Consider the following 57,671-nt stretch of genomic DNA (forward strand, 5'->3'; position numbering starts at 1 on the left):
ATGAAAAGACTACGAATCTGAGGGTCGGGCGTTCGAATCGCTCCGGGCGCGCCATTTCTTTCAAGACAGTTTAGGTCGAGGACAAACCCCGCTGGGGCTTGTCACTAATCGGGTTCGGAACACGAAGAATCTGACGGAATGATCTGGAACGACTTCTGTCTGCCGTAGTAGCGGTGACCACTAGAACATTGGTAGCAAACGGGGATTTTGGTGCATTCTTTGGGCGTTGTGCACCAAACGGCACGAAGCGAATTGTTGAAAGTTGCCCTTTTGCTCATAGGGCCACTTCAATAGCGCCAGATTTTTGGACGACTAATTGGGTGCCGAAAGGTCGGCTCAGCTGCTGGAACCTTTCAAAAAATGTCACTCGCTCTGGCTTGGTTGCCAGACGCGGGAATCCGCGGGTCTGCGTATCGCTTGGACCGGCCAAGCCTATTTCGTTGAGCAGGATGCACGTCAGCGACAGTCGGGTACATGCCCCATCCCTAAATTTGCCAGTTGCGATGACACCTTGCCAAGCCTGAGGCGGGTAGGCACCTACCGGCTTCTCGGTCTGGAAAATGAAATTGCCTAGACCATAGAGAAGCGGCACCCCCTTATATACTTCGATACCTTGAACCATTGGCACGCCGTGCCCGATGAAAATTGAAGCGCCCGCATCGACACAGCGCTTTGCGAACTCCCGTTGCCAAGCAGGAACTTGAATTTGGTTGGGCTCCCACAAATGATTGTGGTGACAAACCACAATATTCGGGCTCTTACGCTTGGCGTCGGCTATGGCGCTGAGGACTTTATTGGCATCTTCGTCAAGGATAACACCAGCCTCGCTAACCCGCACTTCATTTACCCCGGCGCGTTCAGAAGTTGCCGCGCCGCCTACGCGCACTTTTCCGGTCGCATAGGCAACCAAGCCGATTTCTTGATTGCGAGCGGATCGAAAGCTGGCCTTAGCTGCCAGAGCTTCATTAGTCCCGGCACCGGCCACCGTCATTCGCGCGGCCGCAAGTGCATCCAAAGTGTCGAGAATTCCGCCGGTGCCAAGATCAAATGCATGATTATTGGCAAAACCAACAAGACGGATATTAGCGCGATAGAGAGTATCCAAAACATCTGGTTTTGCCGAATGCAACGTCTCTAAATCACGGGTAGGAGCCCCCGCACGAGGCCCTAGGATAACAGATTCAAAATTTGAAACGGCCAGATCTGACTGACTTAACGCCTTAAGTACCCCCTCTTGACCGGGCCACTGCGAACCTGTCGGAGCATGTTCGATCAAGCATTGTCCTAAGAAAGCCAGAGTCACCTTGTTCTGCCGTGCAAATGCTGCACTCGGAAACATCCCCATGCTGGCACCGCTTACCAGCCCGCCAAGCAAAACGCGCCTATCCATCGAGAATGTCCTCCTGCAACTCGATTAGGGCACATTCATCCCGGAATCTATTCCATGCCAATTACGCATAGTAAGATGTGAAAAAGTGATAGTATTGCATAGCTTCTAAGAAGGCAGGTAGCTGTTGAAATGGCTCATTGTTTCTGGCGGTGGGAACAGCGGAAAAGCAATCGGGGGGCGAACCATGCTAAGCATCATCCAATCTAAACTGGGAAAACTGAAAACAGGCGTCGCCTATCCGGCTTTGTCTTTTGCTATGGTTGCCGCTGCACTTCCAATATCTGCCCACGCCCAAAGCCAAACGTCGGCCGAGCCAGAAAAAGCCGTCGAGACCATCATCGTGACAGGATCGCGGATTCAGCGGCGCGACGCGGATTCGGTTGGTCCGGTTCTGACAATTACGGGGGCGGATTTGCGCAATACAGGCGCAGCTTCGATCGGTGATGTGCTTCAAAAGTTACCTTCAGCCGGCGTCAGTCTGAATAGCAACGGAACACAAGGTACATCCTATGGGGCGAGTTCAATCAATTTGCGCTATCTCGGTGGGGCGGAGGGCAGTGGCAACCGCGTGTTGGTCCTCGTTGACGGACATCGTTGGGTGGATGGCGTAGGCCAGCGCGGCTTCCGCGACTTTGTTGACCTCAACACAATGCCTTTTGGCATGATTGAAGGTATTGAGGTACTGAAGGATGGTGCTTCAGCTATTTATGGTGCGGATGCCATTGCTGGCGTCGTCAATATCAAGACGCTCCGGGACTTTGATGGCCTGCGTCTGAACCTGAAAACAGCGACAACGTCTAGAAGTGACGGCGAACAATTTTCGGCTGTCGTCAATTGGGGAAAGACCTTTGATCGCGCGTCGTTCGTTGTTTCGGCAAGCTATATCAAAGAGGATCCGATCGGCACGGCTGATAGAGATCTCACCCTGAATACTTTGGTGCCCCAAGCGGGCCCAGGTACCAGCGAGCGGGGCCTTTTCATTCTTCCGGGGCTTTCTGGAAATGCCTATTTTGGAACGCCTACGGGCTTTGCCTCGTCAACCGCCCCGATCACCGCACGGGCGCTTGGCGGCTTTGGCGTTGGCGCTTTGGCCGACGACGGCTTTCGCACAGCGGCTTTGCCGGCTGATGCCTTTAACACTCAGGCACAGGGCATTTACTCCGTGGGGCCAAGCGAACGTTTTGGTCTTTACGCCCGACTTGGTTTTGAACTGTCAGACAACCTGAAGCTAAAAGTTGAAGCCCTGCGAAGCACCCGCCAATCCAATCAATTATTCTCGCCTGTCCAACTCGATATCGGTGGCACGTCGGGGACTATCCGGGGCTTTGGTATTGCGAACTCGCAAGCTTTCAATCCCTTTGGTACCGCAAATGGCGTGCCTACGGCCAATGCGCTTGCCTTCTCCTCGACCCAAGCTTGGCGGGTACGGCGGGTAATGTATGACATTGGTAACCGAAACAACATTCAGGACGTAACAACAGATCGCCTTGCCGCAGGCCTTGAAGGCAAATTCAAGTGGGGCACACGTGATTGGAATTGGGATGCTTTCATGAGCTATTCCAAGAACGCAATCGATACGTCTGCGGAAAATGGCGTCCAATATGACCGCCTATTTCTGGCGTTGGGTAATCCAGCAAACTGCGCTGCTGTAGCAGGATGCTCTCCAGTCAATCTGTTTGGACCCATGTCGGCTGCCGCTGCCGACTACATTCGTTTTACCGCCAGAGAGTATAATTCCAACGAGCTTACGAATATTGCGTTCAACGTCACGGGCGACTTGTTTGAATTGCCGGCTGGACCTTTATCCATCGCTGCCGGTTACGAGTACCGCAAGAACAAGGCGGTCGATATTCCAGACGCAGAAGTAAATGCGACGCCTAATTTCATTCCGGCCATCTACACCACGACCTCGGCTCAAACCAGGACGCCGACGACGGGTGAATACTCCTTGCATGAGGCCTTTGTTGAAGTATCAGCCCCCCTGCTGCGAGATGCGCCGCTTGCCAAGAGCCTAGATCTCAGTGTTGCGGCCCGATACTCAGACTATGACACGGTAGGAGAGGCTACGACCATGAAAGTCGGCATTGGCTGGCGCGTAGTGGACGATATCCTTATTCGCGGCACCTTCTCGCAAGGCTTCCGGGCACCGTCCATTCTGGAACTGTATCAGGGTGGACGGGAAACCAGCTTTCAAGGGATCGATCCTTGCAATGGCGGAGCCGCTGCAAATCCAACCCGTCCCGGCTGCGCCGGAATTCCCGTTGGCTATAATCAGCAAAACTTCAATCTCAACGGGCTTATTCCTGGAACCTTGGCCGGGAATTTGGGGCTAACCCCTGAAACAGCTGACACTTATAGCTATGGCTTTGCGATTAAGCCGAGCTTTCTGCCCGGACTTTCCTTCACCGTTGATTGGTTTGACATCACGATCACCGACGCAATCGCCACCCAATCTGTGACCCAAATTCTCGGCCTATGTGCAACTCAGGGCGGTGTCTTCTGCTCGCTCGTAAATCGCGACGCTTCGACGGGCTCGATCCGCACTGTTTTGGTTGGCGCACAAAATCTGAGTGAAATTCAAACGAGCGGATATGACGCGACGCTCCGCTACGAGTTTAACACGTCCATTGGACGATTTGCGGCGGTAATTGACGCGTCCTATCTCGACAGTTTCCTGACCACGAGCCCAAATCCAACAGGTGGCGCACCCATTCTTGACGAGCGCGCCGGACTGGGAGACCGACCCCGTTCGACCTATCCCAACTGGAAGGGGCAGGCCTCCTTGCGGTGGAATAAGGACGCTTGGAATGCAATTTGGCGCGGCCGTTACATTGGTGAGACGACGGATGTTGTGAATACGGTCAAGAATAGCCAGACGAAGGCGGTTTTTTATCAAGATATTGAGTTCGGCTATGAACTGCCGTGGAAGAACACGACCATTAGCTTCGCCGTGAACAATGTTTCCGATCAAATGCCGCCGCTTTCCTATGCTAACGCGCCGATCAACTTTGATATCTATACTTATGATGTTCGGGGCCGTTCCTATTCCTTGCGATTAGGTATGCAGTTCTAGGCTAACGCCTGAACCACCTATTTCGTAAGCATGGCAGCAGAAGGAGTGCATGGATTTGACCGGTCTATCACTTAAGAAGAAACCAGCTAAATCCAGCCTGCTCGATACGATTGCGCGTGTTGGTGATCGCTTGCCTGATCCTGTGCTGATTTTCGGCTTTTTGATCATCGTCCTAATGATCCTTTCTGCTTGGGCCGAAGGCACAGGGTGGTCGGCCGTTAATCCGCTAAGTGGCGCGACGGTTCAGGCTGAAAGTCTGCTTTCTCTTGAGAACATCAGGCGACTGCTGGTTGAAATGCCAACAACGATGACAGCGTTTCCACCGCTAGGACTTGTGCTGGTGGTTATGCTCGGTGCTGCTGTCGCAGAACGTTCCGGCCTATTTGCCGCGCTCTTGGGCGGCGCGGTCCGGCGAGTCCCCCGCAGCGCCTTAACACCGTGCATTTTTGTCCTTGGTGTCTTGTCGCATCACGCGTCCGACGCGGCTTATGTCGTCATGATTCCCTTGACGGCATTGGTCTATGCCCAAGCTGGGCGGCACCCTCTTTTGGGCATAGCAGTAGCCTATGCGGGCATATCAGGTGCATTCGCGGGCAATTATATTCCGGGCCAATTTGACGTGCTTATGCTTGGCATAACTGAAGCCGCCGCCAAAATTATCGACCCGAATTTTGTCATGAACCCCTTGGGAAACTGGTGGTTTACCCTATCCATCGGGATTGTCTTTACGCCAATTGCTTGGTGGGTCGCCGACAAGGTCGTTGAGCCTAGACTTGGGAAATGGACCGGATCCAGCTCCCCTCTCGGTGAGGAAGAAGCCAGCCTTGGTCAGATAACACCAGACCAGAAAAGGGGTTTGCGGCATGCTGGCGTCGCATTTCTAGCGGTTGTTGGTTTATTTGCGGCCCTCACACTCTGGCCGGGCTTTGCACCCCTCATTGACACGGAGGCAGTGGGGCCAGCGCAGATGACGCCGTTCTACAAGGCCTTGATTGCTGGGTTCTTCTTGCTGTTTCTCGCAACTGGTTGGGCGTTTGGACGCGCCGCAGGGACGATTAAGACGCACCATGATGCCATCTCAATGATGGGCAATGGGATGCGCGATATGGCTCCTTATCTGGTCCTGATTTTCGCCGCCGCCCATTTTATCGCGATGTTTTCATGGTCCGGTCTGGGGCCAGTTTTGGCGATTAAGGGCGCAGAGCTCTTACAAGGCTTGAACCTGCCGAAGCCCGCCATGCTGACGGGGCTATTATTGATGTCCTCAGGCCTTGATATCGTGATTGGATCGGCTTCCGCCAAATGGAGCGCCTTAGCACCCATCGTCGTCCCGATGCTTATGCTTCTTGGCATTTCACCTGAAATGACAACCGCAGCCTACAGGATGGGCGATTCGATTTTCAACATTGTTACCCCTTTGGCGTCCAATTTTCCGTTGGTGTTGATTATGTGCCGGCGCTGGGTTCCCGACTTTGGCATCGGCTCCTTAATCGCGATGATGATCCCTTTTTCGATTGCCTTTATGGTGGCCGGTTTAAGCCTCGTGATGATCTGGGTCGGGTTTGATCTGCCAGTTGGGCCCCATGCCCCCGCGTCCTATACAATCGCCCACGGGAGCGTCCGTTAATGGCCAACGCGCTTGTGAACACGAACGATAAATCAGCTGGCGACGCGGGGGTGCCTGGTCGTGTGGAAGTCGTTCAGAATGTCATGATCCCGATGCGCGATGGTATTCGGCTTGCGACGGATGTTTATCTACCAGTAGACGGCAGGAGCCAGCGACCGGTGGTGCTAGAGCGAACCCCTTATGGTAAGCAAAGCAGCAATCATGGTGACCGAACCTATTTAAATCCTGTCCCAAAAACCAGGCCTGAAATTGCTCGTTGGTTCGCGAGCAAGGGCTATGCCTATGTGCTGCAGGACTGCCGGGGAAGAAACGGCTCAGAAGGCGTTTTTTCGAAATATGTGAATGAAGGCGATGATGGCGAGGACACGCTGAAATGGCTTTTGGCGCAAGACTGGTGCAACGGAAAAGTTGCGACATTAGGATTGTCCTACGGTGCCCATGTTCAAGCCGCGCTCGCTTCGCTGAACCCACACGGGCTGGCGGCGATGGTTTGGGATTCGGGAGGATTTTCTAACGCCTGGAAAAGTGGCATTCGCCAAGGCGGCGCCTTTGAGCTTAAACAACTTACTTGGGCCATGACCCATGCCCGCTTGTCACCGGCAACGTTAAACGATCCGGTGCGTCGAGCAAATCTAGAGGCTCAGAACATTAGAGATTGGATTGGTATCAATCCGTGGTCGGAAGGCCGATCCCCGCTGGCCATGGCTCCAGAATATGAGAGCTATGTATTAGAGCTATGGCGCAACGAAACCTTTTCTGCGTTTTGGCGCCGACAGGGCCTCTATGCAGCCGCCAATTACGAAGAATTCTCCGATGCTCCGACGATGTTCATTTGTAGTTGGTATGACCCATATTCTTTAACGACCATCGAGAACTTCGAAGGCTTATCCAAGCGCAAAGCCGGGCCATACCGAATGATTCTGGGACCTTGGACGCATGGGCAGCGCTCAGTAACCCATTCCGGCGATGTTGATTTTGGCTCCTCGGCCCCCTTGGATGGCAATATCGCGATCGGCTATGACGAACTGCGGTTGGATTGGTTTGACCAGCAAATTGCGACCCCAACCGAACAGCGCCTGAAGAATAACTTGGTCCAAGTATTTGTCATGGGCGGTGGCTCAGGGCTAAAGACACATGCGGGGAAAATGGACCACGGCGGCAAATGGCGGAATGAGCCAACTTGGCCGATCCCCAACGCTGTCGCGACGCCGCTTTATCTGACAAAAGAAAGCATCCTAAGCCTTGAGCCAAGCGAACAAAGCGGATCGATCCATTGGGTTCATGACCCGAAAAACCCTGTTGGCACGCGCGGTGGTGCGATCGCGTCAGGGGCACCGGTCATGGAGGCGGGTGCGTTTGATCAAGGTCAATTGCCAAGTCAGTCCATTGCCTCATTCCAAACGGAAGTCTTGGACCGTGATCTCGAGGTCACAGGACCAATCACGGCCAAGCTTTGGGTGTCTTCTAGCGCCGTCGACACCGACATCTGCCTTAAACTCTTGGATGTCTATCCGCCAAATCAAGACTATCCTGATGGCTATGCAATGAATCTAAGTCATGGCATTCTGCGTTTGAGGTTTCGAAACGCCTGCGAGAAAACTGAGCTCATGACGCCAATGGAAGTTTATCCAATTGAAGTGACAGTTTTCCCGACGAGTAATTTGTTTGTGAGGGGTCATCGCATCCGGCTTGACGTATCCAGCAGCAATTTCCCCCATTTTGATGTGAATCCCAACACTGGTCACCCCGCAGGCCTTTTGGGTCCAGAGCCCATTGTGGCAACGAACAAGGTGCACTTTGGCCCTGAAACGCCATCCTGCATCATCGTGCCTTTCGTGCGCAGCGAAGAATACTAAATGGGCAAGGCACTTGCCAGCCGGACGTCCAAAAACTTCAATCCGCGGGCAATGGAGATTTTCCGCGAAGTCGTTCGAATGGGTTCTGTCACCTCGGCTGCAAAGAAGGCGGGACTTAGTCAGCCAGCTGCAAGTCGTTTGATCGCTCAATTTGAACAGGATATTGGTTTCGAGCTCTTCCATCGGGACAAGGGTCGCCTCACCCTCAGTCCGGATGGACTTTTGCTCTATGATGAAGTTGTCAGAGCCCTCGACAATATCGCCCGGGTAAGGATTTTGGCCAGCGACATTGCGGAATTTCGGTCCGGTCAATTACGCATTGTGGCACCCCCCAGCTTGCTGGAAGGATTTTTGTCGGAGATCGCGGCAGACTTTTTGAAGCTTTATCCCAAAGTTCGCCTGACACTTGATTCAGGCGGGGTTGATACCGTGAAAGCCATGATTGCATCGCGCGCTGTTGATGCGGGCTTTGTCAAACTTCCCTTGGAAAGGTCTGATTTAAACGCGGAGTCCATTTTGGAATGCGGGACAACCTGCGTGATCCCGGCCCAGCATGATCTTGCAAAAGCCAAAAGCGTTGATGCAGTCGCTTTGCGCAATGTTCCGCTCATATTATTGGGGTTGGGCAGCAGTTCTCGAGCCCAAGTCGAGGCCGCATTCGCAACTGCTGGCGTTGTCCCGACTGTTCTGGTCGAAACGCACACAATTGGCAGCGCGTGTGCTTTGGCCGCGCGTGGAGTTGGCGTTGCAATCGTCAACCATGCTCTGGCGAGTGCCTATGTGCGGGATCAAATCGTACTCCGCCCATTCTTGCCTGACATTCGCCAAGACTATGCCTTCGTAACCGCAGATCCGGCACCTTCACGGTTGGCTAAAGCCTTTCTTGAATGCTGCAAGGCATCGCTACTCAACAAATAGGTGTCTGTCTTCAGCAATTCGCCAAAATCAAAGCCCTTACTTTAGCCCCCGTGATGCGCGGCAATATCCTGCGAAAACGGGCGATAGTTGGCCAGAGGGTGTCCTCATCCCGGCCGAAAAATCAAGAGCAGGAGACGGTTTGGATGCCAGTGCGGGTGAAATAGCCGATTTCTCTTGTGCTGCCCGATGTTACACCTAAGGCTTCCCCTTCAAGACGTCCGCCCCCGGGGCGCATGTCAGAGTGTTGGCTCCTCAGCTGAACCGTCTGACAAGGAAAGGTGAAGAGAGCCCAGCCGCCGTCGGGAACGCACGGAATACGGAGGTCCATCAATCTTTTGGCATCGACAACCGTTTTCAGGTCCCTCGCTGCACTTTCCCCCTTACATATGTTATGTGATAATATAACAATCCATAGAAATTGTGTATGAACTCAAACCTAGATCCATTGAAGAGGCGCTGAGGCACCATGACAATTCGACGACTTTCATTTTTATCCAGCGCCTTGATTGGCGCGACACTGACGCCCTTTGTGGCCTTTGCTGATCCGGCGTCAGAGGAAGCCAAAGCGGAAACCATTGTCGTGACGGCTCAGCGCCAAGCCTATCGGGCCGACATTCCTTTGAAACTGACGCCACAATCTGTCGACATTTTAGCGGCAGATACTTTGGAAGAAGTTGGGATCACCCGTCTTTCCGATGCGTTAGACTTATCGGCATCCATGGCACGCCAAAACAACTTTGGTGGCTTATGGGACAATTTCGCCGTGCGTGGCTTTGCAGGCGACGAGAATTTGCCCAGCGGTTATCTCGTCAATGGCTTCAATGCCGGTCGTGGCTTTGGCGGACCACGCGACATTGTTGGAATTGAACGGATTGAGATTTTAAAAGGTCCCAGCGCGGCCGTGTTTGGCCGCGGCGAGCCGGGCGGTGCCGTCAATCTGGTCACCAAGAAGCCGAAATTTGAGACCGAAGGTGCGATTGGGCTCGCCCTCGGCAGTTTTGATAAAGTGCGCGTCGATGGCGATTGGACGGGCCCTTTGAATGACGCGTTTGCCGTGCGCTTGAATGGGTTTTATGAGCAAAGCAATAGCTTCCGCGATACGCTTGAGACCAAGCGCTCTGGTGTTTTCCCGTCTGCGCAATGGCGGATCACCCCGAAAACCAGCCTAACTTATGAAGGTGAAATCACACGCCAAGAACTGCCCTTTGATCGCGGTGTCGTCTCGCTCAACAATAAGCTGGATGTTGTGCCAGCCTCGCGTTTCCTCGGCGAGCCCGGTGATGGACCGCTCGAGGCCGATGCAACCGGCCACCAGTTGCAGCTTCAACATGACTTTGATGACAGCTGGAGCCTTTTGGTCGGGGCGGGGTATCGGGCCACCGATTTGCAAGGCTTCTCCACCGAAGCCGAACTCGCCACGGCCCGGCAACGCCTGTTCGTCGATGGTCAAACCTTGTCGCGTCAGCGCCGCTTCCGAGACTATGAAGCCGAACACACCGTCTACCGCGCCGAAATCAGCGGGCGTTTTGAAACCGGCGCGCTTGAGCATCGCCTCTTAGCAGGCTTTGACTATGACCAATTTTCAAATGATCAGCTATTCTTGCGCGTTCGGCCACCCTCGGTAGCCGGCAATCCAAGCGCGGCTGCGGGCAATGTCATCAATATTTTCAACCCCATCTATGGCCAATTCCCGCTGCCAACACCGGGCCCGCAAACCAACCGCTTGGATGAACAAGAGGCTTGGGGCTTTTATATTCAAGATCAAGTCAAACTCAGCGACCGCCTGCATATCCGTTTGGGTGGGCGATATGACGATTTCTCCGCCGATGGTTTGAACCGGGCAAATAATACGTCCACCTCCTTCAGCGAAACCAAGTTCAGCCCGCAAGCTGGATTTGTCTTTGAAGCCACCGACGTCATCACCTTCTATGGGACCTATGGCCAAGGCTTTAGAGCGAATTCGGGAACAGATTTTGCCGGGAAGGCCTTTGCACCTGAAGAATCGGAATCCTTCGAATTGGGCAGCAAAATCACGTTGCTGGATGGCGATTTGGAAGCCACGATTGCTGTCTTCTCGATGACTAAGACGAACATCATCACCGCCGACCCGGTCAATGCAGGCTTCTCTCTGGCAATTGGCGAGGCGGAAAGCCGCGGCCTTGAATTAGATGTGACCGCAGAGCTACCCGGCGAACTGGATCTGCGGATATCTTACGCCTATGTGGACGCCCAAGTTGCTAAGGATGGCCTTGATCCCAATTTCGCCGCGCTGATCAGAAAGGGCGACCGCCTAATCAATGTGCCCGAACACACTTTGAGTGCGCTGGTCTCGAAAGAATATGAGGTCGGCGGACGCGAATTAGAGATAGGCGGTGGCGTTCTTTTTGTGGGCGAGCGTCTGGGTGAAACGGCGACGGCATTTGAATTGCCCGCCTACACGACGCTAAGACTGTTTGCGACCTATGATCTAACCGATGATCTGGAATTGTCTGCTCAGGTCACTAATCTGGCTGACACTGACTTTTACACCAATTCATTTAGCAGGCTGTGGGTTGCACCCGGTGCCCCGCGCAATGTGACAGTGGCTTTGCGCTACAGTTTCTAGGGGTTCGATAGGATGGGGGGGCAAGGTCTATCGCTCAACGAATTGGTGGTAATGCGCGGCGGTCGCAGCGTGCTGGACGGCCTGACGCTAAGCGTCCCGGCGGGGCATATTTACGCCCTGCTGGGTGGCAATGGTGCTGGAAAGTCCACTGCCTTGTTTGCCACTTTGGGCCTTTTGCCCGTTATGAGTGGGCAGGTTCTAGTAGACGGCAAGGACCCCGCCGAGGAACCTGATGCTGTGCGCGCCGCCATCGCTTATTTGCCTGAAACCGTTGCGCTTTATGAGCATCTGACAGCCCGCGAAAATGTCGACTATCTCTTGAGCCTTGCTAACCAATCACGCACTAATGCGGAGATTGTAGAGGCGTTTGCGCAGGTCCGCTTAGATCCTACCGCTCAGGATCAACGCTTGAGTGCTTTTTCCAAAGGCATGCGTCAGAAGACAGCGATCGCGCTCGCCCTGTTGCGGAAGACACCCGTGCTTTTGCTCGATGAGCCAACAACGGGTCTGGACCCACAGGCTACGCAGGATTTCCATGCGCTCCTCTTGGACCTCAAGGCAAGCGATGTGGCGATCTTGATGGTGACTCATGATCTCTTGGGTGCGGTTGATGTGGCCGACACGATTGGCCTGATAATCGACGGCAAATTGGCGTCACAGTGGCAGGCGCAAAGCACACTTCCGAGATTTGATCTACAAGCACTCTATGGCGCATTCACTCAAGCGCGCGCCGGAAACACGCCTGTATGAGGCGCGCCGGTCTCATAGCGCGGGCTGAGCTGGCCTTAATGGTGCGTTCGCGTGTGGCCTTGATTGGTGTGGTTGCTTTGCTGCTTTTGTCGACCATAGCGGCGGCAACCTCGCAGGCGCATATGGCGCAGGAACGCTTAAGCCGCCTCGCCAATCAGACCCAAACCGATGCGCTATTTGAAGCGCAGCCCGCCCGTCATCCTCACCGCATGGTGCATTACGGCAGCTATGTATTCCGACCGATTGGCACGCTCGCCGGGTTTGACCCGGGCATTGATCCCTTCAGCGGCACGACGCTTTATTTGGAAGGTCATCGTCAGAATAGTGCGACCATTTCTGCGGTGCGCGAGAACTCGAGCCTCATGCGCTTTGGCCAGTTGACGCCGGCCTTTGTGCTCCAAACTCTTGCACCGCTTTTGTTGATCTTTCTGGGCTTCTCGATGATCACGCGAGAGCGGGGGCGTGGCAGTCTAAGGCTCCTCCTGTCTTCGGGTGTCACAGCGGGGGATATCATCTTCGGCAAGACTCTGGCTCTTGGTTCAATCGGGCTGGTTGCCTTGGTACCAGCTTGGCTGGCCCTATTCCTAATGGCCTTGGCTATGCCGAGCGAAGCGGGTGCCGCAGCGATGATTGGGCTCGGCTATGGACTTTATGTGCTGATCTGGGTTGTGGGTATTGTTGCGGCCTCCGCGCTCGCCCAAACAGGGCAGGGCGCATTGTTAAGCCTGATCGGCATTTGGTGCTTTGTCGCCATTGTCGCCCCACGCGGGGCCGCCGAATTGGCAAGCCGTCTTGCCCCCTTAGACAGCCGAGCCACCACAGATTTGACGATCCAAGCCGAGTTGCGCCAATTGGGCGATAGTCACAATCCTGACGATCCGTTCTTCGCCGCATTTAAGGCCCGCATTTTGGCCCAACATCGTGTGACCAAAGTCGAGGATTTGCCCTTCAACTTCCGGGGGGCTGTCTCTGCCGAGGGTGAAGCGCTGACCTCGCGGCTCTTTGATAAGTATTTTGTTGAGCTCGCCACCGTTCAACGGACACAAAGTCAAATTGTGTCTGGTTTGTCGATCCTAAGTCCGGCCCTTGCCGTGCGCCATGTTTCAATGGCCGGGGCGGGGACCGACCTTGAGACCCATTTACGCTTCCTGCAGCAAAGCGAAGCCCACCGCTTTGCTATGGTGCAGTATCTGAACGGGCTGCATCGTGACAAACTGAACCATGCCGATGATGCAGCCAGATCCAAGGATCGGGCGGCCGAGCAGCGCACCCGAATTGCTGCCGACAATTGGGCCAAGGTGCCAGATTTTGTATTCAAGCCCACCCGCGCTGCAGAGCGCTTGTCTGCCGCGCTCGCTCCAATCCTCACGCTTTCGCTCTGGCTGGGTGCCATGTTGGTTTTGGCCGTCTGGAGTAGGCGCGTTCTGGAGGGCAGGGCGCTATGAAACACGTTTGGCGTGAAATCAATTTCCTCATGCGCCAAAGGGCAAGTGTTTGGGCCATTGCACTTCTGGCGGGTTTGGCCGCATTGTCCGTCGGTTTGGGCTTGCAGGAAGTAGCCAGACAAAAGGCCGCAATGAGCGAAGTTATCGCTTTGCAGAAGAAAGATACGGCCGCGATCAAGGTTTTTGCCACCGATGCGGGCGACGCGGCCTATTATCGCTTTCACCCGACTTGGGACCCGCCGTCTGCCCTTGCGTTTGCCGCCCTCGGCCAGCGCGATATTGCCCCGTCTACCTTGCGTATTCGGGCTTTGGCGCTGGAGGGCCAAATTTATGAGAACGAAGCCCAAAACCCAGAGTTGGCACTACCGGGTCGTTTCGATTTTGCCTTTGTCTTGATCTATTTGGCGCCCTTAGTTCTGGTCGTGCTTTTCTACGATCTTTGGTCGGGAGAGCGCGAGGCCGGGCGACTATCGAGTTTGCAGGCCGTTCCAAAGGCGTGGGTGCGCATTTGGCTTCCCCGTGTTGCGGCCCGTTTTGGTTTGGTCAGTTCGGTGCTTGTTGTCGTCTTTTGGGGCGGTGCCCTAATCAGTGGGGCTGGAATCGGCGACACGATCGCGTTTACCGCGCTCATTCTCGCTTTGCTTGGGTTTTGGACCCTCATTGCGACTTGGGTCGCAAAGGGTGCGGGTAGCTCACCCACTAACGCAGCTGTACTGGCCACCATCTGGTTTGTGATTACCTTGATTGCGCCTGCCGGTTCCAATCTGGTCATTAATGCAGCCACCCCAATCCCGGACGGGGCGGCCATTATGCGCGAGAACCGCGAGGCGGTGCATGATGCCTGGGATATAGATCGCGATGCGACCTTGCAGCGCTTTTACAAACTCTATCCGGAATATGCGACTTCGCCGCCCATGCAGCGTCCCTTTGAATGGAAATGGTATTATGCGTTCCAGCATTTGGGTGATCAGCAGGTTGAGCCTTTGTCGACCGCTTATCGAGCTGGGATTGTGGAGCGCGAAGCCCGTGCGGGCCTTGTCGCTCTGGCCTTGCCACCAATTGCAATCCAGAGAGCCCTGTACCGGATAGCTGGCACCGACATGTCCGCCCAATGGGACTATCAGGATCGCATTCGGGCCTATCACACCCAACTTCGAACCTATTACTATCCCTTCCTGTTCAGCGCGAAACCCTTCACGTCGGCCGACTTTGATGCAGCCCCCGCATATGCGCCCCGCTAGTGTCAAAGGCTAAGCAGTCGGTCGTAAATGCCAAAAGCTTGGTGTTTGGCTGGCTTGGCGTCGAGGTGGTAAGGGGGTACTGCCCTGCTTAACATAACCCGACTCAGAATGTTTTCGACAGAGCAACCTTCAACGCCCGTGAAGGGTTAGAGCTGCGGGATTCAGAGCTAAAGTCTGGCCCAAAGGATCGGATTCGGCGGTCCGTTTCGACGCCGATATTGGTCACTGTCACAACCAAAGACACCTTTTTGGGCAAGCGACGTGTATATTGGATTGAATTGGTCCATACGCCCTCTTCAATAGATCCTAAGCTATACTCATCACTTTTGAAGGTGGTGGAGAAGACAAACTGGTCTTTAGGGGTTGGCTTGTAGTCGATACTTGCCTTCCCATTTGACTGGATTTCCTCCACGCGGGATTGGCCGGTCGCGGCCCGGGGGTCAGAGAAGGAAATTTCGCTCACTTCCCAACTGAAGTTGTAGGTCAGCTTCTTGCCCAATTTGCCTTTCAAGGTTGAGCCGACACCTGTAGCCTCTGATCGACTGAGATTGACGCTTGTCGCGAGGACTACGTTATTCTCGATCAGCCGCGACCCGAACGAAAGTTCATTTTTGGTATCGCGATAAAAGGCGGTGGTGACGAGCGATACGCCATGCTTTTCAACTTCGTGGGTCAGCTCAAAAGTCTGACGATCAGCAGGCTCCAGCTTTGGGTTGCCTTCTGTCGCATAATCCACACCGAATGCGCGGCGGAATGGACTGAGCTCGGCCAAGGAACCCGGTGTTGTGCCTTGGCTATAACTGGCTTTCAGCGTACCGACGCCACCCAAGTTGCGGGTGATAAATAGGCTTGGCAGCACGCGTTGATAGGAGGTTGTCCCAGAAAGCAGGCCCGCGCCATCGGTCCAATCAATTTCGGTGTCTTCGACGCGAAGCCCCGGTTGAAAGCCAAATTTGCCGAGCTTGAACTGAAAGGACGCATAAGCAGCTTGATCTCGTTGTTGGGCCTTGAAGAGATTTGCTTGAATGATGCTGGGACCGACATAGCCAAGGTCTGAGAAAGCGAATTCAAAGTCTTCATTCTTATAGCTTGTTCCGAGTGACAGAACGCGACCCGCGCTAAAGGTTTTCTCAAAGCTGGTTTCAAATTCTAAAGTGCGTTCTTGTTTACGCTCTCGGTTTGAAAACCATTGTTCCCCTCTTTGACTTTGGTAGCTGGACTTGTTCAAGTTATCGCTAAAGGTGAGGTCAACATCGAATTTGTACTTGTCTTCTTTTTCCGAATTGAATCCCACTGAATGATATTGAAGAGATGCGGGAGACCAACTTCTTCCGAAAATTGGAAAAACGATTCTAGAATTGGCCAAAGTGCGGGTTTCGATACTGTCCTGTTCGTACGCAAATTCCCCCGTAAAGTAGCTCGAGCTCAGCGACAGCGAATTTGTATTTGAAAGCTTTCGGACAGCGCGAAGCGACACGTTGACGTTGGTTGCGGTTAGTTGCCCGGTGCCGATGCCGGATTCCTGCTCCCGATTGGCACCCGTTCCAGAAACGCCTTCAGATCGTGACCAAAAGGCCTCCTCTTCGTTTGCCACGCGAAGAAAGCCGTTAAAGCTCCAAGGCTTCATCCCCTTATTGAAGGAGAGTGTCATCGCTTGATTATCGATCGTATTGATACTGCCAGCGAGAGAGCCACCAAGCTTGTTGTCCTCTTGGGCCTTTTTGGTGATGATATTGATCACGGCTTGCGCGCTGGAAGCAAATTCCGCAGGGGGATTGGACATGACTTCGATGCGGGCGATTTGATTGGCCGGGATCTGCAGTGCTGCGGCCCTTGGCATGGACTTGCCATCCACCAACACGGCTACAAAGGCACCGCCCACCATGGTGATACGATTATTGGCCCCCACAAAAACGCCGGGCAGCAGCCCAATCGCGTCCACTGCCACAGAAGCTGGGGCGTCCGGCAAGGTGCGAACGTCGTAGACGACGCGGTCAATTCGGCTTTCACGCGTTGGGGCGCGCGCCGTGACGACAATCGTATCGACCTGCTGGGGCGGTTTTGTCGCCTGGTCGCTGGTTTTAGTCTCAGCCGCGGTTGGACTTGCTGGCTGTTGAGTTGTGGTAACGTCTGAAGTTGCTTGGGCAATCAAAGTGCCTGCTAAGAATAAACTGATCATTTCAAATTGGCCTTAAACCGTGGAACGCTACCTTTAATAGGTGATTTCTATCGGTGAAAGCGAAATGCGGCTATGGGGCTATTACAGTTGTGTGATTGGTTGCCTTAAGGTTCGCCAGTCAAGGGCAAGCAATTAGCAGAGGCTTACCCGCCGCGCCGACGTGGCTTAGGCGCGAGCCCGGCTTCTTGGTCGAGCTGAGCTTTGATGTCGGCTGGCAGCGCGCGCCAATCGCAATCGACCAAGGCAGCAAACATCGCGTGGAGGGCAATGCGGCTTATCTGGCGGCCCTGAATCAGGCGCATCCGATTAAACGCCTCTACGGCACCTATTCTTTGCAGATCCGCACTCGTGTGGACGCCGATACTGGCAAGGTTCGCTGCCATGGTCGGGCCTAGGTTCCGCATGGCGCTGATTTTGCGATCCACCCTTAAGCCCTTTTTGTTTCTTCAAGGCTTGCAAGGAAATCGGCCATGGTCTTGCCAGACTCTGCGGTGAAGCGTTCGGTAAGGCAGGTCAAAGCTTCGATCCTGTCCAATCGAAAGGTGCGAAATGCATCGCGGGTTTCGCACCACGTCGTGAGTGTCCAAACTTTGCCCCAATGCTCTAAACTAAGAGGCCAGATGATCCGTTCGGAAAGGCAGTCGGCACCGCTTTGATAGCGCATCAGGACCTTGTGCCGACTGGCTGTCGCTTCACGCAAAAGCTTCAAGTCTGACTTGGCGCTTGATGTTTGTTTGGCGGCGAAAACCATGGGTTGACGGCTTGTTGGCATGTGAAAGCGGTCTAAAGCCTGCAGCTTGATTTGTAGTTCGCGGGCAGCGGTGGCGATTGCCTCATCGCCATGGGCCGCCACAAAGGAGACGCCCCAAGTCAGTGCTTCCTTTTCAAGTTGGCTCAGGCGCAAGGGCGGTAAGAAATAATCATCGCGCAACAAATATCCCACGCCGCGCGCGCCATCGATTGGCACGCCATTGCCGACGAGGTCGGCCACGTCGCGATAAATCGTGCGCTCCGACACTTCCAAAGTCTCAGACAAATATCTGGCTGTCCGCAGGCGACCGCCTCTCAACGCTTGAATGAGCGCAAAGAGGCGATCGGCCCGGCGCATGCTTAGGCTGCTAAGGTGACGTGATAGTGACGCATCACGACCGAACCCGGCTCAATCACGCCCATAAAGGCCGCTGCCCCTGGTGCGCTCATGATCGCGTCTGCAGCCGCAAAGGCGTCGGCTTTTGTTTCCCAGCGCACACAATCGACCCATTGACCATCTTCAGCCTGCCCTAAATGACGAGAAAGGAAGCCCGGCTGTGCGTGTAACCAGGGCAGAATGCCTTGGCCGGCCACCAGCACAGCATCGGGTGAAGCATCTGAAACGGTCTTAAAGGTTACGATTTCCAAGGTTTGATCGTCCATATATGAGGCCTCCTTTTGCCTCTTCTCGACCTCTATCGCAACCCAACTGACACCATGATGTCAGGAGCCTCCATTATGATCTGCCTTTTCGGGCGGCAGGAGCATGCGGCTGTCGCCCTCACACCTTTCGCACCAGTTTGATGGTATCGCAGAAGATGCCCATGCAGATTTTCATCTCAAGGACAGTCGCGCTGCGGATCTTGATGGTGGCGGGCAAGGTCTTCTGTGGGCCAATTTGATATTGGCCTGAAAACTGGCCTAGCTTGGTTGGTCGGATGTCGCGCACGACGATTTGGTTCAAGGCGCTTTCTTCACCGGGGGCCAAGACTTCTTGAATAACGATGGCGCACAGGCGGCTCGGTGCATAAGCGCAGGGCGCAACGCGTGCGACAGCGTTCCCGTCATCCAATACCCAATCCCCCTTGATGTCCGAGACTGCTGGAGAAGCTTGGCTGGCCGCACTGACAAGCACGAGTGGCGCGACCAGAGCCTTGGTTAGCCCCGAACGGACCTTGCGTTCTGCATAAGGCAGGTGAGGGCGCGTAGCTTTTTGCTTTTTGGGCAAGGACGATGCGGAAAGGGTGAAAAAGGTGATCATGGCAAACTCCAAAGCAGGTGAGACGGGATCGCCTCCGACGCTTTTGATTTTGCTGCTGACTATGTAGCTTGTGTGGAGCCTTTATGGACGATTGGCGCAGCGGTGGCGGGCTTTTGCGGGATACGCAGCTCAAATTGCGCACCGCCACCTGCCCGGTGGCTGGCGGTAATACTGCCGCCATGGGCGCTGGCGATGGCCTCAACCACCGACAAGCCGATGCCGCTGCCACCATAGTCGCGGGCGCGGGACGGGTCCTCCCGCCAGAACAGGCGAAAGACATTTTCAACCGCGAGAGAACTTAAGCCTGGTCCGCGATCCATCACACGGATGATTCCAAAGTCGCCGACGAGACCGCAATCAATGTCGATCACGCCGCCTGAGCGCGCATGCCGACAGGCGTTCGTAATCAAAGCCAGTGCTGCTTGGCGCACGCGAAACGGATCGGCAAAAACCGAGGCAGGTGTCAAAGACAAGTTGAGGCGCATGCCAGCATCTTTGATTTCGGGGGCTACAAAATGGCTCAGCTCGCCCACCACTTTGGCCAGATCAATCGGCCCTCGATGCAGGGTTAGGATACCGACTTCGGCAAAGCTGACAGTCTGCAAATCGTCGACAATACGGCTAAGGGCTTCGACTTGTAGGATTAGGCCGGAGATCTCTTTTTCGGAGGGCTCAAACACATGGTCTTTCATGCCCTGCAAGCGGCCCCGCAGGATGGTCAAGGGCGTCCGAAGTTCATGGGCGATGGCTGCTGCCCCTTCGGTCAGTTCACGGTCGTATCGCTGCAAGGCGTCAGCCATGGTGTTGAAATCGGTGATAAGCTTGGAGGCTTCCGCAGAGCCTGGACTGCGGCTAATTGCGCGGACGGATAGGTCCCCACCGGCAAGGTTTCGCAAGGCGCTCGCCACACCGTCCAAAGGCGCTGCAATGCGGTTGGCCAGAAACATGGCTGCAGCCCCACCCACCAGCATGGCCACGATACTCAAGACGAGGAGGGCAAAGTCTTGCTGATCTAAAATTGTTTGACCGATTTTGTCGTCCGTTGCCAAAAGCTCCTTCATTTCATCGGTCGAAGGCAGTTGGTTCTTCTCAAGCTTCGTGATGGCCGAAAGTGCCTCTGGCGACAGTTCGGCCTTGACGCGCGTGACCTGATACTCGCCAAACAGGTTCAGCCCGCCATAGCCAAAGGCGACCGCCAAAAGCACACAGCCCGCCATAGCGAGCATCAGCTGGACCCGAAGGCTTAAGTTTTTGCCAAACTTCATAAGGCGATCAATCGATAACCAAGGCCGCGGACGCCTTCGAGGCAGCCCTCCGCCCCCGCTTGTTCAAGCTTTCGGCGGGCTTTGCTAATGTGGCTGTCCACCGTGCGTTCTAAGGCGTCACCATCGGCGGGCAGGCACGCATCCAACAATTCAGCACGCGTAAACACCTTCTGCGGCACACGCGCCATGTGGGCGATCAGACGAAACTCGGTCAAGGTCAAGTCTGGCCGGCTTGATTGGTCGTGAGGGCCTAGAACGCGAATACTATGGGTCTCCAGATTCACTTCTAGGGAACCGGCGCGCACGATTTTGGAACGGGACTCCCCCGCCGCCACGCGGCGCAGAATGGCTTGCGCCCGGGCGACGACTTCAAGGGGATTGAAGGGCTTCACCACATAATCGTCTGCGCCAAAGCGAAGCGCGCCCAGCTTCTCTACATCTTCGCCCATGGCTGTAGCCATAAGCACCGGTGTGTCAGCAGATTGACGGATGATCTGGAGAACTTCGTGGCCATTCTTCTTGGGCAGATTGACGTCCAGCACGACGAGGTCGGGCGACAACATCCGATGGTGCAGAATGGCAGTTTCACCATCGCCAGCACGGACGGTGCGAAATCCTTCACGCTGAAAATAGGCGTCGAGGATCTCTGCGATATTGGGTTCATCCTCAACGATTAGGATCAGAGCATTTTCCATGGCGACCTTTAGAAGGCTGAACGGGTTGGTCTAGGCTTCGCATTACCCCGACTGTGTGGAGATTGGATGGAGCCATATAACCTTGGGGGGCGTCAATGGTCCGTCCAATCTCCACGTGCTGGTTGCCCTACCAGATCGCGATGACTCCGTAGGACAACAAGGCAGGGTGTCGGATTAGAATTTATAAGCCAAGCCAACGGAAACGCGGTTGGAGGCTGGCTTATAGGCGACAGTTGGGGCACCCGCGGTCACATAGCTTTTGCGGTCATAAGTCGTATTCTCATACTCAACCCGACCAATCAGATTGTCGCCGAAAGCTTGCGCCACGCCCAAACCAAGTACCCGGCCGCTCGAGGTCGCATTGCGGGTGATATTGTTTGGCAAGAGATATTTGCTCTTTACTTGCGACACGCCCGCGCTGGCATAGATCAAAGTGCTGTCGCTAATGCCGATGCCAGCAACCCCTTTGAGGGCCAATTCATATTGTGGGCGCTCGCGCACCGAAACCCCGCCAAGCGTGATCGCCTTATTCTGGGTGGTGGGGCGATTGGCGCTCGCCTCTGCACCCAAATAGAAGCCATTGTCGAACTGATAGCCATAGCCGCCAAACACGCCGACATCGGCTTGGGTCTTTTTGTTGGTGCGGGTGGCGGCTGCGCCCGTCGCGGGGGTGACGGTGGTTTTGGTGTTGCTGCGCGCCGCGCCAACTTCAGCGCCTGCGTAGAAGCCTGTGAAGGTGCCTTCGGCATAGGCAGGGGCGGCTGACAGGGCGAGGGCGAGGAGGGTGCCAAGGGCAATCGCTTTTTTCATTGTCTTTTCTCTCATCTCACCGCGAGGCGGCAGAGCCAAAGGGCCCTACAGAAGCGCCAGCTGGACTTGGTCCAAGCGGTGTATGATCGTGAAAATAGCGACCCAGATGGAGGCCATGTGGAGGCTTTTTGGAGAGATGGATGAGACGGAAAGTTTTGTCAGCGCCCCTATGCGGCACGCATCGGGCCACAAAAGCGCCGGGCCAGCCTATGCCTTAGGCGAGACTTTGGTCTAACTGCCAAGCCGGTACGGACAGGCTGGCCGCGAGAGCGGGCTCATTGGCTTGGGAGTTTGCTTGGGCGTTTGTATGGGTCACGTCGGCCATACTCGCCTTGGCGCAGGTCAGAATGGTTTGGATCAGGACGTTAGGGTCCAAAGGCTTTGGTACAAAGGCGTCGGCACCCGCTTCCATGAACGCGGCCCGGTGGTGATCCATTGCGTTCGCTGTGAGCGCGATGATGGGCACATGCTGGGTATAGCCAGCTGTTGCACGCAGACGGCGGGTTGCCTCAAGGCCATCCATATTGGGCATTTGCATGTCCATCAGGATGGCATCAAATTCTTCCAGCGCTGCCATCTCGAGCGCCTCAAGGCCGTCATTGGCCATTGCGAGTGACCAGCCCATAGTCGACAAAAACAGACTGACGATCTTTTGATTGGTTGGATGGTCTTCAGCCACAAGAATGCGCAAGGGGCGCACCTCCAACTCAATATCCTCGGCTTCGTCCTGCGCACTTTGGCTATCTGCCAGCTCATAGGGCAAGGTAACCGTGAAAACTGAGCCTTCGCCCTCTGTGCTGCGGACATCGAGTGAACCGTCCATCAGCTCAGCCAAGCGCCGGCTGATGGCAAGGCCGAGGCCCGTCCCACCCTTCTTGCGCGCGATCATTTGATTGCCTTGCTCAAACTCAGCAAACAGGCGCGATAGGGTAATTGCTGAAATGCCGCAGCCCGTGTCGGTGACCTCCAGCACCATGGCGCGCCGACCTTTGGCATCGAGGCCCGTTCGCGCGGACACATTGATGGAACCCGTCTCGGTAAATTTCACGGCATTCGAGATCAAATTGAACAGGATTTGGCGGATTCGTAAGGGGTCGCCTTTAATCGCGGTCGGGAAATCGGCTGTGGCCTCAAACCGAAGACTGAGATTTTTGTCTGAGGCACGGGGGTCCCAAATCCGAACCGCCGCTTGCAATTCGTCGATGACCGGGAAGTCGACCCGTTCAACCGTCATTTTCCCAGCCTCGATCTTCGACATATCGAGCACGTCATTCAAGAGCGCCAATAGGGTATCGACCGCATCATTGAGCATATCGACATGCTCACTTTGTGCTTTGGTCAATTTGGTGCGACGCAGCAAAATGGCAGAGGCCATGACCGCATTCATAGGGGTGCGAATTTCGTGTGTTACGGTTGCCAAGAAGTCTGACTTGGTCTGGCTAGCGCTTTCCGCGCGCGTCTTTTGGTCTTGTGCTTCATCATTGGCCCGCACGAGCTGATCGGTGAATTCAAAGGAGCGGCGAATGATGATCGCCAGATGGGCCAGATAGACGAGCGATCCAATCAAGATCACGGCAGAGGTCGTCGCTTCCATCTTAAAATAGAGCCAAGACGCGATCGGCAGGCCGATCAGATAAAGGCACATCGGCACCGTTGAAGCCGCTAGCAAAGCTGTAGAACGGGCAGCATGCAAGGTGGAATGGAGGAGCGCACCACAAATGATCAGGGTGGCAAAAATGCGTCCGGCCTCGCCACCTTCCGCCCACAAGATAGCCGCGACGCTGGTATAGACGAAGGCATTGATGGTCACGATGGCAACGCAGCCAATTTTCCGTGCACGTGACACAACCTGCTCTGGGTTCAGACGCAAAGGTTTGAACGTGAACCAGTCGAGCGCTTGCCCGATAACCACGATGGCTAGCCAGACAAAGGGTTCATAGCCGCCGACGATGAAGAAGCAGGCAAGCGTCAGAAACACGGCCACGGCCAGGCGCGTTTTCAGCTCTTTCGCCCGATTGAGGCCGACTTCTGCAAATCCAGCTGCTTGAGTATCCATTGCCTCGGACCAATTCTGTGTCACGAAAAAATCGCCATCATGTACCTTAAGACTGCCGAGTAAAAATAACGTGAAACTTTGGCCGTGACTTTGATTGCTAGGGACAAAGCAAGTTTTGGACTTTGATCATTGTCCTCAAAATTGGATCATATTTTGGAAAGAATCCCTGAGATATCGAATAATTGATCGACATACTAAGACTCCTTTAAAGGGTTTATGAGAAGCCTATCCTGTGCGTATTTGAGGATAGACCATGGCTGCACCTACCCCCCACAATGAAGCCCAGCGTCTTGCTGAACTGGTGGATTTTGCGGTTCTTGATACGCTCCCCGATCCGTCCTTAGATGCGATTGTTGCCTTAGCCTCAAGTATCATGGATGTTCCGATCGCACTGGTTTCTCTCGTGGATGCAGAGCGGCAATGGTTCAAGGCACGTGTCGGCCTGGATGCGTGCGAGACGGATCGCGAGAGCGCCTTTTGTGCGCATGCGATTTTGGACGATGAGCCACTGATCATCCCCAATGCGCTCGAGGATGCACGCTTTGCCAATAATCCGCTGGTTCTAGGCGCCCCAAACATCCGTGCTTATTTTGGCTTTCCTTTGATTGTCGGACCAGATCTGCGTCTGGGGACGTTGTGCGCGATCGACCAAAAGGTCCGCGGCATCACGGATCAGCAAATTGAGCAAATGAAATCGTTGGCAAAGATTGTTGTCAGCCAGCTCGAGATCACCCGCTCGACCCGCGACGCGCTTGCTTTGGCTGAAGCCAATGAAGCGCTGAACCGCGAAGCAGACCATGCACGCGTTATTCTCGAAACCATGTCTGAGGGCGTGTTGATCAAAAATCGCATCGGCAAGATTGTCGAAGCCAATGCTAGCGCCTGTCAGATTCTGGGGCTGTCACGGGATGTTATGTTGGGCATGATGCCAAACGATCCGCGCTGGCAGCGATTGCGAGAGAACGGGACACCTTACTTGCCCCACGAAATCCCAGCGATTGAGGTTTTGCGCAGCGGCATTCCAGTCAGCAATGAAGTGGTGGGTGTTCCAGACGCTGACGGTGGCACGAAATGGCTGCACCTTTCGGCGAGTCCCTTGTTCGAACCTTTTGAAGAAACCCCCTCTTTCGTGGTATCGACTTTCTCTGACATCACCCATTTGAAGTCTCAGCAAGAGCATTTGCGAGATTTGTCGGTCAAAGCTAACGCTGCCAATGCTGCGAAGACCCAATTCCTAGCCAATATGAGCCACGAGTTGCGCACGCCTTTGAACGGGGTTGTCGGCGTAGCTTCTGCTTTGGCCAATACACCATTGGACGATCGCCAAAAGCGCATGGTCGAATTGATCCGATCTTCTGGCAAGGATCTGGAGCGCCAATTGTCGGATATTCTAGATCTGACTAAGGTCGAAGCCGGTGAGCTTCAATTGGAAGCGGTTCCAATTGATGTCTCTCTGATCATTCACGAAGTCATTGCCTTGATGTCAGGAGCCTGCGCGCAGAAGAAGCTTGAGCTGGCATTCGACAACAAGCTGCCCGCACAGCAACTCTTCTTGGGCGATCCAGTTCGCCTCCGCCAAGTCATCACCAATCTTGTGTCGAACGCGGTGAAGTTCACCGCTCTGGGCCGTGTTAAAGTAACCGCAAGCCCTCGCGCAATGGGCCCCGGATTGGTGATCGACGTCGAAGACACAGGCATTGGCTTTGACGAAGCCCAGAGCCAGAAGTTGTTTGAGCGTTTCTCACAGGCCGACAATTCGATCACCCGTCGCTTTGGCGGTACCGGTCTGGGTCTTGCAATCACAAAATCCTTGACGGAACTGATGGGCGGAACCATCCGTGCGCAATCAACGCCCGAAGTTGGCTCCGTCTTCACGCTTGACTTGCCGTTGGCCCTCGACAGAGCCGTATTGCCATCCTGTGTCAGTGAGGATCCGGCGGAGATTTGTCGCGACATTCCCAAGGATTTGCGCGTCCTGCTGGTTGAGGATCAATTGCTGAACCAGCAGGTGTTTGGGTTTATGATGGAACCTTTTGGGGCCGAGTTCTTCACGGCGACAAATGGCGCAGAGGGCGTCGAAGCTTTTGAGACGGCAACCTTCGACGTCATCTTTATGGATATGCAGATGCCGATCAAAGACGGGCTTGCTGCAACCCGTGAAATCCGCGCCCTTGAAGCAAAGACGGGCGCAAAGCCTACGCCAATCATCATGCTGACCGCCAATGCGGGTGAAAATCATCGCCGCGATGCCTTGGCAGCTGGCGCAGACTTGCACGTCGCAAAACCTGTGACTCAAGTGGCGATCGGGGATGCATTACGCACGGCCTTGGCGACTTATGGAAAGGCACTTCGCGCCCAAGCGTGATGGCGGCAAAAGCGTTTGCCCTCGGCTGCATGCCAAGGCTGCATGCAAGGCTGCATAAGCGAGCTAGTTCGCGTTTCTTTGGCGAAATTCAGCTGGCCCTAGTGGCCTACCAGGTTACCATGGTTGCGCGCTTGGGGGCCAAGCCATTTTCAAACTCGCGCAGGATGTCGAGATATTCCTGAACCTCAACATTCTTTTCCTTGTCCTTATTGAACCGATAGGCCCAGAAGGACGAGATGTGCGAGATGATTCCCATTGAATGTCCAAGTTCAATGAATAGCACCGGCGCGTCGAGCAAGAATCGACGAAATGCCGCCGTATTGCCCTTATCAACCAAGTCACGGAATGCGTCATCATAGAGTGACAACACCTGTTGGCAGCTCTTTGCACTATCGCGAATACGGCCTCGGATCGATTTTTTCAGATCATCAATCTCTTCGCGAATATTCTTATCCATCCGGCCTTTGATCTTGACTGAGTCCATTTCCGTGCTGATCCTAGTCAGCTTGTGGAAGGTCTCAGAGAACTGCCATTTATAATAGATAAAGCCCTTCCAGCTGAAAATACCTTGCGTGAATTTCTCGCCTTCGAGGCCAAGTGTCATGCGCAAGGGATCCAGTCGCGAGTCCGCGTTCGTCGACAAAAGCGCATCGGCCAACTTCTTCACGAGTTCAGGCGGAATGGCACCATCCTTACTGCCAAACGCCATCGCGATCAGTGGGGCCATTTCGTTGGAGGTAAAGGTTTGCATCCGCGCATTATCGGCTGGCGAAATGGCGAAATAGCAATCGGCTGGATGGTGGTGATAGCGGCGCAATTGTTCGCGCACGAGAAATGGGTCGAGCGACGGCAATTCGTTGAGCATCTCAAGGATTTCAAAATCCTTTTGCAACTCAGGCTCGGTCGCGCCCAACACATCGCACAGCGTGGCGCGCCACCCCATTTGGTTGACTAGGATCGAGCGCCCACCCGCTTTCAAGTCGGAGCGATCCAAGGGAAACATGATCTTTGTGGCAACCGCTGTCCCATCGCTCAACAGATAGGTCTCATCGCTGCGCAACCGGTGCTTGATGATGATCGCGCGATTCAAGACCGCATCGAAAAAGAAGGGCGAGCTTACCCGCGCCATATCATCAGCGAACTCGACGGTGACCAGATGCAGGTTTAACACCCGGCTGGTTGAGGCAGTGGTAGTTAGTGCTGCTAAGCTTCTTACGCCACTCATGGACACTCACCCCAAAATTCCAACTGGCGCACACGGAAACGCATTTGTTCGGCGTTCTACTGGTAGGTCAAGGCCAATTGAGATTTCGTAAACCTTGGTTACATTTGTGCAGGTGGACTGCCGAAAAAATAGGATAAATTGCACAAATTATCGAACTTCGCGAGGGGAAAGGCCAAGGTCGAAGTCTTTCAAGAGGTCGAGAAATTCCTCAACATTGGTGACTTCGGTTTGGCTTGGGCGGAATTGATAGCGCCAATAGGATACAATGTGCGAGATCATGCCCATGGCATGGCCTAATTCAATGAAGAGGCCGGGCGCTTCCAGCAAGAACCTGCGGAACTCTGCCGCATTGCCCTTTTTGGTTAGGCCGGCGAGCCCGTCGTCGTATAAGGACAAGATGTCGCCCGCACGCTCAATGGCTTCTTGGATACGTGTCTTGATAGAGCCGCGAACCGTACCCACCAGATAGCCGACTGTGGGGTCAACACGGCCGCGTATCTTCATCGATTGCATCTGGGCGACCACTTTGTAGAGCTCTGGCCGGGTCTCTTGGAATTGCCATTTATAGTACAAAAAGCCCTTCCAACTAAATATACCCCGTTGAAATTGTTCGCCTTCTAGACCCAGCGTCATCTGTAAGGGTGCCAAGCGGTGGTCGGCATTGGTTGCGAGAATAGCGTTCGACATGCGCTTGACCAATTCGCCGCCCGCCTCTGCGCCAGACTGAAAAGCGAGGGTCACCAGTTCGCGGATTTCATTATAAGCGAATTTCTCAAGCCGGGCCGTGTCGCTGGGCGTGATCGCGAAATAATCGTCGGACGGCGTGAAATTATGGCGCTTAAGCTGTTCGCGCACCAAGAACGGATCCAGCGACGGCAATTCATTTAAAAGTTCTAGGACTGTCAGATCGGCGTCCAACAAAACCTGATCCTTGCCGAGGAAGTCGCACATCGCGTTCAAATAGCCAATTTGATTGACAAAGACCGAGCGCCCACCCACCCGTAAATCAAGATTGTCGAGCGGGAAAATAATCTTGGTCGCCACGGGAACATTTTCGTGGAAATACTCGATTTCATCGGGTCTGGGCCTGTGCTTGGTGATAATCGCACAATTCAGCAGCCGATCTTGAAAAAATGGCGTGTGAAGCCTTTCCGTAGCTCGCAACGCTGACTGGTCGATCGCGTTGAGATTCAGGACACGACTGGTCGAGCAGGTCTTCGCCAATGCAGCCAGACTGCGAACACCTGTTGAGTTGGCGTTATTCATTTTACGCGAATGCATAGTCATAGAGAAAACTTCCCTATGAGTAATTTTAGATACGCAAAATTACCCAGTCACATTATTGATTATTTGACGGATACTAACGCGTATAGAATACAGCTATACTAGTACTATATTAGGCCAAAAGCCTTAAGGCTTCGTGTATCTTGGGATCCAACAATGATGTGATCGATGACCGTTACTTTTAAGGGGCTAAGTGCATTGATGATTTCGCGTGTCATCGCAATATCTGCGCTGGAAGGCGTTGGGTCGCCAGACGGATGGTTGTGGGCCAGAATTACCGAGCTGGCCGATAATTCCAGTGCCCGGCGCGCGATCTCGCGCGGGTAGACTGGCGCGTGGTCGACCGTGCCTTCCCCCATCTTTTCATCCACTATGAGGCGTAGCTTTTTGTCGAGGAATAAAACGCGAAACTCCTCGCGCTTGGCCCCGCCTAGATTGAGCTTGAGATAGGACAATACACTCGACCAAGACCCTAAAACGGGCTTGTTCATAATCTCACTCTGGCTGCCGCGCACTTGGATCGCATGAATGGATTTTAGGTGGATGGCCGCGACTTGGCCAACGCCATCAACGCGTAACAGATCGTGGAGCGGCGCTTGCAGCACCTCATTGATGCCGCCAAACTGTGTGATCAAATTGCGCGCCAAGACTTTGGTGTCTTGCCGCTTGATAACCCCAAACAGCCACAGCTCTAAGAGTTCATGGTCAGCAAGTCCGTCTGCGCCTGCGCGCAAGAAGCGCTCACGCAGGCGCTCGCGATGGCCATCTAGATGGGCATTCGACTTGTTGGTTATTCCCATGGGCCCTCAAACTGGATCAGACAGCGTGTGGGGTGTGTCCAAGCCAAGAGGGGAGAGGGTGAAAATCTCGCATCCGTCCTCAGTCACACCAATCGAGTGTTCAAACTGCGCGGATAAGGAACGGTCGCGCGTAACAGCGGTCCAGCCATCAGGCAGGATCGAAACCGAATGTTTGCCTAAATTCACCATCGGCTCAATGGTGAAAAACATGCCGGCGCGCAATTCTGGGCCTTGGCCCGGCTTGCCGAAATGGACAATGTTTGGATTGTCGTGGAACACGCGGCCAAGGCCGTGGCCGCAGAAATCACGCACGACCGAGCAGCGCTGTGCTTCGACAAAGCTTTGGATCGCATGACCGATGTCGCCTAGGGTCGCGCCGGGTTTTACCGCTGCAATGCCGCGCTGCAGGCTTTCCCATGTTACATCCATCAGCCGGCGCGCTTTGCGGGATACATCGCCAATGCCGTACATGCGCGAGTGGTCGCCATGCCAACCGTCGACAATCACCGTGACGTCGATATTGGCGATGTCGCCACTGCGGAATTGGCGTGGGCCGGGAATGCCATGGCAGACGACGTGGTTCAGCGAGATACAGGTCGTGTGATTATAGCCGCGATAGCCCATACAAGCCGGGATCCAGCCATGATCGAGGACGTAGTCGCGCGCCAAGGTGTCAATACGCTCAGCCGTGACGCCTTCTTTGACTTCGCCCACCAACATGTCCAGCACCTCGGCGGCAGCGCGGCCTGCGGCGCGCATGCCGGCAAAAGCCTCTGGCCCATGCAATTTGATGGCATGGTCGTTACGGCTGTCGGGTGCGGTGTCTGCGTCGATATACATCCCTGTCATATAGCCCTCAAATTGGCTTTTGGGCAGGGGGTCTTATGAGGATTGCTCTGCTGCATCGTCATCTTGCCGCGCGACGGTCGCGGTGACGGCCATATCCATCGTCACATTGCCCAAAGTCCGGAAAATGTCGGGGAAAGTTTCCACCGCAATTAACAAGGCCAGTGGCTCTACAGGTGCGCCCAAGGCCAAGCAGATCGGCGCGATGGAGCTGATAAAGCTGATGGAGCCTGGTAGGCTGACCGCGCCCAATGTCGTTGTGGCGCCTGCCGCAATACCCAAGGCGATCTGGGCAGGGCCCAATTCCACGCCAAACCAATTGGCGATATAAAGCGCGACGCCTAAATTCATCGCCGGGCCAGTGGCACGGAAGATCGCCACCGCAATCGGCAAGATCACATCGGCCTTCGCCGCTGGCACGCCCAAAGCCTGTACGCCTTTCAGCATCGCTGGGAGCGACGCGAGCGAGGATTGGGTGGAGATGGCCACCGCTTGGGCTGGAATGGCGGCCTTGAAGAATTCGCCTAAACCGCGCTTGGCGCCAAAGACCGCCAAGGCAAAGGACGCCAGCCACACGATCACGCCCAAGGCCGAGAGGACCACGACATAATGGGCCAGCGCGCCAAAGGCTTCTGCGCCTGCCTTGGCCCCAACCACAAAAGCCAAAGCAAACACGCCGATGGGGGCAAGTGCCAACACCCAGCCAATCACCAAAATCATGGCTTCGGCCACGGCTTCAAAAAAGCCGGTCACTGGCGCGCGCTTTTCCAGCGGCAAGCGCGTCAAGGCAAAGCCAAAAGCGGCGGTGAAAATGATCAAAGGCAGAATGGCGTCATTGGCAGCCGCTGCAATCGGGTTGGTCGGGATCATCGCGCGCAGGAAATCGCCCAACGGCGGCACGGGGCCGGGCTTTTCAGTAATGCTCAGTGCCTCCCGCAAAGCCTCTGCCGATCCATCGGGCATGGGGAAGACGCTGAGGATCAGCGGGATCATGATGGCCGCCATGATGCTGGAGCACCACAGGATCACCATCATGGTGCCAACGCCGCGCGCAGCCAACCTGCCAGCGCGTGCCGCCAAGGCCGTTTGCGCAATCCCGGTGATCAAAAGCGCGACCACCAAGGGCACCACCGTCATGCGCAAACCATTCAGCCAGACCGAGCCAATCGTGTCCGCCGTCGCATTGATCGCTTCACTGGCACCCAGCCAAATTCCAGCCAAAAGTCCTAAAATAAGTGCGGCAAGAATGATGAGCGCTTTCGACATGCGGGGGAACTTTCAACCAAATCGGCCAATCAACTGACCCAGAGCCCCCAATCTGGCTGAGCTTTGTTGGCACTGCAAGCCGAGCGCCCGCCAAAACTCGGTCAATGCTCTGCAAGGCATCTAAAGTGTGCGTGCAGAAAGCCGATGGATTACATCATGACACTCTTGCTCAAAAAGCGCGTATGACGCACAAAGCGCCTAGATGGGGACGTGGCGAAATAGGTAGACGCACCGGACTTAAAATCCGTTGGAGCAATCCGTGCCGGTTCAAGTCCGGCCGTCCCTACCAATCCTTTAAGCCTAAAAACACCAAACCCCGCGACTGGACGTGCCAATCGCGGGGTCTGTGGTTTGGGAACCGTGGCGCTGTTTAGAAGCTCGTCTGATAGCGGACCATCATGGCCTGATCTTCCTTGCCCGCGATGCCATCGGCATCCTGACGCGCCATGATGGCGAAGGCGAGGGCTGAATCTTGGCTCAAAGTCCGGGTATAGACCGCCTCAAACCTTTGCTCGGGCGTTTTCGACGCAAGGCTGATGCCGCGACGGGTCATGATGGGCGCGCCGGTTTCAGAATCCGCCCCTGTCGCCAACAACAAATTCATCATGCCGCTACGGCTGGTCAGCGGCGTGCCGATGGCGAGGTCGAGTTGGTCGCCTTTTGCCAAGAGGTCGCGTTGGGCGAAGTTGATCGCATAGGCGGTGGCTTGCGTCGCGCTGATCGAGCTGACCAAGCTCTCGCCCGCACCCAGCTGTGAAGCGGTTTGCGAATGCGTCATCCGGGCGCTGAGCGAGGCTTTGTCAGACAAAGCCCATGCCACATCGGTTTGGACCGCGAACGTACGGGCAGGGCCTGATAGGCCGAACAGCTCGCTATCCACGTCACCCAAGCGACCTTGGGTTTCCTGAATGGCCACGACGCTGGCACCAAGGCTCAGGCGGTCAAACTGACGGCTGAGGGCGGCTTCCACGCTGGTGGCTTGGCTGGTGGCGTTGGGCGTCCAGTTCAGACCGCGACGCTTATAGTGTTCGCCTTGCAAGCGCGCGCCAAAGGTGAGGCTGACACCATTGTCCAAGGTCTGTTGGCTCGCCACGCTGGCGGTGACGCCTTCAAACAGCGCTGTGTGATCGGCAAAGCTGAGGAGGCGGCCGCTGGGGGCGGTGCCTGCCGTCAGGCTCGCGCCTAGGATGGGGGAAACCTGCCCAATGGCAACCGCCCAAGACTGGCCTTGGTTGCCAACAAAATGGAGGCCGCCGCTGGTATCGCCGCCTGCTGTTTGAGCCGGGGCTGCCATCAGAGACAAGGTGCCGCTGGGGGTAGCCACGCTGGCCAAAGTCGCTTGCATGCGGTTCGTCAGCGTGGTGGCAAGGATCGAGACCGAGTCTGGCCGTAAATCTTGCGCTTTGGTCGCAAAATCATAGGCAAAGTCGCGACCAAAGGCGTCAAACACCACGCCTTCAAATGCGCCACCTTCACCGGCGAGCGACTTGGCACCAATGGCGACAGCGCCGCTGGTCGAAGGCGCTAGGGCCAGAGGGGTCGTGCCAGCCGAGCTTACCGTCGTGACGGTGCCTACAGGCATAAGTGCTCGTTCGAGATTGAGGAGGCCACGGCCATAAATCGGGTCGATGCCTTTTGCGCCCAAGTCTGTCGCGGTCACGAACAGGACTTCAGCGACCTTTGGCGCGGTCAAATAGGGCCACGCGCTTTTCACGACGGCCGCAGCGCCCGCCACCACGGGCGAGGCCATTGATGTGCCGCTCATGTACGCATAGGCGTTGGGTGCAGATGGAAAGGCACCGATCAGATTGACGCCAGGAGCCACCAAATAGAAGTTGCGGGCATCGCCTGCCCGGTTGGAGAAGCTGGCGATCACATTATTGGCGTCAACCGCGCCAACGGCGATAATCTGACCCTTGGCCCAAGCTTCAGAGGCGTGACGCGCAGGGAAAGAGGGATTGGCGAGGCCTTCATTACCTGCTGCAATCACCATCAAAAGGCCCGCCGCCTGCGCGCCTTGCAAAGCGGTGCGGATGGTTGGGCTCATGGTCGACCCGCCCAAGCTTAGGTTCATGACGAAAGCGCGTTGGCTGGTGGCGTAATTAATGCCGCGCGCGACATAGAAGTCCGAGGTGGAGGAGCCTTGGAAAACCTGCACGGGCAAGATGCGGGCGTTGGACGCAACCCCCACCATGCCGACGCCATTGGCGCGGGCCGCGGCAAGCGAGGCCACATGCGTGCCATGGCCATTAGTGTCATTAACGGCAGCTGTGCCCGTCAAATTGGTGAAAGCATTATAGCCGCCCGTGATCGCACCGGCAAAATCGATATGATCGCGGCGAATGCCTGAATCGATGATGGCGATGGTGACGTTGGTCCCCCGGGCTGCCCAAGGGCGTGGCTTAAAGGCGCCGACGCGCGATGCAGCAGATGACCAAGCGAGTTCTTGGCCCGTTGGAAGCTTTGCGGTTTGGGCCAATGCTGCGCCACATGGAATGAAGGCTGCAACAGCGGTCATGGAAAGTAGAATAGATTTCATCGGCGGTCCCCGAACGTGAATAGGTTGGGGGGACTGATAATTCCGAAGATTTAAAGCGGAATTTTGAAACAAAGCATAGAATTTCTACCCTTCTGGCCCGGTTTTTTAGTCAAAGATTGATCAAATTTGTTTGAAGCTTTCGAAGCACATGATCCTAAGCCAAGAATCCAGGCGCGGATTTGAAGTAAATTTCTCGTAAGCATAAGGGCTTTTGGCGTAGGATTTCGTCGATATGGGCTCACATGGCGCTTGTTTTGGCCAGCGTGACAAAAAGGGTATGTAAAAATTCTTTTCACGAAATGGGCAGCGACCTAGCTTTCAGGCGTGATCTGCTTAGAAAAGATCGCAAAGGTTTTTGGCTGGGGGAAGCACACGTGGGGAAATTAGGAAACTGGGGCTTGTTGGGCCTGGTGGCTGTTGGTTTGGCTTGGGCGGGGCAATCTGAAGCGCAAGCAGCCCCCGCCAAAGGGCCACTTACACCAGAATTGATGTGGCAATTGCAGCGCGTCGGCGCACCCTCTCTATCGCCCGATGGCAAATTCTCGGTGGTGACCGTCACCCGCTTTGACGCCGATAGCGACCGCAGCTTTACAGCTCTGTGGGTGATTTCCACGGAAACCGGCAGCGGCCGTCAGCTCACCAGTGGCGAAGGCAATGACCTCTCGCCCGTTTGGAGCCCTGATGGAAAGTGGATCGCCTTTGTCTCAAAGCGCGGGTCAGATAGTGCCAACCAGCTTTATGTGATTGCCCCTGATGGCGGCGAGGCCCGCCGCCTGACAGGGGTGCCAACCGGGGTTTCGGCACCCAAATGGTTCCCAGACAGCCAGAAGATCGCCTTCATCAGCTCAGTCTGGACCGATCTTGCGAGTTGGGAGGATCAAGGCAAGCGCCTGAAAGAGCGCGCTTCCACCACCATGCAAGCTCGGGTTTGGGACAAGGCTCCCATCAGCTATTGGGATCATTTTCTCGATGAGCGTCAGCCCCACCTCTATACCATATCCATCAATGCAGGCGACCCAGTTGCGCTTACCCGCCCGGCGGGTGTGGCGATTGAATTCCGCACACCGGGTTCTGAAGATTATGACATCGCCCCGGACGGTCAGGAAATCGCCTTCGTTAGCGAAAGCGACACCAATGGGACCCGCCCAAATTCAGATGTTATGGCGCTTTCCTTGTCCACAGGCGCGCTTCGCAATCTGACCACCGCCAATCTGGCAGGCGATAACGAGCCCCATTACAGCCCTGACGGGCGCTATTTGAGTTGGAGTGCCAATGTCATCGTTGCGGCAGCTGATCGCCAACGGGTGATGCTGTTGGATCGCCAAGCGAGCGAGACAGCGCCGCGTGATTTGTCGGCCAATTGGGATTGGTCTGCGGCAGAAGTCACATGGGCACCCGATTCCAAATCGCTTTGGGTTATTGCCGAAGATCGGCCAACCCGTCGTCTGTTCAAGATGGACTTAACTGGGGCAACGCCACGTCGGATCACCAAGGACGGCGATTTCGCCGGAGTTGCTGCTGCTGGGCGTAGCTTGGTTGGCTTACAAGCCAGCTTCTCCAGCCCAGCCACTTTGGTCCGAATTGACGGCGCAACGGGGCAGACGGCCCAGCTCTCCCGTTTCAATGACGGCCTGATTGCCAGAGTTGAAATGGGCAAAGTAGAATCGGTCAGTTATCGCAGTGGCAATGGTGCCGATATTCAGATGTGGGTGGTTAAGCCACCCCGCTTTGATGCGTCGAAGAAATATCCGGTGATGTTCCTTTTGCATGGTGGACCCCATGTTGGGATTACCGATCAATGGTCCTACCGCTGGAATGCGCAAGTGTTTGCGGGTTGGGGCTATGTGACGACTTGGCATAACTTCCACGGCTCATCCGGCTTTGGCGACGCGTTCACCGATGCGATCCAGCCTGATTGGGTGACATTGCCCTTTCAAGACACCTTGGCAGCAGCTGATTATCTGAAGGCTCAAAAATGGGTGGATGCAGAGCGTATGGTTGCCGCTGGCGGCAGCTATGGCGGCTATCTGGCCACGGTGCTCTTGGGTCGGCCCCATCCGTTCAAGGCTTTGGTGGCGCATGCCCCCGTCTATAATCAATACACCCAGATTGGGGCCGATTATGGGGCCAATCAAAACCGCTATTATGAAGCTTGGGAAGAACCTGCAAAGTTCCAAGCTATCAGCCCAAATATGATGGCGGCCAATTTCAAAACCCCCACCTTGGTCATTCATGGGCAGTTGGACCTGCGCGTACCTGTCAATCACGGGATCGAGTTGTTCAATACTCTGCAAAAGAAAGGCGTACCGTCGCGCTTGATCTATTATGCCAATGAGAACCATTGGGTGCTTCGGCCTCAGAATTCGCTATTCTGGTATCAGGAAGTCAAGAAGTGGCTGGAGACTTACGCCCCCGCTGGCGGAAAATAAGGCTGAAAAGCCAACCCGCACCTAACTTGCGAGAGACGATTGGATGACGACTTTTGGGGCAGCGATGAGTCAGGCAGCCATTGACGCGGCCGGGCAGGCAGGAATGCAGGCTTTAAGGGCCGGCGATCCAGCCACTGCGATTGGTAAGTTTCAGTCGATCGTTGCGGCTGGGGCCGCAGATAGTGCCGTCTGGCTTGCCCTCTCGATGGCCTATCAAGCGGCAGGCGACCGACAGAGCGAAGTCGCAGCAGTCACCCAAGTGCTGGAATATGACCCAGACAATATTCGCGCGAACTTGATCAAGGCGGATGCGCTTGTCGCCTTGGGTCGCAGGCGGGCTGCCATGGGCTTTTACGCCCATCTAGAGGTCTTGGTGCCAGATCTTGTGGGCCTGCCGCCCCAGATTGCCGCTGAACTCAACCGAGCGCGCGAGGCCCACGCCAAGCTGAAACAGGGCCTCAGCGATTATCTGTTGGCGGAGGTGGAAAAGGCGGGCTTCCATCCGGCGCGATCCAGCCGCCGCTTTGGCGATAGTCTCGATATTCTGACAGGTCGCAAGCAGCGCTATGTTCCGACCCCGCGGGCTTATTTCTTCCCCGAATTGCCCGCGATTGAGTTTTATGACCGCGCCCGCTTTCCTTGGCTGGACACCGTTGAAGCGGCAACGGATGATATGTGTTCAGAGCTGCTGCCCATCCTCGAAGAGGGCACACATTTTGGGCCTTACATCGAAGTTGAAGCTGAAAAATCATCCCATGTCGTAGCCAGTTCCGGCAAGGAACAAGTCTCGGCGGTTGACGATTGGACAGCGGCTTATTTGATCCGCGATGGCAAACGCCAAACGCCACTTGCAGAGAGATGCCCCAAAACATTGGCAGCATTGGATGGGGTGCCGCTGGAGACGATTGAGGGGCGCGCGCCCTTTGTCTTGTTTTCGAAACTCACCCCCGGCGCGTGGATTGCCCCCCATACGGGCTTTTTGAATTCACGCTTGGTGTGCCATTTGCCGCTGCTGGTTCCCGACGGTTGTTGGTTCCGGGTTGGCAATCAAGTCCGCCTGTGGGAACGCGGCAAAGTTTGGGTGTTTGATGATACGATCGAGCATGAAGCCCGCAATCAAGGTACGGGGACACGCGTCGTCCTGATTTTCAATATCTGGCATCCGGACTTGACGGAGGAAGAGCGTCATTTGGTCGCTGCCTTAATGACGGCTGTTGAGACGTTTGAGGCCGGCTAAGAAAAAGGCCAATCCGCCGCGTGACAGATTGGCCTCAAAGTCTTGCTTACGAGGCTGAACTTCAGCCTGCGATAGTTTTAGTTGCCGCCAGAAACGGTGAAGCTGTTGCCAATGGCAGCTGTGGTCAGAGCGACGTCGCCAGCCACATTCGCCAAGGTCAAGTTAGCCGTAGCGACGTTGATCGCGCCGTTGTTTTGGAAGTTGTTCACGTTCAAGGTCGATGCTGGCAAAGCGTTCAGCGAGAACGTGTTGCCGATTGCAGCCGTTGTGAGGCTGACTTTGCCGCCGACGTTCTGGATCAGAGCGTTGGTGGTTGCGCTTGGGTCAATGTTGCAGACCTGGGTGTTGTTCAAGCTGATGGAAGCCGCAGTGGTCGCCTTGACGGTGCCGCTGTTGCAGATTGCAGCCGAGGTGCCAGTGACATCACCGCTGACATTGTTCACGGTGGTGTTCAATTGGCTGCTCACATCACCCCAATAGGCTTGGTAGGTGTTGATGGTGCCAACTGGGCCTGAGACTTCTGCAGAGAAGGTGTTGCCAATCGCAGCAGATGTCTGCTCGACCTTACCGGTTACGCCACCGATGTTGCTGTTCAAACGCGATTGCGTCGTGCCCCAAGCGCGTTGGGTGTTGGTGATGCCGGTTGCATCAGCTGCGGTGTTGGCAACTTTGACGGTCGCGGAGTTTGCAATCGCAGCCGAAGTTGCGGTCACGTCTTTGAAGTTATTCACCGAACCATTCACCGCATTGAGGTTCAGGGTAGAGGAAACTTGGGCGTTGTTGGTCTGGGTGTTAGAGATCGTTGCTACACGGCCAACATCGATCGATGCCGTGTTGCCAATCGCTGCCGCAGTTGCTTCAACCTTACCACCAGCAATGTTTGCCGTCCGGGTGATGCCGGCATTGGTTTCAGCAATGGCGCGTGCCACGTTGTTTTGGCTGGTGTTGATCACGGTACGCTGCGCCATGGCCGACGAAACAACCGAAGCGCTGAGTGCGATAGCAGTTGCTGTGATGAAGAGTGATTTTCTATTCACTGGATACTTCCCTCTTGAATGCCGATGGAACTTTTTGTTCCATGCTGGCTGGTTACATACAGGCGCGGTGAAGTGGCTTTGAGTTTACGCCCTTGCCCCACCGAGCATGAGTTCAACAATGCCGCTAATTCCCCTCGCGACGCAGACGTTCCTGCATCGTCTCATTGTTGGACCGGTCCCCGGGCGCGAAGGGTTGATCTAATTGACCTGCCCGAAGGCCCCGCAAAGGAGCGTTCAGTTGGGTCTGCCCGAAGTTTGTTTGACCGTCAGCCAATTCTGGCGACTGTGGTCGTGTCTGTGATGGACTTGCCTCTGGTTGGCTCTGACCCAGTCGTGACTGCTGTAGCCAGGGGGCCAAGGGCACCGAAGATGGTGCGACGGCGGCAGGTTCCATTCTGGAAGTCTGAGTAGGGGCGAGGGCTGGTGCCCCGCGGGCTGTGGCGCGCGGCGCTGTAGCGCGCGGTGCCACGGCAGTCGCCTGAACCGGGCCAGCTTCAATTTGGCGGGCAAGATTAAGGCAATTGCTGGCGTCTGAGCCATAGAGTCCAGCCGTAAATTCGAAAACCGAGCGATCAATGATGCTGCGAATAGCCATTTGAATGGGCTCATTCTTGCGGCCGCCGATCCCGATATCGATCGTATCAGAGCCAGATGCCAAGACGGCGCCTAGCTCACGCTGTTGGCCGCGGACCTGCTTACGGTACGACTTGACGGCGATCACTTCGGTGGTCCGTGCGTCGATCAAACGCAAATCCATGCCAACATCGACAACATAATCGCCATTGGTGGCGAACGCCGACCCGCCATTGCGGCCAGACTTGCTGATCGAGGCATCTTGGCCGCGGGATTGGAGATTGTGATTATACTCGCTGATGCCACCGACAATATAAAGATCGACGCCTTGGATCTGACCTTCTTGGGGGGTCCGGATCACCGTGGCTGAATCGCGCAACAGACGGTTGTTGGCAAAGTCGAGATCAACTTGGGTCACACCCGTATCAAAGCGCTCAATCACCCGCATACCGGCGTTTGACACCGCTGTAATCGCCATCAAGGTTGCGCCTTGGGTCAAACGGCGGCCGAGATAGAGGTCATCGGCACCCGTCATGTCAGTAATATGCCCAACCGCGATGCGCGGTGCGGGGTAATCCTGACTGCCGGCTACATCAGAAACGCACTTCAGAGCGGCTGAATAATCGGTCATCGTCTGAGCCACTGCGCTGCCCTTCAACGTGGCTACAGGGGCCACGCGTACGTCAGCAGCCGGGACGCTGGCGCATCCGGCCATAAGGGTGCTCAAGGCCGTGCAAATCAGGAGAATGCGGGGCGCTCGTGTGTTGGGTGTCATGGGTTTCACCTGGGCTAGCGCGCGATTTTATCGCGGCGTGTTGGTGGTCGCGGATACGCGGCCATTATTGATCTGGGTGATCGAGATGGTGGAGTTGCGCACGTTGCTGATCGTTACATTGTTGCCGACAGCCGTCGTGTTGGTCAGGGTAGAGCCAGGCAGACGGCCCGAGCGCGTCGAGGACGACAATTGTCCACCCACACCTGAATTAGGGTCTGCCAAGCGTGCGGGTCCGGCGGAACGCGAGCCGCCAAGATCCACAGGGCGGCCGTTCACAACCAGACGAACGCCGTTTTGATCGCGGCTTGGGAAACGATAAGGGCTGGCCTCGACATCTGGCGTGACGCCGTAGGTCCGCCGCATTTGGTCGGCGCCGGGTTGCTGCGCGGCGGCTAAACCCGGCACGAAGCATAGTGACGCTGCACACATCCAAAGGGCTTTCTTGCTGAAAACCCGAGGCTCTGGAGTACGTACCATTCTGGAACATCCTACTCTATTAACGTAATGGTAATAGAGTAGTTAGCAATCGATATGCCAGTTGTTTTTCTTTATTAAATTCAGCTATTTAGCGATATTACGCATGAGTTATGCTTGATTGCTGTACCTAACTGGCTTTGCGTTTTACCTGAAACTGACCGTATGGCTTAAATCGGTACAGATAAGTGGGCACAATTGACTCCACGCTCTCCAAAATGGTTACCCTGAGATCGGCCAAAGTCTTGGCACCAGCGCTCACCACATTGTCGGTTTTCAGCATCACGACCTGATCGTCGGTCAGCGGAGGGCCAGCAAAAGGATAGAGTTTGAACACCGCATTCAGTACTGCGCCCAAGGGCTGCGCGATAAAGAAGGGCAAAGGTGCCAAGAAACGCGGCCGCTCAATTTCCTTCAAGATATATTCGAGGATTTCCTTGAAGCTATAGGTGCGTGGTCCACCCAGCTCATATGTGCCACCGCCGCTGTCGAGTGCATTGACCGCCGCTTCGGCGACATTCCCTACATAGACCGGCTGAAACTTCGTGTTGCCGCCACCGATCAAGGGCAGGGCAGGGGACATCCGGGCCATGGCCGCAAATTGGTTGAAGAAATTATCCTCAGGTCCGAAAATGATGGAGGGGCGCAGGATGGCGGCACTTGGGATTAGTCCCAAGACGGCCTGTTCTGCTTCACCCTTGGTGCGGCCATAATTAGAAGCTGATGCGGGGTCAGCACCGAGCGCCGACATCTGAACAAAGCGGGTGATGCCAGCCTTAGCTGATTCGGCTGCAACCACGCGCGCACCTTCCAATTGGGTAGACTGAAAGGATTGTTTGCCGCTTTCATACAGAATGCCAACCAGATTGATCACGCCGGTTGCCCCTTCAAGGGCGCGGGCAACACTTTCGGGGTTGCGGACATTGGCTTGAACCAGCTGGATCTGCCCAACATCGCCCATAACCCGCAAATCTTGGCCTAAATGGGGGCGTCGCATCGCCACACGTACGCGTTTGCCTGCTTTTGCCAGCGCGCGCACCACATAGCGCCCGACAAAGCCTGAGCCACCAAACACGACGATCACATCATTGGACATGGTTTTCCCCTACAATTCGAGTTCGGCATAGTCTGATAGGGCCTTGTTTGTCGAGCGTTTGGGACACCCAATCAGCTTTGCGCAGCGGTCGATTTGCCGCACCCCCCACCTTGCTGCTATAGGCCCGGCACACTAAGGCCTCCGCCACCTGATTTCGATCGTGGGTAGATGGGGCCTCCACTGCAGATTTCCTCCCGGAGCATGACCCGTGACCACCCTTTCTGACGCGCCAGTTTCATCGGCTGCGCTACGCAATATTGCGATCATCGCCCACGTTGATCATGGCAAGACCACTCTAACCGATCAATTGTTGGCTCAAGGCGGTGCTTACCGCGAAAATGAAGCGCGCGCCGAACGCGCCATGGATTCCAACCCGCAAGAAAAAGAGCGCGGCATCACGATTTTGGCCAAGTGCACCAGCATCGTCTACGGCCAAGGCGCTGACGAAGTCCGCATCAATATCGTCGACACCCCAGGTCACGCCGACTTTGGTGGCGAAGTCGAACGCGTTCTCTCGATGGTTGATGGCTGTTTGCTGCTGGTCGATGCGACCGAAGGCCCGATGCCACAAACCAAATTCGTGTTGACCAAGGCTTTGGCACTCGGCCTGCGCCCCATCGTGGTCCTGAACAAGGTAGACCGGCCGACTGCGCGTCCAGATGAAGTGCTCGACGAAGTGTTTGAGCTGTTCATGGCGCTCAATGCCACCAATGAGCAATTGGACTTCCCATCGGTTTATGCCTCTGGCCGCGATGGCTGGGCCTCGCTGATGCTGGATGGCTCGCGGGAAAATCTGAACCCCTTGTTTGAGACCATTATCGAGCATGTGCCCGCCCCTGACGCAGCGCTACGTCGCGATGAGCCTTTCAAAATGCTGGTGACCATGCTGGATTCCGACCCCTTCTTGGGCCGGATCCTGACGGGCCGCGTTGAAAGTGGGCGCTTGACGGCTGGTACGGTTGTAAAGGGCCTCAGCATTGACGGCAAAACCATCGAACGGTCGCGCATTTCTAAAGTGTTGGCGTTCCGCGGTTTGCGCCGTCAGCCGATTGAAGAAGCAGAAGCAGGCGATATCGTCTCCATCGCCGGTCTGTCCACCACCACCGTTGCCGACACCATCGGCGACATGGACGTAACCGAAGCCATTCACGCAACCCCCATCGATCCGCCAACCCTGTCGGTCACCGTCATGGTGAATTCGAGCCCGCTGGCTGGTCGCGATGGCGACAAAGTGCAAAGCCGCGTGATCCGCGACCGTTTGTTGAAGCAAGCTGAAACCGACGTGGCGATCAAAGTCACCGAGACCGCCGACAAAGACGCTTATGAACTGCAAGGCCGCGGCGAATTGCAAATCGGCGTGCTCTTGGAAGGTATGCGCCGCGAAGGCTTTGAGATGTCGATCTCGCGCCCCCGCGTTCTGACCAAGCTCGATGAAGATACCGGCCAGAAGATGGAGCCACTGGAAGAAGTCGTCATCGACGTGGATGACGAATATGCCGGCGTCGTGGTTGAGAAGATGTCTATCCGTAAGGGCGAGTTGCAAGACATGCGTCCATCCGGCGGCGGCAAAACCCGCGTTACCTTCTTGGCTCCTGCTCGCGGTCTGATCGGCTATCACTCTGAATTCCTGACCGACACGCGCGGCTCTGGCATTATGAACCGCATCTTCCACAGCTGGACGCCTTGGAAGGGCAACATCAACGGCCGCCACAATGGCGCTTTGATCGCCAATGACAGCGGCAAGTCAGTTGTCTATGCGCTCTGGTATCTCGAAGAGCGCGGCGTTTTGTTCATCGACGGTGGCGAAGACGTCTATCAGGGCATGATCATTGGTGAGAACGCCAAGCCAGAAGACATGGACGTCAATCCGCTGAAGGAAAAGAAGCTGTCGAACGTCCGTTCGTCGGGCAAGGATGAAGCCATGCGCCTCACCCCGCCACGCCGCATGACGCTGGAACAAGCAATTGCTTGGATCGACGACGATGAATTGGTGGAAATCACGCCAAAGTCGATCCGCATCCGCAAAATGGAACTCAATCCAGCTTTCCGCAAGCGCAAGCCTAAAGCAGACTAATCAGATCAAAATCCCGAAATAGGGGGCTTGAAGCAGACGCTTCAAGCCCCTTTTTATTTGGGGCTGGCGACAATCCTGCCATCGTGCAGCGAAGCAATCTCGGTATTGGAAAAGCCGATCTCGGTCAGGATTTCCAACGTATGCTCGCCTAAGATCGGCGCAGGGGCGGGGGCAAGGCGGTCCACACCCATGAAATGGATCGGGCTACCGGGCATTAGATAGCTGCCGATGCCGGGCTGGTGCAGCATCGCAAACATCGGATTGTCGAGACTACAATCAGCGTCTTCTTCCACGGCCTGCTTAAACGTCCGATACTGGCTCCACGTCACGTCAGAGCCCGCAAGGCTTGTGCCGACTTCCGACAAGGTGCGGGCTTCGAAATAGGGCTTGAGTAGGGCGGTGATGGCATGACGATGGATGAAGCGTTCGCCTTCTTGATCCAGATCGGCATCGAGACGTTGGGCCAAGTCCGCCACAGCGGCCTCTGCGCCCGTAGCGGCTTTCAGATTGCGCCATTGTCGGTCGGTGAGGGCAACGACCATCACACGCTGACCATCTTGGCAGACAAAGTCCTGCGCATAGGCGCCAAACAGCGAATTACCCATTTTCGGCCGGTCGCTGCCATTGATGCTGGCTTCGGCGATGATCCCAAGATTGCCCAGCATGGCCAGAGCTGTGTCCTTCAAAGCCAATTCGATCAATTGGCCCTTGCCAGTTTTTCGGCGGTGGCGATCGGCGGCAATGATGGCCATGGCGGCCTGTTGCCCGGTGATACAGTCCCACGCGGGCAAAGCATGGCCGACAGGCTCGCTAGAGCCTTCAGGCCCTGTTGCCATCGGGAAGCCTACGGCAGGATTGACCGTATAATCCACCTGCGGCCCGCCGAAGCGATCACCCAGCACCGCCATCATGATTAAGTCCTCACGATGTTGCTTGAGGCCCTCATAGGACATCCAGCCGCGCAAACGCAGATTGGTCAGAAAAATGCCGGCATCTTCGCCGGGCCGACAGATCAGCCGGGTGAGGATTTCGCGGCCCTCTGGCGTCGTCATGTCGACGGCAAGGCTCCGCTTGCCCTTATTCAGGCCCGCCCAGAACAGGCTCTTCCCGGATTTGGTGATGGGCCAACGCTCGGCATCAAGGCCACCTTGCAAGCGGTCAAAGCGGATCACATCGGCACCCATTTGCGCCAAAGTCATGCCAGCCAAAGGGGCGGCCACAAAGGCTGACCCCTCGACCACGCGCATACCGTCCAATATTCTGTTCATCCTGTTTCCCCCGCCGACTATCATGGATGTTTGGTTTGGGTCGGCTTTTAATTGTGTGGTGTTCGGCTTCAGGCCCAGCTCATCTGGGCCTCCATGGTGACAGCTTTGTCGCCATTGGCGGCATAAATCAGGGTGCTTGCGGGATCAGACGGCGCGCCATTGAAGCTCACCGTGTCAAAGTCGAACAAAGGGCGCACACCTTTGAAGCGGTAGGCCTGTGGCTTTCGGTCAGCCTGTTCTAAGCAAGCAAAGTGGAAGGCCAGAATAGCTTGTAGCGGCCCGTGCACCACAAGGCCCGGATAATTCTCCACCCCCATCGCATAGTCGCGGTCATAATGGATGCGGTGGCCATTAAAGGTCAGCGCGGAGAAGCGAAATAAAAGAACGGGATCCAGCGCGACGTCATGCTGCCAGGTACAGGGTGGCAAAGCCACGGGCTCCGGCGGGGTGAAGACCTTGGGAATATCCATATAGACGATGTCTTGCTCTTCTTCATACGCAAGGCTCGCCCCCACACGGATTTCATGGCGGACGGTGACGAAGAACATCGTGCCCGTACGCCCCTGCTTCTCGCTGATCTTCACGATGGTCGAGGTCTTGGTGGCGCGGTCACCAACATGCAAATCATGGTGAAAGGTACAGCGACTGCCGGCCCACATACGACGCGCCAAAGTGATCGGGGGCAAAAACCCACCCCGCTTGGGATGGCCATCTGGGCCGATCTGATGACTGGGGGCGCGCGGCAGGAAATAGAGCCAATTCCAAACCGGCGGGAGGGTGGCCCCATCTGTGGCAAAGTTTGCCGGGTCAAGATTTAGGGTCGCCGCCAGTCCCTGTGCCGGGCCTGCGGAGAGTGTTTCTTCAAGTGTTTCCTGTCGCCCCAGCCAGTTTGATATGGGTTCCTGTGTCATCACCGCACCCCGATTGGAAAGCTGTTCCAACCATAAGGGGCAGCAATCACAGTCTAGAGATCATGGCCGTCGCGCGCGCACAAGGCGCAACTTTGCTGCGCTTTGCGCTGTGGTCGGCTTGTGGATCGCCTCACGGTCGCAGGAACGGTGGTATTTTTTGTGAGCCGAAGGATACAACACAAGATGCGTCACGCCGTTTGAGAATAGGGCGATAGCGGCCGGGCGGAGGTTTAGCGGCCTGTCTCGGTTCAGCATTTTCGAGACAGCCTTGCCACAGGGGGCAGTGCCACCCTGACCACTCCGTAGGCCCTGCCGCGCGGCGTGGGGCAGTTCTGATGGGACAAAAGGCGCGCCCGACGCCCATTTTGATCGCGGCGCGTGTTTCAGTCTTGGCCGCACAATGAACGAAAAAACCCCTCTCCAGAGCCGGAGAGGGGCTTAGCCATTACCAAATGCGGACGCGGTTCTCTGGGGCCACATAGAGTTTGTTGCCTGGTTGTACGTTAAATGCCTGATACCAAGCATCGACGTTTTGAACTGTGCCATTGACCCGGAATTCTGCCGGCGAGTGCGGGTCTGACTGGATTTGATTGCGCAAAGCCTCGTCTCGCACCGTTTCCCGCCACACTTGGCTCCAAGACAGGAAGAAGCGCTGATCACCCGTAAAGCCATCGATTACCGGGGCGGGGCTGCCCTTCAGCGACAGTTTGTAAGCCAGATGACCAACCACGACGCCGCAATGGTCACCGATGTTTTCGCCCAAGCAGAGCTCGCCATTCAGTTTCACGCCGGGCAAAGGTTCAAAGGCAGAATATTGCGTCACCATTTTCGCGCCTAGCTTATTGAAGGCTTCGACATCGGCTGGGGTCCACCAATCGCGCAGAACACCATTCTCATCATATTTGGCACCTTGGTCATCAAAACCATGGCCCATTTCGTGCCCAATGACGCCGCCAATTGCGCCATAATTGACAGCCGGATCGGCAAACTCGTCAAAGAAGGGCGGCTGCAGAATAGCGGCTGGGAAGACGATCTCGTTGAAGACGGGATTATAATAGGCGTTCACGGTCTGGGGCGTCATGAACCAACGCCGTTTGTCGGTTTTACGTCCGAGATCTTCCACGTCACGCTGGACATCAAAAGCCCGTGCGCGACGGTCATTGCCAAACGCATCGCCAGCCTTGATCTCCAAGGCACCATAGTCGCGCCACTGATCGGGATAGCCAATCTTGGGATTGAAGGTTGCCAGCTTACGCTTGGCCTTCACCTTGGTAGCGGCCGTCATCCACGTCAGGCCGTCAATGCGTACGCTAAAGGCCTTGCGCAAGTTTTCGACTAGCACTTGCATTTTTGCTTTCGCGGTCGGCGTGAAATGTTTGGCCACATACAATTGACCAATGGCTTCGCCCAAGGCTCCATCGAGCGCTTGCGTAGCCCGCTTCCAGCGCTCGCGTTGTTCGGGCTGGCCATTTAGTGTCCGGCCATAGAAGTCGAAACGCTCGTCATAAATGGCTTGGGGCAATAGGCCAGAGCTGGCGGCAATGACGTGATAGGTCAGATAGGTCTGCCATTGCTCGATCGGTGTGGCGCGGAACAATTTGGCCAAGGGGCCGATGGCCGTGATCTCGTTCACAATCAGCTCTTTAACGTCTTTATACCCATTGGCCTTAAAGCCAGCGGCCCATGGGAATTCGGGCGCGAGCTCTTCGAGTTGGGCATAGGTCCGCAGATTATAGATTTTCGTGCTGTCGCGCCGATCCGTGATTTCCCAATGCAATTTGGCTATCTCGGTTTCCAGCGCGAGAATCTGTTGTCCCTTTGCCACCCCGTTGCTTTGACCGGCCAAAGTCAACAAGCGTCCGATATGGGCTGGGTATTTCTCCCGCAGTTCGGCAAAGCGCTTGTCGTCTTTGATGTAATAATCGCGGTCGGGCATGCCGAGGCCACTATGGGTAACAACAACCAAATAGCGGTCTGGATTGCCGTCGTCCAAGGTCACCCCCCAGCCCAGCGGGCTTTGGGTTGGAATTTCAGGTGTGCCCATAATGGCTGCGATATCTTCATGGGTTTTCGCCGCAGCGATCCGATCCAGTTCGGCTTGGATGGGGCTGAGGCCTTTGGCATTGATCGCCCCCATGTCCATATAGGCGCGATAGAAGTCCCCAATCTTTTGTTCGATGGAGCCAGGCGTCGCTTTTTTGGCCGCAACTTCATCAATGATCGCACGCACATCGACTTCCGCTTGTGCGGCGAGGGCGTCAAAAGCACCCCAGCTCGAACGGTCTGCAGGCATTGGATTGTTCTTCATCCAAGTGCCACCACCATGCCGCCAAAAATCATTGCCGGGTTGGATGGAAAGGTCGCGGCCGGCCTTGTCAAAACCAAAGCTACCGAACTTAGGCTTGCCTTGTGCGGCCCAAGCGGGGCCTGCTACGCCAACTTGGCTGGCAACTGCAAAGCCCAAACCACTGCACCCTGTGCCCAAAAACGCGCGTCTATTCATGGATACACCCTCCCTCGCTGGTCGCCCCATGGCTCATAACTGGCTAAGTCTTCTGCCTCTTGGGTAACCTTGTCGAATTAACTTGCAGCAAGGTTTGCCAATCAGATCCAGTTGGGCGACGATGGGGTGTCGCGTACGGCTGCGCAAGCTGAAGGAGGTAGGCCATGACCCAGAACATAGGACCAGCAGATGTTGCGGTGATCACAGGAGGGGCCTCTGGTATTGGTTTAGCTTTGGGCCAAGCCTTGGCTGCAAAAGGTGCGGCTGTTTTATTGGCCGATATTGAGGGGCCAAAGGCAGAAGCAGCGGCGCAAGCCATCCGCGATCAAGGTGGGGCAGCACTTGGCTGCTTTGCCGATGTGGCGGACCCCGCCTCCAATCAAGCTTTGGCAGACTTTGCCTTTGAGCGCTTTGGCCGGGTGACTTTGGTGTTCTTGAATGCAGGCATTGGTGCAGGCGGGTCCATCCACAAAGCCTCGCGCGCTAATATTGAATGGACCTTTGGGGTCAATGTGATGGGCACGATTGACGGCGTACGCGCCTTTGCGCCGCGCCTTCTCGAACAAGACATCTCGTCGCGTTTGGTGATCACGGCTTCCGAGCATGGCTTGGGCCTGCCCGTTCGTGGTGGGCAAGCAACGCCCTATACCGCCTCCAAGCACGCGCTGGTGGGCCTGTGTGAAGCGATGGCGCGCGACTATGTTGACACGCCCGTAGCGGTCTCAGTCCTGTGTCCGGGGCTGGTGGCGTCTGAAATTTGGAACGGGTTTCGCAATCGCCATGAAAAATTTGGCGGGCCACGCCAATTGGATGCGGCGTTTGGGCAGGAGAATAGGGCAGGGCTTCCAGCCAGTGTCGCCGCAGAGCGTATCTTGCGCGGCATTGAGGCGGATGAATTCTTCCTCTTCACCCATGGTCGCGACATTGCCGAAGTGGCTAGGCCGCGTGCAGAGGCGATAGAGGGGGCCTTGGCGCGCTTTTGGGCGCGCGAAGGCGATCAGGCTTAAATTGCTTAACCCGCTCAGGCTTTAGGGGCCTGAACGGGTATGAGCGTTTGGATTACGAACGGCCGCGACGTGGTACGAAGGTGCTGTCACCGCCGCGACCAACATTGGCCCCACCGCGCGCGCCAGAGCGCCCGAGGCCGACGGGCTTGCCGCCGAAGGTCTTTTTGCCAGCAGCAGGCTTCGCTGACTTGCGATCATCGCTGCGGCCTTCAATACGGGCTTCCCCGCGTGGGACAGGGCCCTTGCGTGGGGCGAAATCGCGCTGGCCTTGACCATTGCGATGACCAAAGGCCTCGCTGCGGCCTTCATAAGCGCGTGGACGGTCGCCTTGTGGGCGATCACCTTGAGGACGGTCACCGCGAGGACGATCGTCACGGGGGCGATCATCGCGTGGACGGTCGTCACGAGGACGCTCGTTCCGTGGGCGGTCTTGGAAGCTGCGCTCTTCGCGTGGCTTGCTGTGGAACGGCTTGTCAAAGCGAGGACGCTCTTCGCGGCCTGTATCGGCTACTGGGCGCACATAGGCTGGACGCTCTGCGGCCTCTGGCGCACGGGCCCCAAAGCGGCTTTCGTCGCGCTGTTGTGGACGGCCTTCATTGAAGACCGAACCCGTCGCGAAATTGCCAGCGCGGGGACGACGGTCACCATCGTCGCTGCGGTCGCGGTTGGAATATTGACCACCACGAGGCCCAGGACGACCACCACGACCACCTTCGCGGCCACCATCACGGGCACCGAACTTGCCATCGCGACGCGGGTCGTTGCGAGGCTCGTATAGCATTTCCTTAGGCCCAGTGCGGCGCAGAACGCCGATCACATCACCATGCGCATTGGTTGGCGCGGCCAAGGTGTTGGAAGCCTCGCCCACGGTTTCCACAAAAATGGTTTCGCCATCTTCGTCATACTGAACTTCAGCAGGCTTAGGTGCCGCAGGACGTGGTGCCTTCATCAAATTGGCTGGGTCCATCTTGGTGATGGACTTTTTGATCAAGCGCTCAATCTGGCGCAAATTGTCGCGCTCATGCGGGGCACAGAAGGAGATGGAAATCCCTTCAGCGCCTGCACGCGCCGTCCGGCCAATGCGGTGGACATAGGCTTCTGGCACGTCTGGCAGGTCGAAGTTGAACACATGGGTCACGCCATCGACGTCGATGCCGCGTGCAGCCACATCGGTACAGACGAGCAGACGTGTGTGGCCTTTGCGGAAGCGCTCCAGCGCATGCTCACGTGCATTCTGGCTCTTATTGCCATGAACGGCATCAACCGACATGCCTTGTTGTTCCAGCTTGTCGAGAACCTTTTCGGCCCCGTGCTTGGTGCGCACAAAGATCATGGCGCGCTTGACTTCAGGCTCATGACAAATGGATTCCAGCAATTGCTGCTTGTTCACTTGGCTGGTCATGATCAAGCGCTGGTCCACCCGCTCTGCGGCGGACGACAAAGGCGCGACTTGGATGCGCTTTGGGTCGGTCAGCAATTCTTCGGCGAGGTGGGCGATTTCCTTCGGCATGGTGGCCGAGAACAGGCTGGTTTGACGGGCCTTTGGAATTTCACCGACGATCAAGCGGATTGGCTTGATAAAGCCCATGTCCAGCATTTGGTCGGCTTCGTCCAAGATCAGATGCTCGACCATGTCGAGGCGGATGGCGCGCTGCTTCATCAAATCGATCAAGCGGCCTGGGGTGGCGATCAGGATGTCGACGCCGCGTTCCATCGAGCGGATCTGCTTGCGGATATTAGCGCCGCCATAGACCAAAGCGCCGGACAGGCCGACGAATTTCCCGTAAGTGCGCAAGCTGTCGGCGATCTGGCCAGCCAATTCGCGGGTTGGGCACAGGATCAGCGCGCGGCAAGCGCGTGCGCCGGCATGGATGCGGCGCTCGCTTAAGTGGTGCAACAAGGGCAGCGCGAAGGCTGCGGTCTTGCCGGTACCGGTTTGGGCAAGGCCCAAAATGTCTAGGGATTGCATGGCCGGTGGAATAGCCTGCATCTGGATGGGGGTAGGGTGCTCATAGCCTTCGCCTGCGATGGCGTTCAAGATAGGCTCAGCAAAGCCGAAATCGGCAAAAGTAGTCATGGTTTAGTCGTCTTTCACACGTCAAAGCGTGCGGTATCGCCCCCGTAACTTGGGGTGCGCACACGCGTCTGGGACGGACCTGACCTTGAGTTGCTTGCTGTCAGGCGCGCCAAATAGGGCTAACCTTCGCCCGGTGTGGCCTCGCGAAAACAAACACGGCCACTTGCAACGCCCAGACGGCGGAAAGCGATGAAAGAGCCATTGTGGCTCTGATGTGGGACGTGCACTTAAACTCGGGCAGATCGGGGGGGCAAAAGCCCCTCACACCTGACTTAGCTGCCGAGTGCTTCCAGGATCGTTTTCACACAAAGTGCCATTAAAACGAGTGAAGCCAAGGCAAACACCGCGAAGCGCGCAGCAACCACATTGACGGTTGCTTGCACCAGCGAATGCAGTACACGAAGGCCCACATAGCCCCAAGCGAGCTGAATGGAAAGCCCATCAGCCCAATTTCCCACATGCGCGGTCAAAGCCAGCGCGTAAAACAGGGTCGGTTGCTCGTGCAGATGGTTATAATTATGCGCGATTTGGGCCACTTTTAGCGGTAAAGCGTCCAAACTACCCGGAATTGCAGCCCCTTGCGGGTCAATCTTGTGTTTTTGCATAGCTGGTAGTCGGGTGGCATACATCCACACCCACATGACCATGGTCCACGCAATCAGCGCCAAAATTGGTAGTAACATCGTAGGCCCTCCCCAGAGCATTATTGTATCGCCTCAGTCTAGGACGGGATTGGGAGAATGGGAAGGTGGGGTGCACGCAAAGGGCCTAATGGCGCGTCGGGGGAAGGACTTTGGAGTCAGGGAGCTCAACCGTGACGTCAACTGAGGCAATGCGTTGTGAAATGACGATAAAGAACAGTCCGAGAATACAAATGGGGAGTGTCCAAAGTTTAGTTTTGAACGCGCTTGGGTCCCGTTTTTTCAAAAGCCAATTGCGACATGCTGCAACGAGCGAAAGTATAAGCATGGCCGTGCAAATGATCAGGGTAAGGTAGGGGATTATGTAAGCGAGGAAGAGCACCGGATCTTTTTCAGCTTCGCCGGGGATCCAATTGACGACCCCAACGACCCAGCTCAACGGGCCGCTCAGCAAAATCAAACCGATCAGGACCAAATCCCGTCTACCCACTTAATTCACCCCCGGCCCCAAATGTTCGCGCAAGAAAGCCTCCAACTCGGTCAACATCTGTTGGCGCGTCTCGGTACGCGAAAGCCAATGGTCTTCGCCTTTTAGCTCCACGAATTTATAGGGCTTTCCAGCGGCTTTCAGCGCATTGGCCATAATGGTGCTTTGTTCAAAGCGGACGACGGTATCGTCTCGTCCATGCATCAAAAGGATGGGCGCGCGCACTTGATCGGCAAGACGTCGGGGTGAGGCCGCTTCCATCGCTGCGCGATCATCGGCCCCAATATGATCAGACCAATAATTGACATTGGCAGCGCGTGCGGTGCCCGCCGCGGCCTTTTCCTGCTCAATCATCTTAGGCAGGTCCGCAACCCCGGCAACCGACACCACGCAACGATAGAGGTCCGGCGTCAAAGTCGCCCCTGCCAAGGCCGCATAACCACCATAACTGGCCCCAACGATGCAAACCTTTTTGGGATCACTGAGACCTTCCTTGACGGCCCAGGCCACCGCATCGGACACATCATCCTGCATGCGCTTGCCCCATTGGCGCCGTCCAGCAAGCGCATGGGCTTTACCAAAGCCGGTCGATCCCCGGAATTGGGGTTGGATCACAACATAGCCGCGCGTCGCCATGAATTGGGACCAATAATCAAAGCGCGGTTCGTCGCGCGATTCCGGCCCGCCGTGTGGAAAGATGATTGTCGGGGCGTTTTTGATGTCCTGATCGCCAGGTGGGAGAGTAACATAGACCGGGATTTCTACCCCATCGCGCGCTTTGTAAGTCGTGGCTTGCAGGCGACCCATGGGCACATTTTTTAAGCCGGGATAGGCTTCCCCCAGCCGCGTCAATTTAGGGCCGTCGACATTGAGCATCACATATTCGGGCGGCGTGGAGGGTGTTTCAATGCGCGCGACAATCTTTTTTCGGTCTTGCGTCGTGTCTGTGATGGAAACCATTTTGTCCGGGAAGGTCGCTTCAAGCGTGCCTTGAGCGGCCTGTAAGTCGGGGCTGATCATTTGGTCCATCGGCTCTAAGCCGCCGACTGAGACGCCAATGACAACGTCTGACCATGGGTCGCGAAAGACCGATTCAAGCTCTGTGCCGTCTGCGCGCAGGAACGTCGTGGTCGCTCCTGTCTTGGGGTCCATCGAAAAAAGTTCGCCAAACTCTGATTCAAATGGCTTGGAGAAAATGATCCTTCCCTGCCGCGACAGCCCCATCAGAGAGATGCCTTCGTTGGGCGTGTTGTCCAGTTTCAGGGCTTCCCAATATTGCTTGTTCTCACCGAGCAAGAATAATTTCGTCGTCATACGTTCGGGATCATGATCGACCCGTGCGAGCGGCGAGCCGCTACGATCGGTGATCCAGTCCACCGTGTTGGAATTGCCCAGCGCCTTGGTCACCACCTGCACGCCATTGGTCGCGACTTCATAGAGATTCAGCGAGATCAAATCGGAATTGTTCACGTCATAGGCCGACATGATCACGCGGTTTGGCGCGTCGGGCAGCAGGGAGTGCAAACGGACGCCGGAATTATACTCCCGAACCATCCCGCCAGTCGCTAAAAGGTTGCGGATATTGGCGGTTTCAAAGTCGAATGAAAAGGTGCGAAAAATTTCCGATTTCGGGCCAAATCCACGGATGGTGTCGCTGGCCGTGATGAGAATGTCGCCGCCATCTTCAAAATAGAGACCGCGCAACTTCTTATCGCCGACCGATACGCCAACTGTCTTTTTGCTGGGCAAATCTAAGACACGGACTTGGGTTTCCCCGGTCGCCGTCGTGTAGCCAAAGGCGATCCGATTTCCATCTGCTGAGATGGACACCTTTGAGATGCTTGGTGCAGCGGCAAAGGCCTCTGCTGTGGCGGGTGGTGTTTTGGCAGAGCCGATGCTTGGCAGTGCCAAGGCGAGGCAAATGGATCCGGATACGAGACCTAAAAGCTTATTTTTCTTCATATGTGCCCCCCAATTGTGGGGAGACTGCAACATGTTTCCCGCTAAGGCAATCCCGCGTGCTGGCACGACCTTAGCGTCCTAAGCTTGCCCAGTCTGTCAGATGGATAAGCTGGATAGACGGGTCAAAGCATCGGCTTGCCAATCGCATCGGGCAGTCGCATGGTGGGTGAAAATCACACTCTGGGGGGCATTATGCGTTCATTACTTCTCTCAACCGTTTTAGCTTGTGTGGCCGTCGGTGCCGCCCACGCGCAAACCGCACCTGCAGCTTCGCCCGCCACCTACATCCATGTTGGCCGGCTGATCGCTGAGCCCGGCACAGCGCCCACAACAGCGAAGACTCTGATCGTGCGCGATGGCAAGATTGAAGCGATCCGCGACGGCTATGTCGCCCCCGTGGCTGGTGCCAAGCTTGTCGATCTAAAAGCTAAAACCGTCATGCCCGGCTTGATCGACAGCCACGTCCATCTGCTGTCCGAATTGTCGCCGTCCAGCCGTTTGAATGAAGTGACCAAGGAAGAAAGCGATCTGGCCTTGGATGGCTTGGTCAATGCGCAAAAGGCCTTGAAGGCTGGCTTCACGACGGTCGTGGATCTGGGGGCAGATGGTCACCACACGGTGTTTGCACTGCGCGATCAGTTTGCTTCAGGCCGCTTGATGGGGCCGCGCATTTTGGCGGCTGGCGCTGCCATTAGCCCAACTGGCGGGCATGCCGATGTGCATGGCTTCCGCGAGGATGTCATGCACGTCATGGGGCCAGAAAGCGTCTGTAATGGCGTCGATGATTGCCGCCGCGCTGTGCGCGAACAGGTAAAGGCCGGGGCTAACATCATCAAGGCTACCGCCACGGGTGGCGTGTTGAGCAACACCGCCAGCGGCCTCAGCCAGCAATTCTTCGATGATGAATTGAAAGCCATTGCCGATACCGCCCATCTCTTAGGCAAGACCGCTACCGCCCACGCCCATGGCAAGGGCGGGATTGAAGCGGCCTTGCGCGCAGGCTTTGATAGTATTGAGCACTCAAGCTATGCCGATGCTGAGACCTTTGCCCTCTATAAGTCCAAAAATGCGTGTTTGGTGCCAACCCTGCTAGCCGGCACAACGGTGACCGAAATGGCCAAAGCCGGCGGCACCTTGACGGGCGCGCAAGCAGCCAAAGCTTTGACGGTCGGTCCGCTCATGGTCAATATGCTGGGCCGGGCACGTGAAGCGGGTGTCTGTGTGGTGTTTGGCACCGACAGCGGCGTGTCGCGTCATGGCGATAATGCGCGCGAGTTTGAGCTGATGGTCCAAGCAGGCTTCACCCCGGCAGAAGCGCTGCGCAGCGCAACGGTTGGTGGCGCGGCCCACCTTGGCCTGTCCGATCAGATCGGGACCTTGGCACCGGGTAAAGCGGCAGACCTTGTCGCCGTAACAGGCGATCCTTTGGTCGACATTTCTCTCATGCGCAAGATTGAGTTTGTGATGGTGGGTGGGCGCATCGCGAAGGAATAGGGGGGCCTTCAAAGCCCCTCTCCCAGTGGGAGAGGGGTTGGGGTGAGGGCTTCCACTGACCTTGTTGACTTGCGCGTTGCGGAGGCCTTCATTGCGCGGAGCAACGCGCCTTTGCGCACAGACCCCTTCAGTCCCAAGACTGTCATCCCGGACGGCGATAGCCGATCCGGGACCCCGTGCCGCAAAGTCCTTGGGGGTCCCCGCACTCCGCTTCGCTTCGGCGGGGATGGCAGGGGTAGGACCGCGCAACAAAAGTTGCGCATCTACAAGCGCCAACAAGCGCAACTGTTGTTGCGCGATCCTTCTGGTGGGCCTTCTATCTCGCTGACAACGATCCAGATGGAAATACCCCTTCAGTCCCTTCGGGACAGCTTCCCCGTTTACGGGGTTTCGGCGCATGCGCCGATGTCCGCCGGAGGCGGTGAAGGGGTGCTTCCGTAAACTCACGGAGGTCCCCGCTCTCAGCTTTGCTGCGGCGGGGATGACAAGCTGGGCGTGGCCCTTTAAGCCACTGCGACCTCTTCGGCGGGCAAGAATTTCTTGCCGCGAATATGGTCGGAGATTTTCTCGGCGATCATCATGGTGGGGGCATTGGTATTGCCGCCAATCAGATTTGGCATCACGGACGCATCGACGACGCGGAGGTTCTTGACGCCGCGGACTTTGCAATCCTTATCGACCACAGAATTCTTATCGCTGCCCATACGACACGTACCGATCGGGTGATAAATCGTCTCAGCCGTGGCTTTGATATAAGCGTCGATCTCGTCATCGGTCTGGACGTGGGCACCGGGCTTAAACTCTTCCCCGCGATAGGGCGACAGGGCAGGCTGGCTGAGGACCTTGCGGCCCATCTTTAGGCCTTCGCGCAGCGCGCGGCGGTCTTCTTCGGTGGCCAGATAATTGGGGTCGATCTTAGGCGCGGCAAACGGATTGGCACTCGCCAAGCTAACTTCGCCCCGGCTTTCTGGACGCAATTGGCAGACATGCAGTGAGAAGCCGTCTTGGGTAGCCGCTACATTGCCGTGGTCTTGCACCAAGGCGTTGACGAAGTGGAATTGCAAATCGGGCCGGTCGAGGCCTTCGCGCGATTTCGCGAAACCACCCGACTCAAGGAAGTTTTCACGCCCCAAGCCCTCCTTGCGGAACAAATAGGTCAGTGCCGTCAGATATTGCTTCAAGCCCCGATTGAGCGAGAAAGCCGTAATGGGTTGGGTGCAATTCTGCAGGAGCAGCACGTCCAAATGGTCTTGCAGATTCTGCCCCACATCAGGGCTATCGACCAGAACCTCAACGCCGACGCGTTGCAACGCCTCAGCCGGGCCAATGCCAGATACCATCAGGATTTGCGGCGATTGCACGGCCCCGGCGCACACCAAA

The 57,671-nt window shown here is 56.0% G+C and carries 41 protein-coding genes and 1 tRNA gene (1 of these 42 running past the window's edge); 15 read left to right on the forward strand and 27 right to left on the reverse strand.

All coding sequences use genetic code 11. From position 1 onward, the window contains the following. Positions 1-274: 274 nt before the first annotated feature. Positions 275-1,390: a CapA family protein gene (locus ACOVRA_RS08315; RefSeq protein WP_421719880.1), complete on the reverse strand. Its 1,116-nt coding sequence runs from the start codon at positions 1,388-1,390 to the stop codon at positions 275-277. Positions 1,391-1,574: 184 nt separating this feature from the next. Here ACOVRA_RS08315 and ACOVRA_RS08320 point away from each other — a divergent pair, with 184 nt between their 5' ends. From ACOVRA_RS08320 to ACOVRA_RS08355, 8 genes are all read left to right on the forward strand, one after another. Further along, positions 1,575-4,463 carry a TonB-dependent receptor gene (locus ACOVRA_RS08320; protein ID WP_421719881.1) on the forward strand — a complete coding sequence of 963 codons (2,889 nt, stop codon included), beginning with the start codon at positions 1,575-1,577 and terminating at the stop codon, positions 4,461-4,463. 49 nt (positions 4,464-4,512) lie between these two features. Further along, positions 4,513-6,090, forward strand: a complete 1,578-nt coding sequence (locus ACOVRA_RS08325) for an AbgT family transporter (RefSeq protein ID WP_421719882.1) — start codon at positions 4,513-4,515, stop codon at positions 6,088-6,090. Then, positions 6,090-7,946, forward strand: coding sequence for a CocE/NonD family hydrolase (locus ACOVRA_RS08330; RefSeq protein WP_421719883.1), 1,857 nt, complete (start codon positions 6,090-6,092; stop codon positions 7,944-7,946). The genes ACOVRA_RS08325 and ACOVRA_RS08330 overlap by 1 nt, the downstream gene beginning before the upstream one ends. Then, positions 7,947-8,864, forward strand: a complete 918-nt coding sequence (locus ACOVRA_RS08335) for a LysR family transcriptional regulator (protein WP_421719884.1) — start codon at positions 7,947-7,949, stop codon at positions 8,862-8,864. A gap of 466 nt (positions 8,865-9,330) precedes the next feature. Next, on the forward strand, positions 9,331-11,469 hold the full coding sequence (locus ACOVRA_RS08340) for a TonB-dependent siderophore receptor (protein ID WP_421719885.1): 2,139 nt from the start codon (positions 9,331-9,333) through the stop codon (positions 11,467-11,469). 12 nt (positions 11,470-11,481) lie between these two features. Next, positions 11,482-12,219, forward strand: coding sequence for an ABC transporter ATP-binding protein (locus ACOVRA_RS08345; protein WP_421719886.1), 738 nt, complete (start codon positions 11,482-11,484; stop codon positions 12,217-12,219). After that, entirely contained in the window at positions 12,216-13,664 is a 1,449-nt protein-coding gene (locus tag ACOVRA_RS08350; RefSeq protein WP_421719887.1) for an ABC transporter permease, read from the forward strand. The genes ACOVRA_RS08345 and ACOVRA_RS08350 overlap by 4 nt, the downstream gene beginning before the upstream one ends. After that, positions 13,661-14,905 carry a DUF3526 domain-containing protein gene (locus ACOVRA_RS08355; protein WP_421719888.1) on the forward strand — a complete coding sequence of 415 codons (1,245 nt, stop codon included), beginning with the start codon at positions 13,661-13,663 and terminating at the stop codon, positions 14,903-14,905. The genes ACOVRA_RS08350 and ACOVRA_RS08355 overlap by 4 nt, the downstream gene beginning before the upstream one ends. Before the next feature lie 103 nt (positions 14,906-15,008). Here the strand turns inward: ACOVRA_RS08355 and ACOVRA_RS08360 are convergent, their stop codons facing one another. The 9 genes from ACOVRA_RS08360 to ACOVRA_RS08400 form a co-directional block, all read right to left on the reverse strand. Continuing rightward, positions 15,009-17,084 carry a TonB-dependent receptor plug domain-containing protein gene (locus tag ACOVRA_RS08360; protein WP_421719889.1) on the reverse strand — a complete coding sequence of 692 codons (2,076 nt, stop codon included), beginning with the start codon at positions 17,082-17,084 and terminating at the stop codon, positions 15,009-15,011. A gap of 143 nt (positions 17,085-17,227) precedes the next feature. Beyond that, positions 17,228-17,509 (reverse strand): TfoX/Sxy family DNA transformation protein, encoded by a 282-nt coding sequence (locus ACOVRA_RS08365; protein WP_421719890.1) that lies wholly within the window; start codon positions 17,507-17,509, stop codon positions 17,228-17,230. Between the two features lie 2 nt (positions 17,510-17,511). After that, positions 17,512-18,192, reverse strand: a complete 681-nt coding sequence (locus ACOVRA_RS08370) for a helix-turn-helix transcriptional regulator (RefSeq protein ID WP_298226668.1) — start codon at positions 18,190-18,192, stop codon at positions 17,512-17,514. A gap of 2 nt (positions 18,193-18,194) precedes the next feature. Continuing rightward, a complete protein-coding gene (locus tag ACOVRA_RS08375) occupies positions 18,195-18,497 on the reverse strand; it encodes a hypothetical protein (protein WP_298226670.1) in 303 nt (100 codons plus the stop codon). 118 nt (positions 18,498-18,615) lie between these two features. Further along, the gene (locus ACOVRA_RS08380; protein WP_421719891.1) at positions 18,616-19,095 is read right to left on the reverse strand and encodes a hypothetical protein; all 480 of its coding nucleotides are present in this window, start codon (positions 19,093-19,095) and stop codon (positions 18,616-18,618) included. A gap of 59 nt (positions 19,096-19,154) precedes the next feature. Beyond that, positions 19,155-20,360, reverse strand: coding sequence for an ATP-binding protein (locus ACOVRA_RS08385; protein WP_421719892.1), 1,206 nt, complete (start codon positions 20,358-20,360; stop codon positions 19,155-19,157). Next, the gene (locus tag ACOVRA_RS08390) at positions 20,357-21,055 is read right to left on the reverse strand and encodes a response regulator (RefSeq protein WP_298226676.1); all 699 of its coding nucleotides are present in this window, start codon (positions 21,053-21,055) and stop codon (positions 20,357-20,359) included. Before ACOVRA_RS08390 ends, ACOVRA_RS08385 begins: the two co-directional genes overlap by 4 nt. A 174-nt stretch (positions 21,056-21,229) precedes the next feature. Then, on the reverse strand, positions 21,230-21,865 hold the full coding sequence (locus tag ACOVRA_RS08395) for an outer membrane protein (protein WP_421719893.1): 636 nt from the start codon (positions 21,863-21,865) through the stop codon (positions 21,230-21,232). Between the two features lie 214 nt (positions 21,866-22,079). Continuing rightward, positions 22,080-23,945 (reverse strand): ATP-binding protein, encoded by a 1,866-nt coding sequence (locus tag ACOVRA_RS08400; RefSeq protein WP_421719894.1) that lies wholly within the window; start codon positions 23,943-23,945, stop codon positions 22,080-22,082. Between the two features lie 229 nt (positions 23,946-24,174). On the opposite strand from ACOVRA_RS08400, the gene ACOVRA_RS08405 reads away from it, so the two are divergent. Then, the gene (locus ACOVRA_RS08405; RefSeq protein WP_421719895.1) at positions 24,175-26,286 is read left to right on the forward strand and encodes an ATP-binding protein; all 2,112 of its coding nucleotides are present in this window, start codon (positions 24,175-24,177) and stop codon (positions 26,284-26,286) included. Between the two features lie 106 nt (positions 26,287-26,392). Here ACOVRA_RS08405 and ACOVRA_RS08410 read toward each other — a convergent pair whose 3' ends face one another. The 5 genes from ACOVRA_RS08410 to ACOVRA_RS08430 form a co-directional block, all read right to left on the reverse strand. Then, complete coding sequence (locus ACOVRA_RS08410) at positions 26,393-27,511, reverse strand: hypothetical protein (RefSeq protein WP_421719896.1); 1,119 nt, start codon at positions 27,509-27,511, stop codon at positions 26,393-26,395. Between the two features lie 147 nt (positions 27,512-27,658). Continuing rightward, positions 27,659-28,798, reverse strand: coding sequence for a hypothetical protein (locus ACOVRA_RS08415; RefSeq protein WP_421719897.1), 1,140 nt, complete (start codon positions 28,796-28,798; stop codon positions 27,659-27,661). Positions 28,799-28,902: 104 nt separating this feature from the next. Beyond that, a complete protein-coding gene (gene radC, locus ACOVRA_RS08420) occupies positions 28,903-29,595 on the reverse strand; it encodes a RadC family protein (protein ID WP_290801702.1) in 693 nt (230 codons plus the stop codon). Positions 29,596-29,601: 6 nt separating this feature from the next. Further along, positions 29,602-30,435, reverse strand: a complete 834-nt coding sequence (map, locus tag ACOVRA_RS08425; RefSeq protein WP_421719915.1) for a type I methionyl aminopeptidase — start codon at positions 30,433-30,435, stop codon at positions 29,602-29,604. Between the two features lie 42 nt (positions 30,436-30,477). Further along, complete coding sequence (locus ACOVRA_RS08430) at positions 30,478-31,707, reverse strand: dicarboxylate/amino acid:cation symporter (protein WP_421719898.1); 1,230 nt, start codon at positions 31,705-31,707, stop codon at positions 30,478-30,480. 204 nt (positions 31,708-31,911) lie between these two features. On the opposite strand from ACOVRA_RS08430, the gene ACOVRA_RS08435 reads away from it, so the two are divergent. Next, positions 31,912-31,996, forward strand: a tRNA-Leu gene (locus tag ACOVRA_RS08435). A gap of 81 nt (positions 31,997-32,077) precedes the next feature. Here the strand turns inward: ACOVRA_RS08435 and ACOVRA_RS08440 are convergent. Beyond that, positions 32,078-34,246, reverse strand: coding sequence for a S8 family serine peptidase (locus ACOVRA_RS08440; RefSeq protein ID WP_421719899.1), 2,169 nt, complete (start codon positions 34,244-34,246; stop codon positions 32,078-32,080). A gap of 398 nt (positions 34,247-34,644) precedes the next feature. Here ACOVRA_RS08440 and ACOVRA_RS08445 point away from each other — a divergent pair, with 398 nt between their 5' ends. Further along, a complete protein-coding gene (locus ACOVRA_RS08445) occupies positions 34,645-36,675 on the forward strand; it encodes a prolyl oligopeptidase family serine peptidase (RefSeq protein ID WP_421719900.1) in 2,031 nt (676 codons plus the stop codon). 64 nt (positions 36,676-36,739) lie between these two features. After that, positions 36,740-37,912, forward strand: coding sequence for an aspartyl/asparaginyl beta-hydroxylase domain-containing protein (locus tag ACOVRA_RS08450; protein WP_421719901.1), 1,173 nt, complete (start codon positions 36,740-36,742; stop codon positions 37,910-37,912). A 77-nt stretch (positions 37,913-37,989) separates the two neighbouring features. Here the strand turns inward: ACOVRA_RS08450 and ACOVRA_RS08455 are convergent, their stop codons facing one another. The 4 genes from ACOVRA_RS08455 to ACOVRA_RS08470 all read right to left on the reverse strand — a co-directional run bounded on the left by ACOVRA_RS08455 (position 37,990) and on the right by ACOVRA_RS08470 (position 41,867). Then, a complete protein-coding gene (locus ACOVRA_RS08455) occupies positions 37,990-38,949 on the reverse strand; it encodes a hypothetical protein (protein WP_421719902.1) in 960 nt (319 codons plus the stop codon). 124 nt (positions 38,950-39,073) lie between these two features. Beyond that, positions 39,074-40,297 (reverse strand): CsgG/HfaB family protein, encoded by a 1,224-nt coding sequence (locus ACOVRA_RS08460; protein WP_421719903.1) that lies wholly within the window; start codon positions 40,295-40,297, stop codon positions 39,074-39,076. Positions 40,298-40,324: 27 nt separating this feature from the next. After that, complete coding sequence (locus ACOVRA_RS08465; protein ID WP_421719904.1) at positions 40,325-40,774, reverse strand: hypothetical protein; 450 nt, start codon at positions 40,772-40,774, stop codon at positions 40,325-40,327. A 127-nt stretch (positions 40,775-40,901) separates the two neighbouring features. Next, on the reverse strand, positions 40,902-41,867 hold the full coding sequence (locus ACOVRA_RS08470) for a complex I NDUFA9 subunit family protein (RefSeq protein ID WP_421719905.1): 966 nt from the start codon (positions 41,865-41,867) through the stop codon (positions 40,902-40,904). Positions 41,868-42,075: 208 nt separating this feature from the next. On the opposite strand from ACOVRA_RS08470, the gene typA reads away from it, so the two are divergent. After that, positions 42,076-43,941, forward strand: a complete 1,866-nt coding sequence (gene typA / locus ACOVRA_RS08475) for a translational GTPase TypA (protein WP_290801411.1) — start codon at positions 42,076-42,078, stop codon at positions 43,939-43,941. A gap of 53 nt (positions 43,942-43,994) precedes the next feature. Here typA and ACOVRA_RS08480 read toward each other — a convergent pair whose 3' ends face one another. The 3 genes from ACOVRA_RS08480 to ACOVRA_RS08490 form a co-directional block, all read right to left on the reverse strand. After that, positions 43,995-45,209 carry a CoA transferase gene (locus tag ACOVRA_RS08480; RefSeq protein ID WP_421719906.1) on the reverse strand — a complete coding sequence of 405 codons (1,215 nt, stop codon included), beginning with the start codon at positions 45,207-45,209 and terminating at the stop codon, positions 43,995-43,997. Positions 45,210-45,277: 68 nt separating this feature from the next. After that, positions 45,278-46,120 (reverse strand): FAS1-like dehydratase domain-containing protein, encoded by an 843-nt coding sequence (locus ACOVRA_RS08485; protein ID WP_421719907.1) that lies wholly within the window; start codon positions 46,118-46,120, stop codon positions 45,278-45,280. A 445-nt stretch (positions 46,121-46,565) separates the two neighbouring features. Then, complete coding sequence (locus tag ACOVRA_RS08490) at positions 46,566-48,623, reverse strand: M13 family metallopeptidase (protein ID WP_421719908.1); 2,058 nt, start codon at positions 48,621-48,623, stop codon at positions 46,566-46,568. Between the two features lie 164 nt (positions 48,624-48,787). Between ACOVRA_RS08490 and ACOVRA_RS08495 the strand changes: the two genes are divergently transcribed. Continuing rightward, complete coding sequence (locus ACOVRA_RS08495; protein WP_421719909.1) at positions 48,788-49,630, forward strand: SDR family NAD(P)-dependent oxidoreductase; 843 nt, start codon at positions 48,788-48,790, stop codon at positions 49,628-49,630. A 52-nt stretch (positions 49,631-49,682) separates the two neighbouring features. Here ACOVRA_RS08495 and ACOVRA_RS08500 read toward each other — a convergent pair whose 3' ends face one another. The 3 genes from ACOVRA_RS08500 to ACOVRA_RS08510 form a co-directional block, all read right to left on the reverse strand. Further along, positions 49,683-51,707: a DEAD/DEAH box helicase gene (locus tag ACOVRA_RS08500; RefSeq protein ID WP_421719910.1), complete on the reverse strand. Its 2,025-nt coding sequence runs from the start codon at positions 51,705-51,707 to the stop codon at positions 49,683-49,685. A gap of 272 nt (positions 51,708-51,979) precedes the next feature. Next, entirely contained in the window at positions 51,980-52,390 is a 411-nt protein-coding gene (locus ACOVRA_RS08505) for an MAPEG family protein (RefSeq protein WP_298226719.1), read from the reverse strand. Between the two features lie 448 nt (positions 52,391-52,838). After that, positions 52,839-54,797 carry an alpha/beta hydrolase family protein gene (locus ACOVRA_RS08510; RefSeq protein ID WP_421719911.1) on the reverse strand — a complete coding sequence of 653 codons (1,959 nt, stop codon included), beginning with the start codon at positions 54,795-54,797 and terminating at the stop codon, positions 52,839-52,841. A 192-nt stretch (positions 54,798-54,989) separates the two neighbouring features. Here ACOVRA_RS08510 and ACOVRA_RS08515 point away from each other — a divergent pair, with 192 nt between their 5' ends. Next, positions 54,990-56,291: an amidohydrolase family protein gene (locus ACOVRA_RS08515; RefSeq protein WP_421719912.1), complete on the forward strand. Its 1,302-nt coding sequence runs from the start codon at positions 54,990-54,992 to the stop codon at positions 56,289-56,291. A gap of 503 nt (positions 56,292-56,794) precedes the next feature. Here ACOVRA_RS08515 and ACOVRA_RS08520 read toward each other — a convergent pair. Continuing rightward, on the reverse strand, positions 56,795-57,671 hold the 3' portion of the coding sequence (locus tag ACOVRA_RS08520; protein ID WP_421719913.1) for a choline dehydrogenase. Its footprint extends 770 nt past the window's final position; the window shows 877 of its 1,647 coding nt (coding positions 771-1,647); its start codon lies off the right edge, out of view; the stop codon is at positions 56,795-56,797.

It is taken from the genome of Aquidulcibacter sp. (assembly GCF_049239865.1).
Taxonomy (GTDB): Bacteria; Pseudomonadota; Alphaproteobacteria; order Caulobacterales; family Aquidulcibacteraceae; genus Aquidulcibacter.

Excerpts from the sequence above, each read along its gene's own strand:
- ACOVRA_RS08340 (WP_421719885.1), top strand. The coding sequence starts at position 9,331 with ATGACAATTCGACGACTTTCATTTTTATCCAGCGCCTTGATTGGCGCG.
- ACOVRA_RS08415 (WP_421719897.1), bottom strand. The coding sequence starts at position 28,798 with ATGACTATGCATTCGCGTAAAATGAATAACGCCAACTCAACAGGTGTT.
- ACOVRA_RS08450 (WP_421719901.1), top strand. The coding sequence starts at position 36,740 with ATGAGTCAGGCAGCCATTGACGCGGCCGGGCAGGCAGGAATGCAGGCT.
- ACOVRA_RS08330 (WP_421719883.1), top strand. The coding sequence starts at position 6,090 with ATGGCCAACGCGCTTGTGAACACGAACGATAAATCAGCTGGCGACGCG.
- ACOVRA_RS08385 (WP_421719892.1), bottom strand. The coding sequence starts at position 20,360 with ATGAAGTTTGGCAAAAACTTAAGCCTTCGGGTCCAGCTGATGCTCGCT.
- ACOVRA_RS08485 (WP_421719907.1), bottom strand. The coding sequence starts at position 46,120 with ATGACACAGGAACCCATATCAAACTGGCTGGGGCGACAGGAAACACTT.
- ACOVRA_RS08440 (WP_421719899.1), bottom strand. The coding sequence starts at position 34,246 with ATGAAATCTATTCTACTTTCCATGACCGCTGTTGCAGCCTTCATTCCA.
- ACOVRA_RS08325 (WP_421719882.1), top strand. The coding sequence starts at position 4,513 with ATGGATTTGACCGGTCTATCACTTAAGAAGAAACCAGCTAAATCCAGC.
- ACOVRA_RS08315 (WP_421719880.1), bottom strand. The coding sequence starts at position 1,390 with ATGGATAGGCGCGTTTTGCTTGGCGGGCTGGTAAGCGGTGCCAGCATG.
- ACOVRA_RS08505 (WP_298226719.1), bottom strand. The coding sequence starts at position 52,390 with ATGTTACTACCAATTTTGGCGCTGATTGCGTGGACCATGGTCATGTGG.
- ACOVRA_RS08395 (WP_421719893.1), bottom strand. The coding sequence starts at position 21,865 with ATGAAAAAAGCGATTGCCCTTGGCACCCTCCTCGCCCTCGCCCTGTCA.
- ACOVRA_RS08470 (WP_421719905.1), bottom strand. The coding sequence starts at position 41,867 with ATGTCCAATGATGTGATCGTCGTGTTTGGTGGCTCAGGCTTTGTCGGG.
- ACOVRA_RS08515 (WP_421719912.1), top strand. The coding sequence starts at position 54,990 with ATGCGTTCATTACTTCTCTCAACCGTTTTAGCTTGTGTGGCCGTCGGT.
- ACOVRA_RS08410 (WP_421719896.1), bottom strand. The coding sequence starts at position 27,511 with ATGAGTGGCGTAAGAAGCTTAGCAGCACTAACTACCACTGCCTCAACC.
- ACOVRA_RS08500 (WP_421719910.1), bottom strand. The coding sequence starts at position 51,707 with ATGACTACTTTTGCCGATTTCGGCTTTGCTGAGCCTATCTTGAACGCC.
- ACOVRA_RS08430 (WP_421719898.1), bottom strand. The coding sequence starts at position 31,707 with ATGTCGAAAGCGCTCATCATTCTTGCCGCACTTATTTTAGGACTTTTG.
- ACOVRA_RS08370 (WP_298226668.1), bottom strand. The coding sequence starts at position 18,192 with ATGCGCCGGGCCGATCGCCTCTTTGCGCTCATTCAAGCGTTGAGAGGC.
- ACOVRA_RS08480 (WP_421719906.1), bottom strand. The coding sequence starts at position 45,209 with ATGAACAGAATATTGGACGGTATGCGCGTGGTCGAGGGGTCAGCCTTT.
- map (WP_421719915.1), bottom strand. The coding sequence starts at position 30,435 with ATGTATATCGACGCAGACACCGCACCCGACAGCCGTAACGACCATGCC.
- radC (WP_290801702.1), bottom strand. The coding sequence starts at position 29,595 with ATGGGAATAACCAACAAGTCGAATGCCCATCTAGATGGCCATCGCGAG.
- ACOVRA_RS08335 (WP_421719884.1), top strand. The coding sequence starts at position 7,947 with ATGGGCAAGGCACTTGCCAGCCGGACGTCCAAAAACTTCAATCCGCGG.
- ACOVRA_RS08390 (WP_298226676.1), bottom strand. The coding sequence starts at position 21,055 with ATGGAAAATGCTCTGATCCTAATCGTTGAGGATGAACCCAATATCGCA.
- ACOVRA_RS08380 (WP_421719891.1), bottom strand. The coding sequence starts at position 19,095 with ATGATCACCTTTTTCACCCTTTCCGCATCGTCCTTGCCCAAAAAGCAA.
- ACOVRA_RS08355 (WP_421719888.1), top strand. The coding sequence starts at position 13,661 with ATGAAACACGTTTGGCGTGAAATCAATTTCCTCATGCGCCAAAGGGCA.
- ACOVRA_RS08495 (WP_421719909.1), top strand. The coding sequence starts at position 48,788 with ATGACCCAGAACATAGGACCAGCAGATGTTGCGGTGATCACAGGAGGG.
- ACOVRA_RS08320 (WP_421719881.1), top strand. The coding sequence starts at position 1,575 with ATGCTAAGCATCATCCAATCTAAACTGGGAAAACTGAAAACAGGCGTC.
- ACOVRA_RS08360 (WP_421719889.1), bottom strand. The coding sequence starts at position 17,084 with ATGATCAGTTTATTCTTAGCAGGCACTTTGATTGCCCAAGCAACTTCA.
- ACOVRA_RS08465 (WP_421719904.1), bottom strand. The coding sequence starts at position 40,774 with ATGGTACGTACTCCAGAGCCTCGGGTTTTCAGCAAGAAAGCCCTTTGG.
- ACOVRA_RS08405 (WP_421719895.1), top strand. The coding sequence starts at position 24,175 with ATGGCTGCACCTACCCCCCACAATGAAGCCCAGCGTCTTGCTGAACTG.
- ACOVRA_RS08345 (WP_421719886.1), top strand. The coding sequence starts at position 11,482 with ATGGGGGGGCAAGGTCTATCGCTCAACGAATTGGTGGTAATGCGCGGC.
- ACOVRA_RS08460 (WP_421719903.1), bottom strand. The coding sequence starts at position 40,297 with ATGACACCCAACACACGAGCGCCCCGCATTCTCCTGATTTGCACGGCC.
- ACOVRA_RS08490 (WP_421719908.1), bottom strand. The coding sequence starts at position 48,623 with ATGAATAGACGCGCGTTTTTGGGCACAGGGTGCAGTGGTTTGGGCTTT.
- ACOVRA_RS08510 (WP_421719911.1), bottom strand. The coding sequence starts at position 54,797 with ATGAAGAAAAATAAGCTTTTAGGTCTCGTATCCGGATCCATTTGCCTC.
- ACOVRA_RS08375 (WP_298226670.1), bottom strand. The coding sequence starts at position 18,497 with ATGGACGATCAAACCTTGGAAATCGTAACCTTTAAGACCGTTTCAGAT.
- ACOVRA_RS08350 (WP_421719887.1), top strand. The coding sequence starts at position 12,216 with ATGAGGCGCGCCGGTCTCATAGCGCGGGCTGAGCTGGCCTTAATGGTG.